We start from the raw sequence: 57,671 nt of genomic DNA on the forward strand, positions 1-57,671 counted from the left end.
ACCCCCGTCGGGCCCATTGTCGTTGGGGGAGAGGGGGGGGTGGGGGGGGGGGGGGGGGTTGGGGAGGAAGAGGAGGAAGGGGACCAGCCAACAGGGGGGGTGGTCCCCCCGGTCCGAGCTGTGAATCAAGCCCTATTTACGCTATGTCCGATTTACAACCACTTCATCCAATCCTGCGGGTTCGTCATGATGATCGCCATGGCCACCAGGGACAGTGCAACGCAGATTGACTTCGCCCGGCGCATCAGAGACGGCTTCATGCCCGGAAGAGTAGTGTACTTCTCGCCTTTTACGGTTACTGAGCGCCGAAACAGTTTGTGAGACTACATATCCGTCATAGATGGATGGTCGGTCCAGGGTGGAGGGAGCCGACAGGTTGCCACCAAACATGTCTGGGTGAGGGGGCACCGATCCAGGTGCGTGGCATGGCTTCGCTGATCATCGGGCGGTCCTGCTCTGGCGCTTAGTGCCAGCTCAGCGTACGTGTCGGACGCATTGGCGCCTGTGCTCCTCGCCAAGACCGCGGCGGTCCGCACTCGGCTCGGGGTCATCCGAGGATGATGGTAGGCAGAATGTTGTATCTCTCTTACTATGGGTTACATAAAGGGGCGTCGATAATGCCGCTATCGGGGCAAGGGGGATTTCGTGGATCAACTCACCCTGGCGATCGCGACCGCGCTGGCATCCAAGGGGGCGGAGGCAGTGGGGGCCGGTGCACGGAGCGGCATCAGCGCGCTGTTCCGCCTGGTCCGAGCCCGGTTCGGGGACGGTACCCGCGAATCCGCGACGCTGACCGCCGCCGTCGAGCACCCGGACGAGCGATGGCGGTTGGTCGAACTCGCCTCCGCCCTGGCGGACGTCATGGCCCGGGACCGGGCTTTCGCCGCCGCCGTTCGCTCCGGCTGGCACCGGGCATCCGAGTCCCAACCCTCCGTTGGCCCAGCGGAGACCATCAACCATTTCAGTGGCACCGCCACCACGGTCGTGCAGGCACATGACGTGCGAGGGGGTATTTCCCTCTAGCCGAGGCTCGTGACTTGTGCGGGCGGGAGGCACGGAGAATTGGCGAGCGGAAGCGGCGAGAACAGCAAGGCGGCAGCGGGCCGTACCTCGAACGACCTGTCCGGAACGGTGATCGGACCAAGTGTCCAGGCAGGAAGTATTCACGGTGATGTGCATTTCCACGGTGCGCCCGCCGCAGTCCACACTCCTCGTCAACTGCCGCCGACCCCACCCCACTTCGTCGGTCGGACCCGTGAGATGTCCGAGCTGGAGGTGTTCGCCGGTGAGAGGGAAACCGTCCTGATTGTCGTGTCCGGCCCGGGTGGGGTCGGCAAGTCGGCACTGGCGAGACACTGGGCGCACGGGATCAAGGACCGGTTCAGCGGCGGGCACCTCTATGCGGACCTGCGTGGGTTCGGCGGCGACGAGCCGGCCGACCCTGGCGACGTGCTGGCCGGGTTCCTCCGGGCGCTCGGCGTCGCGCCGGGACGGGTCCCGGGCGGCCTGGCCGAGCAGGCCGCCCTGTACCGCACGATCACGGCCGATCGTTCCATGCTGGTGCTGCTCGACGATGCCTTCTCCGCTGCCCAGGTCCGGCCCCTGCTGCCCGCCTCGGCGTCGGTGGTCCTGGTGACCAGCCGGCTGCGGTTGAGTGGTCTGCTGGTCGATGGTGCCCGCGTTCTGGACCTCGGTCCGCTGCCGCCCGAGGACGCCGTCCGGCTGCTGGACCGGGCCGTCGGCCGGGAGCGGATCTCCCGGGAGAACGGGCCGGCGCGCGAGTTGGCCGACACGTGCGGCGGGCTACCCGTCGCACTCACCGTCGCGGCCGGCCGGCTGGTTGCCCGACCACGGCTGTCGGTACGGCGCCTGGTGTCCGACCTCGCCCAGGAGGCGGATCGGTTGGCCCGGCTGTCCATGGCGGACGGAGCGTCGGTCGAGAGCGCGTTCGAGGTCTCGTACCGAGCCCTGGCGCCGACGGCGTCCCGGCTCTACCGGATATTGGCCCTGCACCCAGGCCCGGAGTTCGGTGCCGACCTGATCGCCGCGGTGTCCGGGACCGGTGGGGGCGGACACCAGGGCGGCCGGAACCCGGGCGGGGCGGCGGCGCTGGATGAGCTCCTGGAGGCGAGCCTGCTGGAGGAGGTCGACGAGGACCGGTTCAGATACCACGACCTGATCCGGCTGCACGCCCGCCGGGTGGCCGAACGGCACGACGCGACGGCGGACCGGCGGACCGCGGTGCACGCGATGCTGGAGTTCTACTTCGCCGTCGCCCACCGCGCCGATCTGGTGGTGACCCCCTACCGGCGCCGGCTGCCGTACGCCTTCCGGCACACCTTTGACAGGCTTCCCGGGTTCCCCGGGCGGCCGGACGCGTTGGCCTGGCTGGAACGGGAGCGCGGCAATCTCATCCAGGCCGGCCGGACCGCCCTCGACCTCGGTCATCATGAGTTGGCCTGGCACCTCTGCGACGTGATGTGGCCCCTGATCCTCTACCTCCGCAGCTATCGCGACCGCCTTGACCTCGATGAGCGTGGCATGGCGGCGGCGCGGGCCTGGGGGAACCCGCGGGCGGAGGCCGACATGGCCCGGCGGCTGCGGCGCTCGTACGGCCATGTCGGCGACTACGACGCCGCCGAGCGGTACGGCCGGATCGCGGTCGAGCGGTATCGCGCGGCCGGCGATCCGCAGGGAGTTCTCGACGCCGAGGAGGGAATGGCCAGCGTGTACGCAAGCACCGGTCGTGCGGATCGGGCGGCGGCGGTGTACGAGGCGATCCTCGCGGCCCGCCGGGCGCTGCCGGACATCCGGGCCCTCGGACTGACCTTGGTCAGTCTGGGCAACCTGTACACCGCCACCGGACGTCCGGCCGCCGCGTTACCGCTGTTTGTTCAGGCTGGCGAGATCTTCGCCGGGCTGTCCGAGGTCGATCCGTACAACGGCGTCCGGACCATGATCGGGCTGGCCGGCGCCCAACTGGGCGTCGGCGACCTGGACACCGCCACGGTCACCGCCACCGAGGCGGCCGACCGGATGGCCCGGCTCGGTTCGGAGAACGAACGCGCCGAGGCGCTGAAGCTGCTCGGTCGCATCGCCGAGCGGCGCGGTGACCGCGACGCGGCCCGGCGGCACTACCGGCAGGCCGCCGAGGTCTTCGCCGCGGTCGGCTCACCCCGGCTGGCCGAGGTACGGCGCTGGCTGGCCGATCTCGACGCCACCGGCCGCACCGACGACGGGGACGGGCGGGACGTCGCGGCGCCGGGTGACACTGGGCGGCGCTGAGCCGGTGGTCGCGGCCGGTGCCTGGGGGCCGGCCCCCACCCCTGGCAGCGTCCCGGCGACCCAGCGCCGGTAGAGCGGTTGGGCCATGCCGGCCAACAGCGACAGGGACATCGGCGGGCGGGCCAGCGGTCCCGGTGGCCGCGCGGGCCGCAACCGCAGCGGTACGCCGTGGCGGACCCCGACCCGGACATCACCGTCGGGCATGCCCACGACCACCAGGGCCGCCCCGGGATAGGCAGCAAGCAGACCTTCGCGGATCCTGACCGGGTCCCGGTCGACGACCGTGACCAGGATGTCGGCCAGCCGTGCCAGCCGCAGGTCCGACCGGGGCCTTGGCAATCCCACGATGACGGGTTCGGCAGCACGGGTCACGGCTCGGCCCGCCAGCGGTCGAGGCGGGGGGCCGGCACCGGATCGGTCCGCCGGTGCCGGCCGGGTTCGGCGAGTCCGAGCAACCGGTACATGGTGCGCCGCAGTAGCGGGCCGGCGTTTCCCGGCTGGGCGGTCAGTGTGGCCATCACCGTCTGTGGATCGATCTGGCGGGCGGCGGCGAGTTGGGGCAGCAGCGGAGCGTCCGGGTCCAGATGGCTGGCCCGGGTGGCGATCAGGTGTTGCGCGGTCCCGGCCACCGGCGCCACCCGCAGGCCGGGGAGCAGCAGTACCGTCCGGCCGATCGCGGCGGCGTAGGCGGGCACCGAGCCGTGGTCGCCAATGATCCGGTCGGCGGCCACGACCGGACCGCGCCAGTCGTCGGTCGGGCCGGGCAGGAGCAATCCGGCCGCGCGGCAGTCCCGCAGCCAGGCCCGGATCTGCCGGTGTCCGTGCGCATCCCATACCGCGGGATGCAGCAGGACGGCGACCCGGTACTGCTTCGGCGGAAGCTGATCCATCAGCCGGGGGAGCAGGTCGGGCCACCGGCCGAACAGGCCGTCCCGACCCCAGGTGGAGCTGACCACCACCAGCTGCTGATCGTCATCGACGCCCATGGCCCGCCGGTACTCGGATCGGCGGGTGAGGCTGGCGGCCAGCCGGTCGACGCAGGGGTCCCCGACGACCACGGCGGCCTCGATCGCCGCCGGGCACTGCCGGCGCAGCACGTCCAGCTCGCGGTGGTGGGAGAGGGCCAGCGCCGCCGGGAGGACCGCTCCGCCCCGGGTCAACCGCTGTGCGTCCAGGCCGTACACCAGGGGCTCGCCGACCTTGCCGCCGTGCGGTCCCGGCCGGGTCCGCTTGCCGTACCCGGCGCCGTGCGCCATCACCAGCAGCGGCGCATGGAGCTGGTGCAGCCCGCCGTACGAGGCGGCGACGCCCAGGTCGAACCGCTCCCGGACGGCCTGGTGCCAGGGCAGCACGAGCGCACCGAGCCGATCCAGGAGGTGGCTCACCCGGTGATTGAACACGTCCGGCGCGACCGTGAACACCGTCTGCACCCGGGGGTCACCTTCGACGTGGCCGAGCACGTCGAGCAGCCGGTGGCAGCTCACGACCGTGTGCGCCACGGCCAGCACTGTTCGGCAGCCGGACCGGGTCAACCAACGGTTCGCGTCGATTCCAATGGGCGTGGATAGCCATTCCAGCGGCGTCACCGCTGCTCCCTTCGACAAGGAACGTGGACGACGGCAGGGTCGGCGGACGATTGTGGGATCACGTGGCCAATCGCCTGGCAGAGAGCTTGCGGACCAGTGGGCAGCGGAATGTCGGAATTCCGATACTGGGTAGCAAGGTTGGAGCCGCTGGCGTGCGGCAACAAGAATCTAATAGGTAGGGATGGATCAACCCTGGCAGGGGCGTGGTAAATGCGGTTCAGCATTCTGGGCCCTACCGAGTTCACGATCGAGGGGCGAAAGTCTCCGCTCGGCCCGACAAAGCAACGCGGCATGCTCGCTGTTCTGCTGTACCACGTCGGCGATCCGGTACGGGTCGAGACGATGGTGGAATTTCTATGGCCGGGCCGTGATGCTGAATCGTGCCGCCCGCTGCTGTACCCGCTGGCCAGTCGGCTACGTGCGGTTCTCCGGGCGGGTGGTCTGGACAATGCCCTGGTCCGGGTGCGGGGGACCGGAGCGTACCGCCTGGATGTGGACCCCGAACTGGTCGACTACCACCGGTTCCGTCGGCTCATCGTCGAGGCGCGGGAGGCGGCCGACCGCAACCAGCATGACCACTGCGTCGCCCTGCTCACCCCGGCGGTCGAGATGTGGCGGGGTGATCCCCTGGCCGATCTGCGCGGAGCCCGTAGCGAACACCTCCGGCGGTATCTACTGGAGGTTCTGCTCGGCGCCGAGAAGTTGCTCGCCGAGAGCGAGTTGGCGACCGGCCGACACAATCGGGTGCTGGCAAGGCTCGAACCGTTGCTGGCCGAGAACCAGGTTGACGAGGGACTGGCACGCCTGTGGGCCAGCGCGCTGTACGCGGCCGGTCGTACCCATGACGCGCAGGAATTCGTCGCGGCCTTCCGCCGTCGGTACCGACGGCGGATGCGTTCCGACCCGTTGCTGGACCCGGAGGAGTTCCTGCCGCACGGCCCGGGGCAGTCCCCGGCCCCCCACTCCACGGGAGCCCTCGGGCGTACCGATCCGTTCGGGCCCGCCGTGTTCAGGGAAACAGCCGGGACCGGCGGCCTGGGATCCGGCCCGCGCTGGCAACTGCCCGACGCGGTACCCGATTTCACCGGGCGGGCCGGGCTGTTGGCCGAGTTGGACGCCTTCGCCACCGGCGGCAGCGCCGCGAACGTGACGGTGCTGACCGGGATGCCGGGGGTCGGCAAGACGGCACTGGTCACCCACTGGGGACAGCTCCGGCGGGCCTGGTTTCCCGACGGCCAGCTCTATCTGGACGCGGAGGCGTACGGGCTGGTGGCACCGGTACGCCCGGAGGAGGGGCTACGCCGGTTTCTCGTCGCCCTCGGCGTCGCCGCGGATCAGATTCCAGCCGACGCCGAACAGCGGCGCGAGCTGTACCACCGCTTGCTGACCGGCCGCCGGATGCTCGTCGTGCTCGACAACGTGCTCGACTCCGACCAGGCGTTCCAGATGCTCCCCCGGTCCGGTACCTGCCTGGCGGTCATCACCAGCCGCAACCGTTTGCCGGGACTGAGTGTCCGGCACGGCATCCGTAACCTCACCGTGACACCGTTGCCCGACGCCGAACGGCAGGACCTGATCGGCCGGATCATCGGCCCCGCACGTGCCGAGGAGGAGCCTGCGGCACTTCGTACGCTCGGGGACCTGTCCGGCGGGTTGCCGCTCGCGCTGCGGGTCATGGGTGAGCACGTGGCATCCCGGCCCCAGGCCCGGCTCGGTCACCTGGCCGACGAACTGGCCCACCGACTGCTCGATATCGAGGGTGATGACACCGGCGAGGCGACGTTGCGGACCGTCTTCGCCTGGTCGGTCAATGCACTCGACCCGTTACCAGCCCGGGTTTTCCGCGGTCTGGGGGTCTTTCCCGGCACCACCATCGGGGTGGAGGCCGCCGCGGCGCTGCTGGAGGTGGACGTCGACGAGGCAGGGCGGGCACTCGACCGGCTTGCCCGCGCCCATCTGGTCAACCACGACACCGTGCGCCGCTACCGGATGCACGATCTGCTGCGGCAGTACGCGGCGGACCAGACTCGAACGGGGGAATCGCCCGAGCAGCGGCGAACGATGCTGAACCGGCTGGTGGACTGGTATCTGCTGTCGGCGGTCAACGTCGTCCACCGGCTGGAGCCGCACCTGCCCCCGGTGCCCGACCTGCCCGAGCGGACCACGATGACGCCGGCCCGGTTCGAATCCGGGGGCGACGCGCTGCGTTGGTGCGAGGCGGAACGGACGAACCTGCTTCCTCTGGTCCGCGTGGCCGATACGGCGGGATTCCACCGGCACGCCTGGCAGATCGTCAACACGCTGCACGAGATCCTCGACCGCTCCGGCCACCAGGACGATCTGCTGGAGATGCTGCGGGTCGCTCTCGGTGCCGCCATCGCGGACGGCCACACCGTCGGCCGGACCGGCACCCTGATCAACCTTGGCGCGACCTACTTCGCCGCCCACGACCACCTGCGGGCGGGCGAGATATTCACCCAGGCCCTGCGGCTGAGCCGGGAGAACGGGTTCGCCGAGGCGCAGCTGATCTGCCTGAACAACCTCTCCACCATCCACCTCAAGACTGGGGCTTTGACCGCCGCCGTCGAGAGCTTCGAGCAGATCCTGACGGCGGCCCGAGAAGCTGGCAATGCCACCGGCGAGGCCGCCAGCCTCTCCCACCTCGGTGACGCCAACCGGCAACTCGGCCGGTACGAGCAGGCCCGCCGGTATTACCAGGCGGCGCTGGCGGTCTGGGACCGGGTGGGCTCGCTCCGTGGCCAGAGTCTCAACCAGACCCGGCTCGCCGAACTCAGCCTCGAAACCGATCAGCCCATCGAGGCGCTCGCGGAGGCCCGGGTGGCGCTCGACCTGCACGACCGGGTCACCGACGAAGCCATCCGCTGCGACGCGCTCATCGCCACCGCCGAAGCCGAGTTCCGGCTCGGCCGGCACCGCGAGGCGATGGCCGACGGAACGCTCGCCCGGGCCGTCGCCGGGGAACTGGCGGATCCGGTCCGCCAGGGGCGGGCGACCGTGGTGCTGGCGGCGGCCCTGGACGCCACCGGTGACCACCGCAACGCCGACGTCTGCCGCCGGGAAGCCATCGAGATCCTCGGTGCCGTCGACGATCCGGAGACCCGGGCGGTACGGGAACGGCTGCTCGACGCCATCATCGCGAGGCCACCGGACGGCGTCGAACTCGCCGATGGCGTCCGCTCCGATTCCTGGCGGGTTGACGACGCACCGGCGTGGCGGAAACGCGAGGCGTGACCTGATCCCGACGGATCGGCGGTCAGCCGGCTGCCGGGCCCGGGTGGCGCTCCCGGACCACCGCGACCGGGCAGTGCGCGTGCTGGAGCAGTTGCTGGCTGACCGAGCCGAGCAGCAGCCCGGTGAAGCCGCCATGGCCACGGGAGCCGACCACGGCCAGCCGGGCGGCGCGGCTGCGTTCGATGAGCGTCTCCGCCGGGGGACCGAGCAGCACGTCGACGCTGACCGGCAGGTCCGGGTGCCGGGGCCGCCAGCCGGCCAGCAACTCGTCCAGCGCCGCCCGTTCGGCGGCCAGCACCGGGCCCGGCTCCGTTCCGGCCGGCCGCCAGCGCGGGTCCGGGGCCGACCAGGCGCGGACGACGTGCAGCGGCAGGCCCTGGGCCGCGGCCCGGTCGCCGGCGAAATCCAGCGCCAGCAGGGATTCCGGTGAACCGTCGACGCCCACCAGCACGTCGCCGGCCGGTGCCTGCGCCCGCTGCCGGACCACCACCACCGGGCAGTGCGCGTGCGCGGTCAGAGTCACCGTGGTGGAGCCGGTCAGCAACCCGGCGAACCCGCCGTGCCCCCGGCTGCCCAGCACCAGCAGGGCGACGGTCGCCGAGGCGTCCAGCAGCCGGGCCACCGGAGGTCCGTCCAGCACCTCCGCCGTCACGGACGTGCCCGGATACCGGGTGGTGGCGTCGGCCACGGCGTCGGCCAGCAGCTTCTCGATCTGCCGCCGGGCCTCGGTGTCGGCCTCCGTTCCGGGACCGACACCGAGGCCGAGACCCGGACCGAGGAAGCCGCGCGTGACGAACCACTCGAACCCGAAGGCGAGCCGCACCGGTACGCCCGTGCAGGCCGCCTCGTCCAGCGCCCAGTCGAGCGCGACCCGGGCGTCGGGCGAGCCGTCGTACCCGACCAGGATGGCGTCGCTCGTCATCGCGGTTCCCTCCGTCTTCCTCGGTCTGGTCAGGCCGGGGTGGCTCCCTCGGCGCCGCGCCAGCGCCACTCGGCGACCAGCGGGGCGTCCTCGCCGTACCGCCGGGTGTGGTCCCGGCAGGCCTGCCGGGCGTCCACCATCTCCTGCCGCAGGTGCGCGGCCCGGGTGGCCAGCCCCGGCACCCGGTCGATGACGTCGATGACCAGGTGGAACCGGTCCAGGTCGTTCAGCATGACCATGTCGAACGGCGTAGTGGTGGTGCCCTCCTCCTTGTACCCCCGCACGTGCAGGTTCTCGTGGTTGGCGCGCCGGTACGTCAGCCGGTGGATCAACCAGGGGTAGCCGTGGTACGCGAAGATGGTCGGCTTGTCCGTGGTGAAGATGGTGTCGAACTGCCGGTCCGGCAGCCCGTGCGGATGCTCGCTCTCCGGTTGCAGCCGCATCAGGTCGACCACGTTGACGACCCGCACCTTCAACTCGGGCAGGTGCTGGCGCAGCAGGTCCGCCGCGGCCAGGGTCTCCAGCGTCGGTACGTCCCCGGCGCAGGCCAGCACGACGTCGGGCTCCGCGTCGGTGTCGGTGCTGGCCCAGTCCCAGATGCCGAGCCCACGGCGGCAGTGCATGATCGCGTCGTCCATCGACAGCCAGTTCGGGGCCGGCTGCTTGCCGGCGACCACCACGTTGATGTAGTGCCGGCTGCGCAGGCAGTGGTCCATCGTGGACAGCAGGGTGTTCGCGTCCGGCGGCAGGTAGACCCGGACCACCTCGGCCTTCTTGTTGACCACGTGGTCGATGAAACCGGGATCCTGGTGTGAGAAGCCGTTGTGGTCCTGCCGCCACACGTGGCTGGACAGCAGGTAGTTCAGCGACGCGATCGGCCGGCGCCACGGGATGTCGCGGGTGGTCTTCAACCACTTGGCGTGCTGGTTGAGCATCGAGTCGATGATGTGGATGAACGCCTCGTAGCTGGTGAACACCCCGTGCCGCCCGGTCAGCAGGTAACCCTCCAGCCAGCCCTGGCACAGGTGCTCCGAGAGCACCTCCATGACCCGGCCGTCCGGGGAGAGCGCGTCGTCGCCCGGCTCGGTCTCGCCCAGGAACGCCCGGCTGGTCACCTCGAACGCCGCGTTCAGCCGGTTGGAGGCCACCTCGTCCGGGCCGAACAGCCGGAACCGGTCCGGGTTGGCCGAGATCACGTCCCGCACCCACTCGCCGGTCGGCCCGATCAGGCCGGTCACCGTCGCGCCGGGCCGCTCGACCGGTACGGCGTAGTCGCGGAAGTCCGGCAGCGCCAGGTCACGCAGCAGCACACCGCCGTTCGCGACCGGGTTGTCGCTCATCCGCCGCTCGCCCCGCGGCGGCTGTTCGGTCAGCTCCGCCACGGGCGCCCCGGTGGCGTCGAACAGCTCCTCGGGGCGGTAGCTGCGCAGCCAGCGCTCCAGCTCCGCCAGGTGCGCCGGGTTCTCCCGTACCCCGGCCAGCGGCACCTGGTGGGCCCGGAAGGTGCCCTCCACCAGTTGCCCGTCCACCTCGTGCGGTCCGGTCCAGCCCTTGGGCGTACGCAGCACGATCATCGGCCAGCGCGGCCGGTGTACCGGCTCGCCGCTCCGGGCCCGGTGCTGGATCTCGGCGATCTCGTCGAGCGCGGTGTCCAGCGCGGCGGCCAGTGTCTGGTGCACCTCGACCGGGTCGTCCCCGGCCACCACCATGGGGTGGTAGCCGTAGCCGCGCATCATCTCCAGCAGGTCTTCCTCGGGGATCCGGGCCAGCACCGTCGGGTTGGCGATCTTGTAACCGTTGAGGTGCAGGATCGGCAGCACGGCGCCGTCACGGGCCGGGTTCAGGAACACGTTCGACAGCCAACTCGCGGACAGCGGCCCGGTCTCCGCCTCACCGTCACCGACCACGCAGGCGACCAGCAGGTCCGGGTTGTCGAACGCCGCGCCGTACGCGTGCATCAGCGAGTAGCCCAGCTCGCCGCCCTCGTGAATGGAGCCCGGCACCTCCGGGGCCACGTGGCTCGGGATGCCGCCGGGGAAGGAGAACTGCCGGAACAGCCGGGCCATCCCGCCCTCGTCCCGGCTGACCGACGGGTAACGCTCGCTGTACGTACCCTCCAGCCAGGTGTTCGCCACGATCGCCGGACCACCGTGGCCGGGACCGGTGACGAAGATGGCCCGCAGGTCGCGCCGGACGATGACGCGGTTCAGGTGCGCGTACAGCAGGTTGAGCCCGGGGCTGGTGCCCCAGTGACCCAGCAGGCGCGGCTTGATGTTCTCCGGCCGCAGCGGCTCGCGCAGCAGCGGGTTGTCCAGCAGGTAGATCTGGCCGACGGTCAGATAGTTCGCGGCCCGCCAGTACGCGTCCAGGCGGCGAAGCTCGTCGTCGGTCAGGGGGGACTGGGTCGGCACGGCGATGTCGCTCTCCATCAACCTGGGCCCTCTCACGCTCGGGGGTGCTGCGGTGGATCTCTCGGGACACGTCCAGCCTGCCGGTGGCGTACCCGGCCCGGACAGGGCCGAAGGTCCCCGCCGGACGGGCGGTGGTCCCACCCGTTCCACTACCCCTGTACGTAGATTTCGTGCCCCCCGCGGGCGATCAGTACCGGGGCGACGCTGTGGTACAGCAACGCCTGGCTGACCGCGCCGAGCATGCCCCGCCAGGGCTGTTCGCCGCGGGCGCTGGTCACCACCAGTTCGGCGCCGGCGGACTCCGCGGCGATGACCGACTTGGGATCACCGGCCCCGACCCGCGGCTCCACCCGGACCCCCGGGTAGCGCCGCTCGTACGGCCGGATCGCCTCGGACAGCTGCACGGTGACCCGCGCCTCGGTGCCGACCGGATCCTCGACCGGATCCCAGGCCCGGACCGCCCGCAGCCGCGCGCCGCGCCGGTGGGCCGCGTCGAAGGCGGCGTCGAGGGCGACCCGGGAGCCGGGCGAGCCGTCCACGCCGACCACCACCAGCCCGGGTTCCGGTACGGCCTCCCGGGCGATCAGCACCCCGCAGCCGGCTCGGGCGGCGACCTGCAACGGGGTGGCGTCCACCGGTACGCACTCGCACCGGCCCAGGCCACCGTCGCCGATCGCCAGCAGCGCGGCGGCGCTGGACTCGCGCAACAGGATGGTGACCGCCGGCCCTTCCAGCAGGGCCGACGTCACCGGCAGCCCCGGTGCGGCGTCGGCCGCGCACTCGACGGCGCGCTTGACGATCTCCTCCGCCGGATCATGCAGTTCCGCCGGCGGCTCCATCGGGTCGGGCGCCCAGTTGAAGGCGTGTACGACCCGCAGCGGTCGGCCGTGCAGCGCGGCCTCGCGGGCGGCCAGCCGGACGGCCGCCATGCCCAGCTCGGACCCGTCCACCCCGACCACCACGGGGGACACCTGCGGGTCGTCGGTGCCGGTCGCGAGCCGGTCGAGGTCGGCCTCCGGCATCTCCGCGCGTACCACCAGCTCACCGTAACCAGACCGGTGCGCCCGGTGGTGGCAGTCGGCGGAACTGAGCCGTTAGGAGGGGGCCCTTGCTATCCAAAAAGCGATAACAAGGTGCCCTTCCTTTCAGGCGCGGTGTGCGGGTGGGGGCGCGGTGACCCGCAGCAGCGCCACCGTGGCGTTGTCCGCGCCGCCCGCCGCCAGGGTGTCCCGGACGAGCTGACCGGCGATCCCGGTCAGCTCCGCGTCCCGACCCAACTGCGAACGCAGGCGCTGGTAGTCGAGCTGGTCGCTGACGCCGTCGGTGCAGAGGCAGTACACGTCACCGGGCAGCAGCGTGACGTTCAGCAGGTCCGGCTCGGGCTGCTCCGGGTGGCCCACGTACCGGGTGAGCTGGTAGCGCGCCGCGGCGGCCTCGGCCGAGTCGGCCGGGTACCAGCCGTGGATCAGGCCCAGCCAGGCCGTCGTGTGATCGACGGTGAGCAGCTCCAGCAGCCCGCCCCGCAGCCGGTAGACCCGCGAGTCGCCGAGCTGGACGATCCAGGCGTCCCGGCCGGTCGACCCGGGAAGCAGGGCGGTCAGCGTGCAACCGGTCAGCTCGCCCAGCTCCAGGCCGGCGCGGATCACCTGGTCCTGGGTCTCGGCGACGGCGGCGCGCAGCAGGTCGGGCCCGGCGTCCGGGCCGGCGGCGCGTACCTGGTCGACCAGCGAGAGCATCGCGGTCGCCCCGGCCACCGCGCTGCCCCGGCCACCGCCCATCCCGTCCGCGACGGCCAGGAACGGTAACTCCGGGTCGACGTGCAGGACGTCGAAGTTGGCCGGGTAGCGGTTGCCCACGCAGGAGTCCCCGGCCGTCTCCAGGCAGCGTCGGCCCAGGTCGAAGCTGCGGAGGAGGTCGGTCACCGGTTGCATTGTGCCAGTATGGCGGTCCTCGTCCCTTCCTCGCCGGACAATGCCGCCGGTCGAAGTGGGGACGGCGACCACTCGGGCTGGCGCCGGGGCCCACCGGGTGGAAATGATGGCAGCATGGCTGATCCGGCGATCCTCACCGTCGACGACGACCCAGCGGTCTCCCGCTCCGTGGCCCGCGACGTGCGCCGCCGGTACGGCGACCGGTACCGGGTGGTCCGGGCCGTCTCCGGACCGGAGGCGCTCGGCGCGCTCCGGGAGATCAAACTGCGCGGCGACGACGTGGCCCTGCTGCTGGCCGACTACCGGATGCCGGGCATGGACGGCCTGGAGTTCCTGGAGGCCGCCATGGACCTGTTCCCGCTGGCCCGCCGGGTGCTGCTGACCGCGTACGCGGACACCAACGCGGCGATCGAGGCGATCAACGTCGTCGACCTGGACCACTACCTGCTCAAGCCGTGGCACCCGCCGGAGGAGAAGCTGTACCCGGTGCTCGACGGGCTGCTGGACGCCTGGCAGGCCATGCCCCGGTCGCCGGCCGGCGAGGTCCGGGTGGTGGGACACCGCTGGTCGGCCCCGTCGTACAAGGTGCGCGACTTCCTGGCCCGCAACCTGGTGCCGTACCGCTGGCTGCTCGCCGACGACCCGGAGGGGGAGCGGCTGCTCACGGCGGCCGGGGTCGGGCCGGACGACGTACCGCTGGTGGTGACGCCGGAGGGCAAGTCGCTGGTGTCACCCGGCCAGGCCGAGCTGGCGGCGGAGGTCGGGATGGCCACCGCGCCGGCGGCCGAGTTCTACGACCTGGTGGTGGTCGGCGGCGGTCCCGCCGGGCTGGGCGCCGCGGTGTACGGCGCCTCCGAGGGACTGCGTACGGTGCTGGTGGAGAGCCGCGCCACCGGCGGCCAGGCCGGGCAGAGCAGCCGGATCGAGAACTACCTCGGCTTCCCCGACGGGGTCTCGGGTTCCCAGCTCACCGACCGGGCCCGGCGGCAGGCGTTGAAGTTCGGTGCCGAACTGCTCAGCACCCGGCGGGTCGTGGGTCTCCAGGCGGCCGGGTCGACCCGGCTCGTCCAGTTCGACGACGGCGGCTCGGTGGCGGCGCACGTGGTCGTGCTCGCGACCGGCGTGTCGTACCGGCTGCTCGACGCGCCGGGACTGACCGAACTGACCGGCCGCGGCGTCTTCTACGGCTCGGCCTCGACCGAGGCGCCGGGCTGCGTGGACCAGGACGTCTACATCGTCGGCGGCGCCAACTCCGCGGGCCAGGCCGCCGTCTACTTCTCCCGGTACGCCCGGCGGGTCCACCTGCTGATCCGGGGTGCCGACCTGACCCGGTCGATGTCCCGGTACCTGATCGACCAGTTGGACCGGATCGACACCGTGCAGGTGCACCCGTACACCACGGTGGCCGGCGGGGCCGGTGGTGACCACCTGGAACGGCTCACCCTGTGCGACGCGCGGACCGGCCGGACCCGACAGGTCGAGACCTCCTGGCTGTTCGTGTTCATCGGCGCCGAGCCGCGCACCGACTGGCTCGACGGGGTGCTGGCCCGGGACCCGCGCGGGTTCGTGCTGACCGGCCCGGACCTGGTGGTCGAGGGCCGCCGGCCGGCCGGCTGGGCGCTGCCCCGCGACCCGTACCACCTGGAGTCCAGCGTTCCCGGCGTGTTCGTGGCCGGCGACGTGCGGGCCGACTCGGTCAAGCGGGTCGCCTCGGCGGTCGGCGAGGGCGCCATGGCCGTCTCGCTGGCCCACCGCTACCTGGAGGCGCAATGAATGAGACCTTGAGCGTCGCGGAGCTGCGCACGCTGTTCCTCTTCGAGAGCCTGACCGACGAGCAGCTGGGCTGGCTGGCCGAGCGGGGTCGGATCGAACGGCGGACCGCCGGTGAGCACGTCTACCTCGAGGGGGAGCCGGCCGACTGCTTCGTCATCCTGCTCGACGGGACGGTGGCGCTGACCCGCCGGGTGCAGGGCGACGAGGTGGAGGTCAACCGCACCGACCAGTACGGCGTGTACGCGGGCGCCACCCAGGCGTACATGGCCGACGGGCCGACCCAGCGGTACACCAACTCGATGCGGGCGGTGACCGACGTCCGGCTCTACCTGCTGCCGGCCGAGGACTTCGCGGACGCCGTGCGGCGCTGGTTCCCGATGGCCATGCACCTGTTGGAGGGCCTGTTCATCGGCATCCGGGCCCACCAGACGGCGGTGGGGGAGCGGCAGCGGCTGCTCTCGCTGGGCGCGTTGACGGCGGGGCTCACCCACGAGCTGAACAATCCCGCCGCCGCCGCGGTCCGGGCCACCTCGGCGCTGCGCGACCGGGTCGCCGGGATGCGGCACAAGCTGGCGCTGATCGCCGACGGGCGGCTCGACGGGCAGCAGTTGCACCGGCTGGTCGAGTTGCAGGAGCAGGCGGTGAAGCGGACGGCGTCCGCGCCGGAGCGCTCCCCGCTGGAGGTCAGCGACGCCGAGGACACGGTGTCGGACTGGTTCGACGAGCACGACATCGCCGGGGGCTGGGACCTGGCGCCCACCCTGGTGGCCGGCGGGGTGGACGTGGAGTGGCTGGACGGCATCGCCGAGGCGGTGGGCGCGGCCGACCTGGAGGCCGGGGTGCGGTGGCTGACCTACACCGTCGACACCGAGCTGCTGATGAGCGAGATCGACGACGCCGTCGGCCGGATCTCCGGGCTGGTCGCGGCGGCCAAGCAGTACTCCCAGCTGGACCGGGCGCCGTTCCAGACGGTCGACGTGCACGACCTGCTGAAGGCCACGCTGACCATCCTGAAGGCCAAGATCCCGCCGGGGATCCGGGTGGTGAAGGAGTTCGACCGGGAGCTGCCGCAGGTGCCGGCGTACCCGGCCGAGCTGAACCAGGTGTGGACCAACCTCATCGACAACGCGCTGGGCGCGATGGGCGAGACCGGCACGCTCACCGTGCGCACCTACCGGTCCGGGGAGTGTCTGGCCGTCGAGATCGGGGACACCGGGCCGGGCATCGACCCGGCGATCCGGCCGCGGATCTTCGAGCCGTTCTTCACCACCAAGCCGGTGGGCGAGGGCACCGGGCTGGGACTGGACATCTCGTACCGGATCGTGGTCAACAAGCACCACGGCGACCTGCGGGTGGACTCGGAACCGGGCCGGACCCGCTTCGAGGTGCTACTCCCGCTCACCACCCCCACCCAGCTGGGTTGATCAAGGCGCTGCCGGGGTGCGCGGAAGGTCACCGTTCGTCGACTCGCACCGGTCGTTGCCGTACTGCACACTGGCGCCGTGGAAACCCGAGGCGACAGTGGCGACAAGAGCGGTCCCCGTTCCGCCGTGGTGGTCAACCCGGTGAAGGTGGCCGACCTCGACGGGTTGCGGACCACGGTGACCGAGACGCTGGCCGCCGCCGGCTGGCCGGAACCGATGTGGTTCGAGACGACGGTGGAGGACCCCGGCGAGGGACAGACCCGGCAGGCGGTCGAGTCCGGCGCCGAGCTGGTGTTCGCCTGCGGCGGCGACGGCACCGTGCTGTCCTGCGTCAACTCGCTGGTCGGCACCGACGTCACGCTCGCCGTCCTGCCCAGCGGCACCGGCAACCTGCTGGCCGCCAACCTGGGCCTGTCCAACGACCTGGCCACCGGTCTCCAGGTGGCCATCGAACGGGGCCGGCGCCGGCTCGACGTGGGCGAACTGGACGGCCGGTATTTCACCGTGATGGCCGGGATGGGCTTCGACGCGCAGATGCTCGACGCCACCAGCGAAACCACCAAGAAGCGGATCGGCTGGCCCGCGTACGTGGTGGGCGCCGCCAGGCACCTGCGGGACCGGCCCATGCGGGTGGTCATCCAGGTCGACGACCATCCGCCGCTGCGCCGCCGGGCCAGGTCGGTGCTGGTGGCCAACGTCGGCCGGTTGCAGGGCGGGGTACGCCTGCTCACCGAGGCCGAGCCGGACGACGGCCGGCTCGACATCGCCGTGCTCACCCCGCGCACCCTGCGGCAGTGGCTCGCCATGGGCTGGGCCGTGCTGCGCCGCCAGGACCGGGTGCCCCAGATGGAGGTGCTGTGCGGCGAGAAGGTGAAGATCACCGCCAAGCGGGCCGAGCCCCGCGAGTTGGACGGTGACCTGATCGAACCGGGGCGCACCCTGAACGTCAACGTCCGCCCCGAGTCGCTGTGGCTGTGCGTCCCGCGGCCCGAGGAGGCACCCGACCTGTCGTACGACGCGGACGCGGTCGCCCGGCGCGGTGAGGAGTTCGTCGGGGAGGCGCGCCGTGAGTAGCACCAGGATGGTGCCGGAGACCCGGCTGATGGCGCAGGAGGAACTGACCGCCGACGACGCCTGGCGCACGCTGCGCCGGCACGGCGGCTGGCGCCTGCTGCGGGACGCCTTCGTCCGGTTCCGGTACGGCGACGGCTTCAGTCACTCCCGGGCCCTGGCCCTGCAACTGTGCCTCGCCGTGGTGCCGTTCCTGATCGCGATCACCGGCCTGGTCAGTGACCTCGGGGTACGCAAGGGCGGCAAGGTGATCGCCGAGACGATCGCGGCGATCACCCCCGACTCCAGCGCGGATCTCGTGCAGAGCCTGCTGGACAACCAGGGCCAGCCCGAACACGCCGGCGACCTGGCCCTGGTGCTGGGACTCCTCACCGGGCTGGTGGCGCTGACCACCACCATGGCGCAGATCGAACGCGGCGCCAACCGGATCTACGGCGTCGAGCGGGACCGGCCGGCGCTGCGGAAGTACCTGCGGGCGTCGATCCTGGCGCTCTGCGCGGGCGTACCGGCGCTGGTCGGCTTCCTGATCCTGGTGGCCGGGCGGCAACTCGGGGACGCGGTGCAGCGCAACTACGAGTGGGGCGCGGTCGCGAACATGACCTGGGCGGTCGTCCGCTGGCCGCTGAGCCTGGGCCTCACCGTGTTCGCGGTCGCACTGCTGTTCCGGCACGCGCCCCGGCGCAACCAGCCGGGCCTGTCCTGGCTGCTGTTCGGGGCCAGCATCGGCACCGCGCTGTGGTGGCTGTCCAGCCTGCTGCTGGCCGGGTACGTCCGGTTCTCCGGCTCGTTCGGCGAGACGTACGGGCAGTTGACCGGGGTCATGGCGTTGTTATTGTGGGCCAACCTGACCGGTATGGCGCTGTTCGGTGGGTTGGCGTTCGGCGCCCAGCTCGAGGCGCTGCGGGTGGGGGTCCGCGAGCCGGCGCAACCGGACCGTTGGGAACCCGAGGCGGAACGCGAGAACGCCCGCGACACCGGTGAGATGACGGCGCTCTGACCGGTGGTGCGCATCGGCGGGTCCTGCGGTGTACCGGGACGGCCGATGGGGTAATGCGCCTCCCCAGGACGGACAGGGAGGTTCCACGGTGACCACGGTCAGGGAACGGATGCGGCGCCCGCTCGGCCACTTCGCCGAGCGAAGCCTGGCCGGGCTGGCCGTGGTGGCCGGTGCGGGGGTGGCGTTCGGGGTGCTGCTCATGCTGGTCCGGTTCCACTGGGGCCCGCTCTACCACGCCGACCACGAGGCGGCCGAGTGGTTCAACTCGCTGGTGGCGCCGCACCACCCGCTGGTCACGGTGCTCCAGGCGGTGACCGACCTGGGCGGCCGGCCGGTGCTGATCTGGCTGGTCGGCATCCCGGCGCTCGGCCTGCTGATCCGCCGGCAGCCACGGCTGGCCGTGTACCTGATCGTCACCGGTGTCGGCGGCCTGATCCTCGACCCGTCGTTGAAGGCGATGGTGGGTCGGCTCCGGCCGGTGGTCGACGTACCGGTGGCGCACGCGCCCGGCAACAGCTTCCCGAGCGGCCACTCGCTCGGCTCGTTCGTCGCGTACGGCGCGCTGCTGCTGGTGTTCCTGCCGGCCATCCGGCCGCGTTGGCGCCGGCCCGCCATCGCGCTGGTCGCCGTGATCATCGTGCTCATCGGGCTGACCCGGATCGCGCTGGGCGTCCACTTCGTCTCCGACGTCCTCGCCGGTTGGCTGCTCGGCGCCGCGTGGCTGGGTGTCAGCGCGTACGCCTTCCGGCTGTGGCGCCGCGAGCGGGGCCGGCCGGTGCCGCCGCTGGCCGAGGGGCTGGAACCGGAGGCCGGAGCGGAGATCAAACCGGCGCCGGACGAGGAGCACCTGCTGGATCATCCGCGCTCGTCGGTGGCCGAGATACTGGTCGCCTGGGTGCTGGTGTTCGGCGCCCTGTACGCCTTCGGCATGTTCGTCAGCTACCACGCCAAGGGCACTGTCTTCGCCTGGCTCGACGACGTGGTGCCGCACTGGTTCGCCGACCGGCGTACCGACCCGCTGACCGAGATCAGCTGGTGGTGGAGCAAGGCCGGCGACACCCACGCCATCCTGCTGGTCTCGCTGGTGTTCTGCCCGATCGTGCTGGCCGTGTGGCGCCGCTGGCGGCCCGTGCTGTTCATCGTGCTGGCGATGTTCGGCGAGCTGACACTCTTCCTGACCAGCGCCAAGGTGGTGCAGCGGCCCCGCCCGCCGGTGGAGAACCTGGACGGGCACCTGCCGACGTCCTCGTTCCCGTCCGGCCACATCGCCGCGACGATCTGCCTCTACTCGGCGATGGCGCTGCTCGTGACGGCGCGTACCGACCGGTGGTGGCGGTGGATCTTCGTGGCGCTGGCGATCATCATGCCGGTCGGGGTGGCCACCTCGCGGATGTACCGCGGCATGCATCACCCGACCGACTTCATGGGCGCCATCCTGCTGGCCGGGCTCTGGATCGGCGCGCTCTACTGGATCGTCAAGCCGAACGCCGACGTGGCCGAGGGCAACCAGCCGAGCATCACCACCGATCGGGTCGACGAACTCGACGACGAACTGGCCAAGGCCGCCCAGCCGGGCTGAGGGCGAAAGGAAGGGCCCCCTGTTATCGCTTTTCGTAGCGCAGGGGTCCCCTGTTAACCACTCAGCGGCCGGGCCCGACGCGCGGCGGAAGGGCGGCCACCGGTGCGGATCATGACCTGGAACATCAAGACCGGCGGTCGGGACGGTACCGACGAACACCGCCTCGACCAGGTGATCCGGGTGGTGACCCGGGTCGCGCCGGACGTACTGGCGCTCCAGGAACTTCGCGGGTTCGGCCGCGGCGGCCGGCTGGACCGGCTGGCCACGGCGCTGGGGATGCGGCCGCACCTGGCGCGGGCCTGGCCGGGCCAGCCGGTGGCCGTCCTGGTCCGGCCCGACTGGCCGGTCCGGACCGCCCGGCGGGTGTGGCGGCCGTTCCACCACGCGGCCCTGCGGGTCACCATCGGGACCTCCGCCGGCCCGCTCGTGGTGGTCGGTACGCACCTGCAGCCGTACTCCGGGGCCCGCCGGCGGCGCGAGGCCGGTTGGCTCGCCACGGCGGTACGCGGGGCGCCGCTCGCCCTGGTCGCCGGGGACCTGAACACCCTGGACCCGTGGACCGACCACGCCGAGCGGCTGGCCCGGCTCGGGGTCGCGTACCGCAGGCGGCACCTGCGGGCCGACGGCGCGGTCGACACCCGGGCCGTGGCGGTGCTGAGCGACGCCGGCTTGGTGGACCTGTTCCGGACGATCGGCACGGGACCCCCGCACACCGCTCCGACCAGCGGGGTGGACGGGGCGGAGTTCTCCGGGATGCGGCTGGATTATCTGCTGGTCACCCCGGCGCTGGCCCGCCACGCCCGGCGGTGCGCGGTGCTGCGTGGTGGTGAGATCGAGACGGCCTCCGACCACTACCCGCTGCTGGCCGAGTTCGATCTCCAACCGGGCCGGGACACGGTCGCCGACGAGCGTACGATCGCCGCTGATGAACGATCATGAGCTGCTGGCCAGGGGACGGGACGCCGACGTGTTCGCGCTCGACGCGGACCGGGTGCTGCGCCGGTACCGCGAGGGCGGGGACGTCGCCGCCGAGGCCGAGGTGATGGTGTACCTCGCCGAGCGCGGCCTGCCGGTCCCACGGGTGTACGCCGCAGACGGTCCCGACCTGGTGCTGGAACGGCTGAGCGGGCCGACCATGCTGCGGGCGCTGCTCGCCGGGGCCCTCACCCCGGTGGCGGCGGCCCGGATCCTGGCCGAGGTGCAGTCCGCGTTGCACGCCGTACCGCCGATGCGGTCGACCGACCCGGCGGACCGGATCCTGCACCTGGACCTGCACCCGGACAACGTCGTGCTGGATCCGCACGGCCCGGTGCTGATCGACTGGCGTAACTCCCGGGAGGGTCGGCCCGAGTTCGACGTGGCGGTCAGCGCGATGATCCTGGCCGAGGTGGGGGTGGACCACACCGGTTCGCTGGTGCCGGCCGGCGGCCCGGAGGTGGCGGCGTTGGCCGAGGAACTGCTGGCGGCCTTCCTGGCCGCTTCGGCGCGCCGGCCGGACGCCCAACTGGATCGGGCGACGGAGTTCCGGCGGAACGACGTCAACATGTCGGCGGCCGAACGGGGTCGGATCGACGCGGCGGCGGCGCTGGTCCGGCGGCACACCGTCGCGCCGTCGGGCGGTTAGGCTGGCGGCATGAGCACGCCGACGCCCACCCGGGGTGAGCCCTCCGTTCCGCCGGGGCCGCTGCTGCGGCGGTTGATCGGGGCGGTGCTGCGCCGGGTCCGGCTACGCCAGGGCCGTACGCTGCGGGACGTCTCCCGGGCCGCGGGGGTTTCCCTGCCGTACCTGTCGGAGCTGGAACGCGGGCGCAAGGAACCCTCGTCGGAGGTGTTGGGCGCGATCTGCCGGGCCCTCGGCATGCACCTGGTCGACCTGCTCGACGAGGTACGCGCCGAACTGCTCCGGATGGATGGCGTGGCCCGCGCGCCGCTGCCACGCGGGTTCCGGCAGGTGGCGCCCGCCGCCCGGCCCGGCTGGGGTCCGGCGCCGGCCGGCCGGCCCGACCAGGTCCGCGCCGGCCGTCCCACCGGACTGCGCGTCGACCTGCGTGACGGCGGACCGCTCCTGGCCGGCGACGTGCCGCACCCGCAGCCCGCGGTCACCCTGGCCGGCGGTACGTTGCTGGGATCCGCGCCCGGCCGTCGGGTACACCGGATCGGGTTCGATCCAGCCACCCCGGCGCCGGCCGACGCCCGACCGCTGGCCTTCCACCTGCTCGGCTTCGGCCGTTCCGAGGCGGGCCGGGTGCCGCAGGTGCCGTCCGGCCCGAGCGAAACCGTCGTGCGGTGGACCGGCGGTCGTCGTCCGCGGCTACGGACGGGCCGGATCCGGTCGGCGCGGCGGCTCCGGCCCGCTGGCCGGCCGTACCCGGTCCTGCTCCGCCGTCGCCGGCCGGCCGTGACCGCCTAGCCGGTCGTACCCGGTCCTGCTCCGCCGTCGCCGGCCGGCCGTGACCGCCTGGCCTGCGGTGACCGTCAGTCGGCCGGTGCCGAAATTGGTTCGACAGCCCGGCGCGGGGGCTGGCACAGTGCCGGCCATGAGCGACGGCGATCTCCTGACCGCAACGGACGTACGACTCATGCAGGGCATGGCGCAGCGGGTCACGGCCGTCCGCCCCGACCTGCTGACCAGCGGCGCGTCGCTGGGCGAGCTGGCCTGGATCTGGGGCAGGGGACACGCGTCCATCGGTGGGAGCTGGCTGCGCCGGCTGTGGTTCTCCGGCGGTGAGCTGGTCGCCTGGGGCTGGGCCGAGTTGCCGCATCAGAAGCGGCGCAGCGACGGGTCGGTGAAGGAGGTCACGGGCGCCTCTCTGATCTATCAGGTCGATCCCGACCGGAACGACCTGATGGACGAGGTGATCGACTGGTACGACGGGGTGGCGGCCGGCGTCGAGCGCGCGGTGATGCCGAGCGCCGCGGACGAGTTCGCCCTGGTGCGCTGGGCGGCGCACGGCTATGTGACCGATCCGGCGTCCCTCGGCGACACCGGCTCCTGGACCCAGCTCAACGAGCGGGACCTCGACCGGGTGGAACGGCCGGTGCTACCGGACGGGTTCCGTTTCCGCACCGCCGACGAGGTCGACCCCCGGGCCGTGGTGCAGGCCCACGTGGACGCCTGGCCACGGTCGACCTACTCGGCCGAGGGCTACGAGGGCGTCCGGCGGACCCCGCCGTACCGGGGAGACCTGCACGTCCTGGTCGAGGCGCCGGACGGGACGATGGCGGCCTCGACGATCATGTGGTTCGACGAGGTGAACCGGACCGTCGAGTTCGAGCCGGTCGGGACGCACCCCGACCACCGGCGGCTGGGCCTGGGCAGGGCGATGCTGCTGCACGGGATGGAGCTGGCACGGCAGGCCGGGGCCCGGCACGCGACAGTCGTCTGTCTGGGCGCCCCGGGACATCCCGCAGCGCGCGGCCTCTACTACAGCCTCGGATTCCACCTGTTGTCCCGCGACGCCCCACTGATCAGACCCACAAACTAGACCACCATCCCCCTCCTCCCCCCTCTCTCGGGGGTTGATCATGAAGTTAGCTGGCTATTTGATCTCCAAAGGGCCGGTTAACTTCATGATCAACCCGGGGTCAACCGGGTCAACCCGGGGGGAGGGGGGTCAGGGGATGGGTCGGTTTTGGGCGTCGGGTACGCCGGACTTGCGGAAGAAGTAGGCGTTGATCTGGTCGCGCCACTCCCGCGCGCACCGCAACTGTTCGTCGAGCCGCTCGCTGACCCGTTCGTACACGGCAGGGTCGATCAGGCCGGCCAGCCGCCGCCACCGGATCCGCATGTCGGTCACCTCCGCGAACCCGGCGAAGTGGGTGTCGTAGATGTGTTGGATCACGGTGGTTCCGCTGTGCAGGACATGCCCGTAGGGCACGTGGTGGAAGAACAGCAACAGCTCGTCGGGGCACTCGTCCAGCGACTCGTACGTCTTGGACCACGGTGACGGATACTGGCCGGTGAACCCGGTACCGGTGGCGCGGGTCCGGTCCACCCCGATCCCGTCGCGGTCGGCGAAGTGGTAGGTGCCCCACTGGCTGTACTCGTAGCCGTCCACGGCCGGGCCGTAGTGGTGAGCGGCAGGGTTGACCATGAAGCCGACCCCCAGCGGCGCCGTGTACCGCTCGTAGGTCCGCCAGGAGCCGTCCATCACCTCGTGCAACGTCCGGCTGACCAGTTCCGGATCGGCGGCGGTCGACGCCCCGGTGCTCGACGGCTCGATGGTTGCCGGCTCGGTGACTGGCGGCTCGGTGGTTGCCGGCTCGGTGGTCGGCGCTCCGGTGGTCGGCGCTCCGGTGGTCGGCGGCTCGAAGGTCAGGCCGATCCACTCGTCGAGGACGGCCGTCGGATCCAGCCAGGGGTCCCAGGCGAGCCGGCCGAAGGCGTACAGGTTGGCCTGGGCCAGCGGATGTCCGGTCCAGAAGGGGTCGTTTCCCACATTGGACACCGCGACCAGACCGCCACCGCCCACCGGCCGGTCACCGCCGCCACCGCCCACCGGTCGGTCACCGCCGCCACCGTTGTCCGTCGCCGGCCCGGCCGGCTCGGCGGACCCGGCCGGCCCGGTTGCTCCGGTTGATCCGGCGATCACGTCGGCGACGCTGGCCGCGCCGGGCCCCCAGGGCCCGAACCGCAGCAGTTCACTCCAGTACGGGCCGAGGTAGCACACGTGCTGCTGCTGGCCCGTGTACTCCTGGGTGACCTGCAACTCAACGGCCAGCCGGGTACGCGGCATGGCCGCGATGACCGGAGACACGGGTTCGCGTGGCTGGAAGTCGATCGGGCCGTGCTTCACCTGCACGATCACGTTGTCCCGGAACCGGCCGTCCAGCGGGGCGAAGTGGTCGAACGCGGCGCGGGCCCGGTCGGTGGACCGGTCCCGCCAGTCCTGCCGGTGGTTGTAGACGAAGGCCCGCCAGTGGACCACGCCACCGAACGGCGCCAGGGCGTCAGCCAGCAGGTTGGCGCCGTCGGCGTGATCCCGGCCGTAGGCGAACGGTCCCGGCTGGCCCTCCGAGTCGGCCTTCACCACGTACCCACCGAAGTCGGGGATCCGCTCGTAGACCCGGCGGGTGGCCTCGGCCCACCACCCGCGTACCCGCTCGTCGAGCGGATCGGCGGTGGGCAGGCCACCCAGTTGCATCGGAGCGGCGAAGCTGACCGACAGATGGACCCGGACCCCGTACGGCCGCAGCACGTCGGCGAGGTCGGCGACGTCACCGAGCCGGTCGGTCAGCAGCAGCGCCTCGGTGGCGTGCACGTTCACGTTGTTCACCGAGATCGCGTTGACGCCGCAGGAGGCCAACAGTCGCCCGTAGGCGCGGACCCGGTCGAACTCGCGCCGTGGTGCGCCGTCCCGCCAGAAGATCGACCCACCGGCGTACCCGCGCTCGACCTGGCCCATCACCGGGTGGACCTCGACGTTGTCCCAGTGGTCCAGCATCCGCCGGCTGACAGCAGGGCGGTGCTCGCCTCCGCCAAACCCCGGCTCCGGCTGCGCTCCGGTGGGAGCAGGGCGGTGCTCGCCTCCGCCAAACCCCGGCTCGAACGCCGCCTCGCCGAGCCGGACCAGGTGGAACAGGCCGTAGAGCAGCCCGCCGGGCTGGTCGGCCAGCAGCACCGTGCGACCGTCCGGGTGGGCCAGCAGGAAGCCCTCGTCGCCGAGTGCCGGTTCGGTTCCGGCGTACCCGGCCAGCACCCGCGCGGCCGGGTCGGGCAGCGGTCCGGCGGAGGTCAGCGCGAGCACCAGGTCCACCTCGGGCCGGCCGGCGCCGCCGTACCGGGCCTGTGCCTCGGCCACCTCGTGGCGGACCGTGTCGACGAGCGTCCCGGTCCCGTACACCTCGGTGCGGCGCGACCCGAGCGCGCGGAACGCCTCGGGTGGCAGCCACGCCGGATGCCAGCCGGCCGGCTCCGGGCCGGTCACCGGGCACCCACCATGGTCGGCTCGGCGTCGAGGCGCAGCACCCGCACCCCCCGTTCGGGTAGTCGGACCGGCCGGCCCTCCGCCAGCCGGTCACCGGTGAGCAGGTCCACCGCGTCGACCGTGGCCGGCACCTCGACCGGTTCGGCGCGGTGGTTGAGCAGGAACAGCAGCCGGGTCCCGTCCCCGGCCACCCGGACCGTGGTCTCCAGGTCCGGCACCTCCGGGTACGGTCCGCACAGGTCGTACCGGTCCAGCACCCGGCGCAACACCCAGGAAACGCCCGGCTGGTCCAGCCCGGCGGCGACGTACCAGCCGTGGCCCGCGCCGTAGGTGTTACGGGTGACGGCGGGAGTGCCGGCGTAGAAGTCGGCCCGGTATTCGCCGACCACCTCGGCGCCCTGCGGGATGACCAGCTCGAACAGCAGCCGCGATTCGACCTCGATGGTGTCGTCGCCGCACCGCAGCCGGACCGGGTTCACCACCTCGGGTCCCCGGGCGTCCCACTCGTCGACCCGGATCCCCATGAGCGGCCCGAGTGGACCGGGTACGTCCGTCAGGAACGCCTGGTCGTGCTCGTCGACCCGGCCGGACAGGAACGTCGTCACCACCGAGCCGCCCCGGGCGGCCACCTCGGTGAGTCGGTCCGGCAGGTCGTCCTTGATCATGTGCAGCACCGGGGCCACCACCACGTCGTACCGGGAAAGGTCCGCGGTCACCGGGACCACGTCGAGGTCGACGCCCGCGTCCCAGAGCGCCCGGTGGTACGTCAGCAGCACGTCCTGGTAGCGGACCAGCCGGGACGGGCCGTCGGAGATCTCCAGCGCCCACCAGCTGTCCCAGTCGAACAGCAGGGCGACCCGGGCCGGGGTGCGAGCGCCCAGCGTCGCCCCGCCCAGCCGGTCGAGTTCGGCGCCCAACTCCGCGACCTCGCGGAACACCCGGGTGTCCGACCGGCCGGCGTGCCCGATGACCGCGCCGTGGTACTTCTCGCACGCGCCCCGGGAGGCCCGGAGCTGGAAGAACAGTACGGCGTCGGCGCCGTGCGCCACCGCCTGCCAGCTCCACAGCCGGAGCAGCCCGGGCCGTTTGAGCGGGTTGACGTCCCGGGACGCGGTGTAGCTCGGGGTCTGCTCCATCAGCCAGAACGGCTGGCCGTCCCGAAGCCCGCGGATCAGGTCGTGGGTCAGCGCCATCCGGGCGGCCGACGTGTCGTCCGGCGGGTAGTTGTCCCAGGAGGCGAGGTCCAGGTGCGGGGCCCACCGGTGGTAGTCGATCGGCCGGTACATCCCCATGAAGTTCGTGGTCACCGGCACGTCCGGGCTGGACTCGCGGATGGCCGCCTTCTCGTCCCGGAAGTTGGTGAGCATGGCGTCCGACATGAACCGCAGGTAGTCCAGGGTGATGCCCTGGAAGGCGGTGTGGTCGGGGCCGCGCCAGTGCTCGGTGAGCGCCGACGGCGGCTCGATCTCGTCCCAGTCGGTGAGGGTGTGCGACCAGAAGGTCGTGTACCAGGCCGCGTTGAGCGCGTCGAGCGTGCCGTAGCGGTCCCGCAGCCAGTTCCGGAATCCCGTCGCGCACAGTTCGCAGTAGCACGCCCCGCCGTACTCGTTGCCGACGTGCCAGGCCACCACCGCCGGGTTGTCCGCGTAGCGTCTGGCGACCCGGCGGGCCAGTTCGGCGGACAGCCGGCGGAAGACCGGGGAACTGGGGCAGGAGTTGTGCCGCTGCCCGAACCGGTGCCGGCGACCGTCGAAGTCGGTCCGGGTCACTTCCGGGTACGCCCTGGCCAGCCAGGCCGGGTGGGCGCCGGTGCCGGTGGCCAGGCAGATCGACCGGCCCTCCGCGGTGGCCCGCTCGACGATCCGGTCCAGCAGCGTGAAGTCGTAGACGTGCTCAGCCGGCTGGGTGAGCGCCCAGTCGAAGACCCCGAGCGTCACGGTGTCGATCCGGGCGGCGTCGAAGAGCCGGTAATCCTGCTTCCACACCTCCTCGGGCCACTGCTCCGGGTTGTAGTCGCCACCGAACGGCACCTTCCCGGTCACGCCACGAACTCCCGTCGGATTCGGTCGATCATCGGTCCGCTGGCCCGCAGCAGGCCCAGCACGAACACGGCCGCGAACAGCGCGACCACGGCCTCGGTGGCGACCACGGCGACCGCGACCGCCGCCGCCAGCAGCAGGGCGGCACCCAGGGGCACCTGCGGGGTCCGCACCAGGAAGTGCAGCGCCAGCCGGGCGGTGTCCCGGACCCGGAAGGTGAACAGCGAGGTGATCACCAGGGCGTTGACGCCGCCGAGCGTCACGACCACGGCCACCAGCAGCAGCGGCACCACCCACCACCCGGGTACGCCCGCGGCGTCCAGGTGGGCGAGGTTCACCGCCACGATGGTCAGCCACAGCAGCAGCGGGATCCAGATCCGCAGGATCGGCAGCAGGTCGCGGCGCCAGGACCGCCAGAACAGCGCCGCCGGCCGCAGGTCGGTCAGGTCCAGGCGCTGGTGGTGCAGCGTGGACAGGCCGGCCGACAGGGCCGGACCGAGTGGTACGGCGCAGGCCGCGACCAGCGGCAGGTTGCTGGCGTCCCGGTCGAGCAGGAACAGCGGGACCAGGCCCGGCAGGGTGGTGAGCAGGAGCAGCGCCTCCACCACGAGCAGGGTGTAGATCCGCGCGGCGGCCTGGGACAGCGGTCCGGTCCCGAACCGGTGCCAGGCCCCCGCGCTCATCCTGGTTCCTTTTCGGGTCCGTTGGTCCCGTCCCACCACGGCGGGGTCTCGTCGACGACGGGGGTGACCTCCACCAGGGTCACCTCGTGGCGGCCCAGGGTGAGGTCCAGGTCGACCCGACCGGCCACGACCGGCAGGGCGTGGTGCCGGTGGGCCGGCTCGGCCGCCTCCCGCAGGGCGTCGAGCTGCCAGTCCCGCGGGGAGGCCGGCTGGCCCAACTCGGACCAGGCGGCCCAGACGTTGCCGTACTCCTCGCTGACCGAGGAGCGCCGGACATAAACGGACGCCGGACCGGTGCCGGTGGCCGACGCTGATCCCGGGATCGGGCCGGTGGCCGGCGGTGATCCCGGGGACGGGTCGGCGCCGGGGCCGGCGACCGGGATCGACAGTGCCAGGGTGTGCCGATCGGGCACCGGGTTGTGGCCGGTGACGTCCACCGGCGCCCAGGCCAGCACGGCGACCCGACCGGTGTCGTCCCGGGTCACCAGGTGGTCCGGCCCGCGCGCCAGGATCTGGTCGCCGAGCCGGGCCATGAAGGCGTACAGGTGGTACGTCGGTTTCTTGATCTGCCGGTGGGTGAGCAGACCGAACCCGCCGTGCAGCAGCGTGGTCGGGATGCCCACCTCCTCGAACACGTCGCAGAAGGTCCAGTAGGAGAACGAGTCGACCAGGTCCCCGCCGCCGACCAGCACCGGGGCCAGGTAGGCCGCGTTGAAGGCGGTGTCGTGGACCGGGTTGTCCGGCCGGTACGACGAGTTGAACTCGGTGATGTGTACCGGCAGGTCGGCCAGCGGGGTGCCGGCCAGCACCCGCCGGGGCTGGGCGAACTGCTCCAGCAGCCGGTCGGCCGGCTCCAGCGTCTGCCGGGTGCCGAACGGTACGTGCCGGGCCGGGCCGGAGGTGTACGCGTGCCGGCTGATGAAGTCGACCGGTACCGAACGTTCGGTGACGAACTCGGCGAACGGCCGGATCCACTCCGGACCGCCGGGGGAGACGGCCGGGCCGCCGACCTGCAACCCGGCGTCCACCTCCTTGATCGCGGTCGCCGTCACCTCGTACAGCCGGTGGTAGCCGGCCTGGTCCGCGTCCTTCCAGAAGAAGTCCAGGTCGGGCTCGTTCCACACCTCGATCGGCCACTGGCGCACCTCGTCCAGGCCGTACCGGTCGACCAGGTGCGCCACCGTGCCCCGGACCAGGTCGGCCCACTCCGACCAGGAGCTGGGCGGGGTGATGTTGCCGCGCCACCAGAACACCGTCTGGTCGCCCGAGGCGAGCCCGGACGGCATGAAGCCCAGCTCCACGAACGGCCGGATGCCCAGGCCGAGGTAGGCGTCCACCACCTGGTCGAGGTACGTGAACGAGTGCCGGACCCGGCGCGACCCCCCGTGCTCGTACGGCTGGTGGACGCCGACGCCGTCGCTCAGCAGCCCGTGGCCGCGGATGTACCGGAAGCCGATCTCCCGCTGGACCAGCGCCAACGATTCCTGATAGTCCCGCCGGAGCGCCAGGTCGAACCGGCCGGTGCCGACGCAGGTGCGCCATGCGTCGGGCAGCCGGCCGATCGCCTCCGCGGAAACCCGGATGTGTTCGCTCACCGGACGGTCAGCCGTGTTCCTTCTGGTACCGCTCGTGTGCCTTGTTCACCACGTCGAGGTACTGGTCCATGTTCTTGCCCTTCAACTCGGTGAGGTAGGCGTCCCACTCGCTGAGCGGTCGCTGGCCGAGGACGAACTTCAGCGTCATCTGGGTGACGTAGTCCTTGAGCCCGGTCTCCCAGAGGGTCACCTGCTCGCGTTCCTCGTCGGTGAGCGGCGCCGGCGGCGGTACCGCGACGGGCGGCCGGGCGTTCATGACCTTCTGGAACTCCATCTCCTCGGGGGAGAAGAACGACTGGACCAGTTCCAGGTTGCCGCCGTAGGCGAAGACGCCGTTGTAGAAGCCGAAGTCCTTCTGCAGGTGCTTGGTGCCCTTGGGGTTCAGCCCGATGACGTCCACGTCGGGGGCGAGCTGGCGCTTGCCGGAGGCGTCCTTGGTGAACGTGGTGCCCTCGACGCCCCACTTGGCGAACTCCTCGCCCGCCTCGGAGTACCACAGCCAGTCGATGAACTGCATCATGGCCACGAAGTTCTTGCTGTCCTTGGCCTTGCTGGAGATCATGATGCCGTTTTCCAGCCGGGGCGCCGGGTTGATCTGTCCGGCCGGGCCCACCGGGAACAGGATCTTCGCCATCCGGGCGTTCGGGAGGGTCTTCTTCAGGTCCGGCCGGTAGTCGTTGACCAGGGTCTGCGCGTTGCCGCTGATCACGAAGGACTTGCCGCTGGCGAGCTTCTGCCGCGCCTGGTCGTCGGTCTGGGTGAAGCTCTCCGGGTCGAGCAGCTTCTCGGTCACCAGCTTGTTCAGGTACGTGAGGACCTGCCGGTACTTGTCGGTGGCGCAGGTGTAGGTGAACTTGCCGGCGCTGGCGTCCCAGCTCGTGTGGTGGAAGTTCCAGCCCGCGCCCTCCAGCCCGTGCGCCAGGGCGAGGATGTTCAGCAGGTTGCCGCCGGGGTTGGGCTGGCTCCACCGGTCCGAGAACGGGTAGACGTCGGGGTGTGCCGACTTCATCGTCTTGAGCATCGTGTAGACGTCGTCCCAGGTCTCCGGGGACTTGATGTTGAGCTGTTCGAGGATGTCCGTGCGGACCTCGAGGGTGTAGTCCTGCCAGGGCTTCTCGTGCAGACCGGGCAGCAGGTAGAACTTGCCGTCCGCCTGCCGGAGGCTGTCGATCTCCGGCTGGAGGCCCCACTTCTCGATCTTGGCCTTCAGGTTGGGCATCAGGTCGAGGTAGTCACTGACCGGCAGGATCGCGCCCGAGGAGACGTAGCCGTTCTCGTCCGGGTGGTACGTCTTGGGGATGATGGCCGGGGCGTCGCCCGCGCCGATCAGCACGCTGCGCTTCTGGTTGTAGTCGCTCAGCGGTACGGCCACCGGTTGCAGGGTGACGTTGGTCCGCTTGGTCAGCTCAGACCAGAACAGCCAGTCGTTCTTCAGCGGGTAGTTCGGGTGGTTGTTGTAGAGGATCGAGAAGGACACCGGCTCGGTCGCCTTGAACTGGCTCCCGGCGCTGTAGTTGTCCATGGCGCCGGTGCGGTTCTTCGAGGTGTCCGCCTTGTCGTCGTCGCCGTCACCGCAACCGGTGAGGGCGGCGACGGCCGCCGCCCCGGTGGCGAACAGCACCTGGCGCCGGGATATCTGGACCATGAGGGTTCCTTTCGAGGGGCGAGAGTGACCGGGGGCGACGCTGCCGTGCCGGGGACCGGTGGGACGGTCAGCCCTTGACGGCGCCCAACATCACGCCGCGGACGAAGTAACGCTGGATGAAGGGGTAGACCACGAGGATGGGCAGGACGGTGAGCACGATGGTGACGGACTGGATGGTGGCGGCGGACTGGGTGATGTCGTTGGCGCCGTTCACGCCGCCGACCGTGGAGGTCGCGTCGGTCGCCCCGGCGATCAGGTTGCGCAGGTACACCGTCACCGGCAGCAGGTCCTGGCGGTCCATGTAGAGGAAGGCGGCGAACCAGGAGTTCCAGAACGAGACGGCGTAGAACAGCACCATGGTGGCCACCATCGCCTTGGACAGCGGCAGCACGATCCGCAGCAGCGTCCCGTACGTGTTGAGCCCGTCGACGGCGGCGGCCTCCTCCAACTCGCCGGGCAGGCTCTCGAAGAACGCCTTCATCACCAGCAGGTTGAACACGTTTATCGCGTTGGGTAGCGCGATGGCCCAGATGGTGTTCTTCAGGCCCAGGCCGGTGACCAGGACGTAGTTCGGGATCAGGCCGCCGGTGAAGAACATGGTGAACACCGCGAACCCGACCAGCGCGACCCGGCCCTTGAGGTGCCGCTTGGACAGCACGTACGCGTAGCAGATGGTCAGCGACACCGAGATGATCGTGGAGACCACCGTGTACACCACGGTGTTGCGGTAGTTGATCCAGAACGTCGGATCGTCCATCACGACCTTGTACGCGGTGAGGTTGAAGCCGCGCGGGACCAGGTTCACCCTGCCGGTGATGATGTACTTGTTGGCGCTCAGCGAGCGGGCCACGATGTTGAGGAACGGATACAGGGTCACCACCACGACCGCGGTCAGGACGATCCCGTTGACGACCTGGAAGACCCGGTACCCCCGGCTGGGCCGCTGGCCGCGTCGGCGGGGCCGGTCGAGGTCCGTGCCGCCCGGTACGTCGCCGGTCGGTTCGACCGTGCCGGTCGCCGCGGCGGTCACCACAGGCTCGTCCCCACCGTGCGGCGGGAGATGGCGTTCGCCGAGAGCACCAGGGTCAGCCCGATCACCGACTCGAACAGCCCGATCGCGGCCGCGTAGCTGAGGTTTCCGGAGACGATGCCGATCCGGTACAGGTACGTCGAGATCACATCGGCGGTGGGATACGTCAGCGGGTTGTACAGCAGCAGGATCTTCTCGAACCCGACCACCATGAAGGTGCCGATGTTGAGGATCAGCAGCGTCATCATCGTGGGCCGGATGCCCGGCAGCGTCACGTGCCAGGTCTGCCGCCACCGGTTCGCGCCGTCGATCCGGGCCGCCTCGTACAGGTTCTCGTCGATGGTGGTGAGCGCCGCGAGGTAGAGGATGGTGCCCCAGCCGACCGTCTGCCAGACCTCGGAGGAGACGTAGATGCTGCGGAACCAGCCGGCCTGCTGGAGGAAGCGGATCGGCTCGCCGCCGAGCGCGGTGACCATCTGGTTGACCGTGCCGTCGACCGAGAGCAACTGCATGACGATGGCGGAGACCACCACGATGGACAGGAAGTGCGGCAGGTACGACACGGACTGGACGAACCGCTTGAGCGTCCGGCTGCGGACCTCGTTGAGCAGCAGGGCCAGCACGATGGGCAGCGGGAAGCAGAACAGCAGGGTCAGCGCGCCCAGCACCACGGTGTTGGTGAAGACGTCCCAGAAGGTCGGGTCGGTCAGGAACAGCCGCAGGTACCGCAGGCCGACCCAGCGTTCGCCGAAGATGCTGCCGCCGGGCCGGTAGCGCCGGAACGCGATCACGTTCCCGAGCATCGGAAGGTACCGGAAGATCAGGAAGAACAGCAGCGGCAGCACGGCCAGCGAGTAGAGCTGCCAGTCCCGTCGCAGCGCCTGCCGCCAGCTCCGTCGGTGAACCCGGGAACGAGCCCGGGGGGTGGGATCGGGGTCGGGGGCGGGATCGGCATCGGCAGTAAGCGCTATCTGCGCCGGCTCCGCCGTCGGGTGGATGCTCATCCTCGAACTCCTATGCGGTGCCGGTGGTGCCCACGGTACCGACCGGATTGCAGCGTTCGAAACTTTCTGTGAAAGTTGCGATGTCTGTGTCGGGCAATTTAAGAGTCCGCGACGGCCGGTGTCAAGGCTCCGCCGCTGGTACCGACCGGGGTGACGGACGATGCGGCCGTCGACCCTGCTGCCGGGTGGCCCCGCGCGTGCTAAATTTTCCGGACCTTCTCGATCTTCGCCGGTCGTCGATGTCCGGACCAGTCCTGCTGCGAGGACCCATGGCACAGTTCGACCTGCCCCTGGACCAGTTGCGCCGCTACGCGCCGACGGTGGCCGAGCCGGACGACTTCGACGCCTTCTGGCGGACCACCCTGCACCGGCCCGCCGACCGGCCGGTGCTGCTCGACCTGCGGCCCGAGCCGACCGACCTGCGCCTGCTCGACACCTGGGACGTCACCTTCGCGGGCTTCGGCGACGATCCCGTCCGGGCCTGGTACACCCGACCGGCCGGGGTCGACGCACCGCTGCCGGTCGTGGTCGAGTACGTCGGCTACGGCCGGGGCCGTGGCCTGCCGCACGAGCGGCTCACCTGGCCCGTCGCCGGCTACGCCCACCTGCTGATGGACTCGCGGGGCCAGGCCGGGCTGTACGGTCCCGGCGACACCCCCGACCCGCACGGCACCACGGCCGACGGTCCGTGGGCGGTGACCCGGGGCATCCGCACGCCGGCCGGGTACTACTACCGGCGCCTGATCACCGACGCCGTGCGGGCCGTGACCCTCGCCCGGGAACTGCCCGGCGCCGACCCCGGCCGGATCGTGGCGGCCGGCAACAGCCAGGGTGGTGGGCTCGCCCTCGCGGTCGCCGGGCTCGTTCCGGACCTCGCGGCCGTGCTCAGCACGGCCCCCTTCCTGTGTCACGTCCAGCGGGCCATCGAGATCACCGACGACGGGCCGTACGGTGAGGTCGCGCAGTACCTGGCCGTACACCGGGAGGCGGAGGCGGAGGTCCGGCGCACCCTGTCCTACGTGGACGGCGTCGCGTTCGCCCGCCGGGCCGTCGCGCCGGCGCACTTCGGGATCGGACTGCGCGACACCGTCTGTCCGCCCAGCACCGGTTTCGCCGCCTACAACCAGTACGGCGCCGGCAACGGCCGCCCCGACCAGCCGGAGCGGGAGATCCACGTCTACCCGTTCAACCAGCACGAGGGCGGGGAGGCCGTACAGGTCCGCCGGCAACTGAAGTGGCTCGCCGCCCGACTGACCGGCCGCGCCGCCTGACCAAGCCGGGACGGCTGACCGGCCGCGCCGCCTGACCCCACGCCGGGCGGCTGGCCGGCCGGGACGGGCCGGCGGGGTCACCAGGGGTGCAGCGAGCCGTCCTCCAGCCGGGCCACCGGCAGGTACGCGGGGGAGTAGGGGTAGCGGGCCGCCGCCTCCTCGTCGATGTCCACCCCGAGGCCGGGCGCGTCGCCCGGGTGCAGGTAGCCGTCCTCGAAGTGATACTCGTGCGGGAACACCGCGTCGGTCTCGTCGGTGTGTCGCATGTACTCCTGAAGACCGAAGTTCGGGATCGAGATGTCCAGTTGCAGCGCGGCGGCCATGCAGACCGGGGACAGGTCGGTGGCGCCGTGCGAGCCGCTGCGCACGTGGTACAGCGCGGCGAAGTCGAAGACCCGGCGCAGGTGGGTGATCCCCCCGGCGCGTACCACGGTCATCCGGATGTAGTCGATGAGCTGTTCGGAGATCAGCTGCGTGGCGTCCCAGATGCTGTTGAACACCTCGCCGGTGGCGATCGGCGTGGTGGTGTGCTGGCGGATCAGCCGGAAGCCCTCCTGCAACTCGGCGCGTACCGGATCCTCGATCCAGGTCAGCCCGTACGGCTCCAGGCTCGCGCCGAGGCGGCCGGCCTCGATCGGGGTGAGCCGGTGGTGTACGTCGTGCAGCAGCCGCAGGTCCGGCCCGAACTCGTCGCGCACCCGGGCGAACACCGTGGGGATGTGCGTCAGGTACCGCTGCGTCGACCAGGTGGTCTCGGTCGGCCGTGCCGCGTCGGCCGGCTCGTAGAACATCTTGTCGCTGCTCACCCCGTACGTCTTGGCCAGGCCCGGTACGCCGGACTGCACCCGTACGGCCCGGTAGCCGAGGTCGACGAAGCGGGCCACCTCGACGAGCAGCTCTTCCATGGTCTCGCCGTTGGCGTGCCCGTACACGGTGACGCCCTCCCGGGACCGGCCACCGAGCAGCTGGTGGACCGGCAGGCCCGCAACCTTGCCCTTGATGTCCCACAGCGCGGTGTCGACGGCCGCGATAGCGCTCATCGTCACCGGTCCCCGCCGCCAGTAGGCGCCCTGGTAGAGGTACTGCCAGGTGTCCTCGATCCGGGCCGGGTCCCGCCCGATCAGCAACGGCACCACATGCTCCCGCAGGTACGCCTCGACGGCCAGCTCCCGGCCGTTCAGCGTGGCGTCACCGACCCCGGTGACGCCCTCATCGGTGATGATCTTCAGGGTGACGAAGTTCCGCCCCGGACAGGTCACGATGACCCGAGCATCGACGATTTTCATGGGGTCTCCTCGATCGGCTCGGCGGATCCGGCGGGCGGTCACTCTACCGGCCCGGTGGCGCGGGCGTTCTGCTGACGGCATATCTTCCGTCGGCAGAATCGGATGCGGATCGGCGTACCGTGCGGGCAGGCTTGGGCCTGCCGGAGACCGGGACGGATCGGCGGACCGGCGCGAGCGCGGAGGTGTTCTGGGTGATGGATGACATGCGGGTGTGGATGCGGGCCGAGGCTCCGGCGTCGTTCGACGACTCGGTCCTGCAACGGCTGCTCAAGGAACGGATCGTCCTGCTCGGCACCGAGGTCAGCGACGACTCGGCCAACGCGATCTGCGCCCAGATGCTGCTGCTGGCCGCCGACGATCCGGACCGGGACATCAAGCTCTACATCAACTCACCGGGTGGGTCGATCAGCGCCGGCATGGCCGTCTACGACACCATGCAGTTCATCCAGAACGACGTGTCCACCATCGCGATGGGGCTGGCCGGGTCGATGGCCCAGTTCCTGCTGGCCTGCGGCACGCACGGCAAACGGTACGCGCTGCCGCACAGCCGGATCATGATGCACCAGCTGTCGGGCGGTTTCGGCGGAACGGCCGCGGACATCGCGATCCAGGCCGAGAACATGCTGCACGTGAAGCGGACCGGCAACGAGCTGCTGGCCCGGCACACCGGACGGACCGTCGAGGAGATCGAGCGCGACTCCGACCGGGACCGCTGGTTCACCGCCGAGGAGGCCCGGGCCTACGGCATGATCGACCACGTCATCGACCGGGCCACCCAGCTACCGGCCGACTGACCACAGCCGCACCGACCCGGCCGTCGGACCCTCTCGCCGGGCCCCCTCCTGGCCGGTCCGGACCCCGGTGTCGGCACCGGCCGGCCCGGTTGCCGGGCCCGCGTGGCGGGCCCCTCTGGTCGGTCCGGACCTTGGAGTTGGCACCGGCCGGCCCGATTGTCGGACCCTCGTGGCGGATCCGGCGCCGGCGCCGGCCGCCGCTCAGCGTAGAACCAGGTTGACCAGCACGGTCAGCACGATCGAGCCGACGACCGAGAGCAGGATCATCAGCAGGCAGCCGAGCCCGCCACCGAGCGGCCTGATCTCGGTGTTCCCGATGCGCATGATCCCCTTCTACCCGGTGGGCCGGCCCGGAAACGGGGGCGGGCCGTCCGCAGCGCCGAGCCGTCGGGCAGCGCCGAGCCGTCGGGCAGCGCCGAGCCGTCGGGCAGCGCCGAGCCGTCGGGAACCGGGACGTTAAGAAGGGCCCCTTCCTATACAAAAAGCGATAAGAGGGGGCCCTTCCTTTCCCGCGCCCCGCGCTCCGCGGCTCGGCGGCTGTTCGGTGGGCGGTCAGAGTTGGCGCAGTCGGGGCAGGAAGTCGTCGCGGGCCCAGTCCAGGAACGCCGGCTGGGTGTCGCCGATCTGCACCACCGCCACGTGTGTGAAGCCGGCGTCGACGAACTTCCGGAACGCCGCCACGTGCGCCTCGGTGTCCGGGCCGCAGGAGATGCTCTGCGCCACGTCGTCCTCGCGGACGAACGCGCTGGCGCTGTCGAACGACGACGGTGCGGGCAGGTCCGCGTTGACCTTCCAGCCCAGCCCGAACCAGCGGAACTGGTCGTAGGCGATCTTGCGGCACTCCTCCTCGTCCGGTCCGTAGCAGATCGCGACCTGCCCGTACCGGGGCTTGCCGGCGCCGCCGGAGGAGTCGAACAGGTCCACCACGTGCGCGTCGGGCTCGGTGTTGATCAGGGCGTCGGCGTACTCGCCGGCCAACTCCACCGAGGACGGCCCCGAGGCGGCCAGCGCGATCGGCACCGGCCGGTCGGGCCGGTCCCACAGGTACGCCTCGGGAACGTTGAAGTAGTCGCCCGAATAGGTGAGCGTCTCCCCGTCGAGCAGCGGCCGGATGATCTGGAGCGCCTCCTCCAGCATCTCGTGCCGTTCCTGCACGTGCGGCCAGGCGCCGACGACGTGCTCGTTCAGGTTCTCCCCGGCGCCCAGCCCGAGGGTGAACCGGCCGTCCGAGAGCAGGCCCACGGTGGCGGCCTTCTGCGCCACCACCGCCGGGTGGTATCGGCGGGTCGGGCAGGTCACCATCGTCATGAGGTCGATCCGCGAGGTCGCGTGGGCGACCGCGCCGAGCACCGACCAGGCGTACGGGGAGTGTCCCTGGGACTCCAGCCACGGGTAGTAGTGGTCGGAGATCACGGCCAGGTCGAAGCCGGCGTCCTCGGCGCGTACGGCGTAGTCGACCAGTTGCTTCGGCCCGGTCTGCTCGCACATCAGTGTGTATCCCACGGCAACCACGGTGGTCCTCCTCCCGATCGGGTCGTCTTGGCAGGTACCCCGTCAGCCGCCGGGTGAACCGCCCCGGGCCGGCGGGTGTAAGCAGTGATGGCCTTGACTGTCTGGCGGCCAGGTCGGTAGTGTCGGGGCAACTTAATCGGTTAAGGGCAGCCGGTACGCACAGGCCGGCGGGAAGCTGTCCGGGCTACCGCTCCCGATTTCCCGACGATGGTCGCTCGCCGGTGGCCCCACCCGCCCCCGCCGGAAGAGCGGCACGACGGAACACCCGCGCCGCGTACCCGGGTCGTGGCGTCCCGCGCCCGGCATTACCGCCACCCCCGCCGCGCCCGCCTCGGGCGCGACCCTTCCGCGTCCCGTGCCGGGACGCCCGGTCAACGAGGTAGCCCGATGAGAACCCGCCTGTCCGCTCTCGCCGCGGGGCTGGTAGCCCTGGTCGCGACCGTCCTGGTCGCTGTCCAACCCGCGCAGGCCGCCGCGGGTTTCCACATCAGCGGCGGCAAGCTGATGGACGCCAACGGCAACGCCTTCGTGATGCGCGGGGTGAGCCACGCGCACACCTGGTACCCCCAGCAGACCGGCTCGTTCGCCGACATCGCCGCCCTCGGCGCCAACACCGTGCGGGTGGTGCTGAGCAGCGGCGACCGCTGGACCAGGAACAGCGCGAGCGACGTCGCGAACGTCATCTCGCTGTGCCGGGCCAACCGGCTGATCTGCGTGCTGGAGGTCCACGACACCACCGGGTACGGCGAGCAGAGCGGCGCCATCACGCTGGACCGCGCCGTGGACTACTGGCTCAGCCTCAGCAGCGTGCTCACCGGCCAGGAACCGTACGTCATCGTCAACATCGGCAACGAGCCGTACGGAAACCAGAACTACGCCACCTGGGCCACCGACACGGCCAACGCGGTCAAGCGGCTGCGGAGCAACGGCTTCAACCACACGATCATGGTGGACGCCCCCAACTGGGGTCAGGACTGGGCATTCACCATGCGGGACAACGCCAGCACGGTGTGGAACGCCGACCCGAACAAGAACACCCTGTTCTCGATCCACATGTACGGCGTCTTCGACACCGCCGCCGAGATCACCGACTATCTGGGCCGGTTCCGCGGCGCGGGCCTGCCGATCGTGGTCGGGGAGTTCGGGTTCAACCACTCGGACGGCAATCCCGACGAGGACACGATCATGTCGTACACCCAGGCCAACGGGATCGGCTACCTCGGCTGGTCGTGGAGCGGCAACGGTGGCGGCGTCGAATACCTGGACATGGTCACCAACTTCAACAAGGCCCAGCTGACCAGTTGGGGTGACCGGATCTTCAATGGGGCCAACGGCATCCGGCAGACCGCCAAGGTGGCCAGTGTCTACAGCGGGACGCCGCCGACCAGCACCCCGCCGACCACCGCACCGCCCACGACGACCCCGCCGACCAGCACCCCGCCCACCACGGCACCGCCCACCACGACCCCGCCGTCGAGCCCGCCGGCCGGGCGGTCCTGCACCGCCACCTACAGCGCGACCAACCAGTGGCCCGGCGGGTTCCAGGGCGATGTCAGGGTGACCGCGGGCGGTTCGGCGATCACCGGCTGGACCGTCACCTGGACCTGGAGCGGCGGCCAGCAGGTCACCAACTCGTGGAACGCCACGGTCAGCGCCAGCGGTTCGGCCGTGACCGCCCACAACGCCTCGTACAACGGCAGCCTCGGCGCGGGCGCCAGCACCTCGTTCGGTTTCACCGCGACCGGTACGGGGGGCGCCAGCTCCGCCCAGTCGGTGCGGTGCGTCGCGAGCTGACCCGCCCAGCCCGGCGCTGACCGTACCGACATCGGCGATCCAGGGGTGTCCTCGACCCTTGGACCCCCCTGGATCGCCGACCTCGCGAGGCTCCCGTCATTCGCGGTGCTCCCGTCATTCGCGGTGCTCCCGTCATTCGCGAGGCTCTCGTCATTCGCGGTGCTCCGGTCGACCGTCGGCGGGGCGCCACACCACGCTGACGTACCACCTCGTGGGCGCGGTCCGTGGGTCGTACTCGTGGTAGGTCGAGACGCTGCCGGTCCCGGCCGGGTGGCGCAGCAGTTGCCGGGTCATGCCGGTGGCCCGCATGAGGCGGTCGCGCGCCGTGACGGGTTCCAGCTCGCAGCCGAACCGTCGCAGTTCGTCGGGATACCCGTCGTACGGCCGGGCTCGGCGCCACCCGGCGTGTTCCCAGCGGTCGGTTCTGGACCGCTGGGCGATCACCAGGGTGCCGTCGGGCACCGGGAAGCCGGCGGGGAACGTCGGCGGAAGTCCTCGACCGTCCACCGCCGACAGGAAATCCGCGCCGGTCAGGATGTCCGCTCCGGCGTCGTACGCGAACGGCGCCACCGGTGGCCGCAGCGGTTCGAAGCGACCACTCACCCCGGACTCGTCGAGGGCGGAGAGGATCGCGGCGACCACCCGGGCCGCGTGGTCGGCGCGATCCTGCAGGTCGAGACGCAGGGTCGGGCCGTCGTCGCCGAGCAGCGCCTCGGCCCAGTTGGGCAGCGGTTCGGCCGGCTCGTCCGGGTGTGGGATCGCGCGTACCGCGGCGGCGGCCCGGCGCAACGCGGCCATCGCCGCCTCGGTCCCACCCGCGCCCCGCAACGTGAACCCGGCCTGGTCGGGCCGGTCGGCCAGGTAGGCGGTCAGCTCGGCCTCGTCCCGCTCCAGCACGGTCGGATCATCGCACGCCGCGACCGCCGCCCGGCCCCCCGACCGGCACCGGGCCACCCCGGCCGTCACCCGGCCACCCCACCGGCACCCGGCCACCCGACGCCTCACCTCCTCGGGGTCGGGTCCGTCAGGACAGGATCTCGACGTACCCGGCGCTACCGTTGACCCGGATCCGCTGCCCGTCGGAGATCAGCCGGGTGGCGTCCACCACGCCGACCACCGCCGGCAGGCCGTACTCCCGGGCGATCACCGCACCGTGGGTCATCGACCCGCCGACCTCGGTCACCAGTCCGGTGATGGCGACGAACAGCGGCGTCCAGCTCGGGTCCGTGTGGGCCGTGACGAGGATGTCGCCCGGTTCGAGATCGGCCTGGGCCATGTCCAGGATGACCCGGGCACGCCCTTCGACGGTCCCGGCGGAGACCGCCAGCCCGGCCAGGGCGCCGGCCGGCACGTCGTCGCGCCGGTACGCCCCGGTGAGGGCGTCCCCGTCCGAGGTCAACACCCGGGGCGGGGTGAGCGCGAGATACGACCGGAACGCCTCCCGGCGCCGCCGGATCAGCTCGTGATCCACCTCGTGCGAACGCACGACGTCGCGGAACTCCTGGAACGTCAGGTAGAAGGCATCCTCCCGCTCGGCGAGCACGTTGGCCCGGACGAGGCGTTCGGCCTCTTCGAGCAGGGCCTGCTTGTAGCCGAAGTAGCGGCTCACGATGTCGAACTTCGGGTACTCCCGGTAGCCGATGAAGTTCCGCACCTGGGCGATCATCCGCTTGGTCTCGTCGGCCTTGGCCTCCCCGTCCGGCAGGGCCCGCAGGCGCGTCAGCACCTCCCGTGCCTTCTGCTGCGCCTGCCGCCGGCCCTGCTCGAAGCGCCGCTTGGCGGCGCCGGGCTCGAACAGCTTGATGTTGTCGAGGATCAGCGGTACGAGCATGCTGGGGCGCTCCCGCCACCGCGGCCGGGTGATGTCGAGTTCGCCGACACAGCGCATGCCGTACCGGTCGAGGTAGCCCTCGATGGCGTCGCGCGCCTCGCCCCCGCCGGGGAGCTTCGGCAGCTCCTCCAGAAATTGCTCGCCGTCCCGCTCGTCAGCTTCGCGGCGGTGCTCGCCGTGCCGCTCGTCAGCTTCGCGGCGGCTGTGGTCCATCAGCTCGCGCAGGAACGCCACCACCTCCGGGTACGGCCGGATCACGTCCGCGACGTCGAGCAGCGCCAACCCCATCTCCGAGGTGACGTTGCCGGGGGCGGACAGCGTGAGGGTGTCGGCGACGTTCTTCTCGCCCAGCCATTCCCACAGCCGGTCGTTGAGCCACCAGGTGGCCTCCATGCCGGCCATGATCGCCTGGAAGTTCGGTGGCTCGCTGATGATCCGCTTGTGTTCCTGGAACGCCTCCAGCAGGAAGTCGAACAGCTCCGGTCCGCTCTTTGTCTTGAGGTCGCGTCGCAGTGCGGCGAGGGACGCCCGGCTGCGCTCGATCAACTCACCGACGATGGCCGGGTCGACCTCGGCCGGAGCGGCCGGACCGCCGGTCGCCGCCCCGCCGGGACGTTCGTCGCCGGCCTCAGGTCCGTCAGGACGTTCACCGTCCGCCGCCGCCCCGCCGGGGCCTTCGTCGCCGGCCCCTGATCCACCGGATGGGCCGTCCGGAAGCGGCGGAACGAGGTCGCCACGGTCGAGGACCGTCTCCAGCGCGTCCCGGGTCAACGGGTCGGACCTCCTGGCCATCTCCAGGAGGTTGGCGCGGCCCGCCGGCGTGGCCAGGCCCCGGGTGACGTCGACGAACAACCGTCCACCGGCCTCGTGCATCGGCACCATGGCCGTCAACTGCCACATCGACAGACCCAGCGGCTTCATCGGATCGGTCATCATCTGCTGGTGACCGACGGAGAGGTAGACGTGGTTCTCCCCGTCCCCGGCCTCCGGGATGGGGAACAGCGTGGTGATCGGCCGGCTCTGCACGATGTGGAAGTCATCGTCGACCAGGCACCACTCGATGTCCTGCGGCCGGCCGAAGTGCGCTTCGATCCGCCGCCCGAGCCGCGCCAGCCGGACGACCTGAGCGTCGGTCAACGCCGGCTGCTCCTGCCGCTGCGGGTCGATCGTCACCTCCCGGGTGCCGCCGGCCGGCAGGGGCTGGCTGGCGCGCTGCTTGACGGCGACCGCCCTGGTGACGATCCGGTCATCGCGCACCGCGAACACGTCCGGGTTCACCCGGCCGGAGACCAGAGCCTCGCCGAGGCCGAAGCTGGCGTCGACGGTGGAGACCTTCCGGTTGCCCGTGACGGGGTCGGCGGTGAACAGGATGCCGGCCGCGTCCGGCAGAACCATCCGCTGCACCACCACGGCCAGCTGGACCTTCCGGTGGTCGAAGCCGTTGCGTCGGCGGTAGATCACCGCCCGCTCGGTGAACAACGAGGCCCAGCACCGGCTGATGTGCTGGAGGATCGCCGCCGTACCCACGACGTTCAGGTACGTGTCCTGCTGGCCCGCGAAGGAGGCCGTCGGCATGTCCTCGGCCGTCGCGCTGGATCGCACCGCGTAGCCGGCCTGCCCGTTGCGGTCACCGGCCTGCTCACCGAGCCGGGCGAGCGCGCGGGTGATCGCCGTCGTGACGTCGTCGGGGATGGCGATGCCTTCGATGGCCCGGCGGACCTCGGCGCTGAGCGTACGGATCTCCTCCCGGTCCTCCGGGTTCAGGCGCGACAACCGATCGAGCTGATCGTCGATCGACGGCGCCTCCGCCATGACCCGCCGGAAGGCGGCCGTCGTGACGCAGCAGCCGGCCGGCACCCGGACGCCCTCGATCCGCGACAGCGCGCCCAGGTGCGCGGCCTTGCCACCAACGATCTCGACCTGCGTCTCGTCGACCTCCTGAAGATCCACCACGTACCGCTCGCCCGTCGCCAATCCACCCACGTCGTGCCCCCGCTTCCTCGTCGGTGCTGGTCCGGCCGCCGATTGTGCGGCAGGACCCGGGCCTTGCCGCAAGTCCCCCCGTGCGGTATACGTTAGAAGTGGCAGGGAGTGTGACTCCTTGCCTTTGTTTTTGTCCGCGCGCCGCACGAGCGCCCGGCCCACGAGTGGGGGAGGGGCCATGCAGCAGCGGGAGCAGCGCTCGGTGTTCGGCGAGGCGGTCGAGCAGTACGATGCCGTCCGCCCCAGCTATCCCGCGGATCTGGTGGCGGATGTCCTCGCCTACGCGGGTGACGGGCCGGCCCTGGAGGTCGGTGCCGGCACCGGCAAGGCCAGCGTCGCGTTCGCGGCGCACGGGCTGGAGCTGACCTGCCTGGAGCCGGATCCGAGGATGGCGGCGGTGCTGGAGCGCAACTGCCGGCCGTACCCGAAGGTGTCGGTTGTGGTCGACCGGTTCGAGGACTGGCGGCCGGCGCGTGGCTTCGGCCTGCTCTACTCGGCCCAGGCCTGGCACTGGGTGGATCCCGAGCGGCGGACCGACCTGGCCGCCGCGGCGCTCGCCCCCGGCGGCGCGCTCGCGCTGTTCTGGAACGTCTTCCTGCTCGCCGACCGGGAGCTGTCCGCCGCGCTGGTCGAGGTGGACGACCGGTACGGCGTGCCGGCCGGCTACACACCGCACGCCCGGCAATCCGTGGAGCCGGACCCGGAGCCGGAGCCGGGGCCGGAGCCGGAGCCGGGGGCCGATCCGGGCGGGGTTCCGGAGGAGCCGCTCGCTCATTCGGAACTTGCCCGGGACGGCCGGTTCGTCGACCTGCGCGAGCGTCGGTACCAAGGCAGCCGCAGCTACTCGACGGCCGAGTACATCGACCTGCTCGCCTCGATCTCGCACTACCGGATGCTCGAACCGACCATCCGGGACGGGGTGCTGACCGCGCTGGCCCGGGTGTTGGACGCGCACGGCGGCAGGATCGACCTGGACCTCGCCACGGACCTGACCCTGGCCCGCCGCCGCTGACCGCCGCCGCTGACCGCCGCCCGCTGACCGCCGCCCGCCGCGGAGCGGGCCGGGTGGCTGGTCTCGCCGCTGATCTCCGCCCAGATTCCGGGCGCCGGGTCCATGGCGGTCGGCCGGGCGCCCTCCACCGGCAGGTGGATGACATACCGGGAGGTTTGCCGGTCATCCCGCGTGGCGTCCCGCGGTGCGGCTTCGTGACTCACGGATCGCCCGCTTGAGTCGGGCGTTCTCCTCGGTCAACCGGCCCAGCTCCTCGTGTAGCGCGGCCAGCTCGTGCGCGAGGCGGTGCAGGAACTGCCGTACCTCCTCGGGGTCGAGCCCGCGCCGGCCGAAGCCGGCGGTCCCGAACCGATGGTCCCGGACGTGCCGGGGGTGCAGCCTGGGCGGCGCGGCCGTGCCGTAGACAGTTCCGCGGCTGGTCATCTGGTACCTCGCTCTCGGCGGTTTGGTCGGTTGACGCGCCTGCCTGGTTCGCCGGGCCGGTTCGGCCGACCCCGATCGGTGTGGAAGGGCGGCTCCGATCCGTGTGGAAGGGCGGTCCGCGCGGTTCGGGCTCCGCGCGGACCGCCCGCCCGACGACCGCAGCCTCCTTTGGCGGTACGGCCACCGGGCCGCTGGTGGTATTTCGAAATTGCGAAATGATTTCTCCGGCTCGCGCCGGTGTCCCCGGGTGTGATATCTCTTTTCCAAGTCGGTTCGGAGCCGGGAAGCGCACGCAGCCCGACGTTCCAGTTGAGACCCGCCGAGTGCCGGTATGCGTCTGCCACACGCGAAGCCGCCATCTCGACACCTTCTCGGCTGTTGGCCCAGCCGCGATTGCCGTGCTTGCACCGGGCGTCCCCGGGGGCCGGTGATCACCTTCACCCGCCCGCAGACCACGTTTCCAGTGGGTCGGGCATTGGTGCAATGAACACCAATCAAGAGACCTTCGGCGTCGAAGAGGTGGCGATGGCCGTCAAAAGTGAATCGTTCGTGCAGACGCTCCGCGCGCAATGGCTCGGCCAGCAGATGCGACAGTTACGGGAGGAGCGTGGCTACACCCTCAAGCAGGCGGCGGCCTTCCTGGAGCGAGACTTCTCCTCGGTGGCCCGCTGGGAACGCGCGGAGTGGCCGTTCCGGCGGGGTGTGGTGGAGTCCCTGCTTGATCTTTACGGCGAACATGACCGGCGAGAGCGGGCGCGGTTCCTGCAACTCGCCGAGGACGCTTGGCGGGTTGACCGCTGGGACGACGACTACGACGAGCTGGTTGATGCCTCCTTCATCGACTTTCCCTGGCTGGAGAGCCGCGCCGAGCAGATCTGCTCGTTCGACGCCATGCTCATGCCCGGCCTCATGCAGACCCCCGACTATGCCGAGGCGGTGATCCGCAACGCCGAGGGCGGCAAGGCGACGGATTTCTCGGTTCGCAAGTGGCTGCAACTGCGGATGGACCGGCAGCGGGTCTTGGACCGCGAACCGCCGGTCCGGATCGTGGCGGTCGTCGACGAGAGCGTCCTCCGGCGCCCGGTCGGGAACGCCGCCCTGATGCGAGACCAACTCGCCCACCTCGGCGCACTGCTGCGGCGACCCAACATCGACATTCAGATCCTGCCAAGCAGCGTCGGCCTGCACGCCGGTCTCGACGGGTCGTTCTGGCTGTTCAACATGCCGAAGCCCTACCCCGAGGTGGCCTACGCCGAGCATCTCGGCGGCCGGCTGTTCATGGAATCACCGAAGTCGAAGCGCTACGCGATTGCGTACGATCGGCTGCGGGAGAACGCACTCGGTGCCCGCGAGTCGGCTGAGCTGATCGCGAAGATCGCGGAGGAGTTGTGATGAGCGAGGACCTGCCGGCCGTCGGCTGGCACATCAGCACGAAGAGCGCAAGCAATGGCGGGAGCTGCGTCGAGGCCGGGCCGGTGTTGGACGGGTCGGGCCGGGTTGCCGTGCGGCACAGCAAGGCGCCGGACGATGCCACCATCGTCTACACCCGAGCCGAGTGGGAAGCCTTCGTGACCGGCGTGAAAGACGGCGAGTTCGACTTCTGACCCTGCGCGGCAACTGGGCGGCAACCCAGCCCCAGCGGTCTGTCCTCCACTCGGCGGCGCCGTCTTCATGGTCCTCGCCTACGGGTGCGGCGTCCGCAACCCTTCCCCGGGCCACGGGTGCGGCGTCTCGCAAGCCCGCCGCAAGCCTTCCCCGGGTCACCGAACCATCATCCGAGAGCACCCACTCACTGAGGGTGAACCCCAGCTGTCCCTGGCCCAAACGCCTTCACTCTCCTTTGCAATGCTTCCCTCCAGGCAACAGGCACACTGGGTAACCAACGGCCTGGTCCCGGAGGAACTCGGCAACGAACATCGCCGCAGCTCAACGTCGGTGCTGCCGGGAGGGAAGCATTGCAAAGCGAAGAACAGGCGATCGATGGACCCTCCCGGGAGACTACCGATTGTCACGGCCGTGCGGTCCGCCGGCACCGTCACTCACAGTGTTGTCGGCGAACCGCCGGTGCCGTCCACCGACACCGACTGGCAGGTCGCTGAGAATCAGGGTGGTTTGGTTTCGGAGGGCGGTGGGCATTTCCGGGGCTGCCTCGTTCCGAAGAACGGGAGCAGGTTTCTCACCCTAGGAGCTGGCAGTGACCGTCACCGGCATTCTCGTCGCCATCGTCGTTGGTCTGATCATCGGTGCGCTTGGTCGCCTCGTCGTACCGGGCAAGCAGAACATCCCGATCTGGCTCACGCTCGTCATCGGCATCGTGGCCGCGCTGCTCGGTACGGTGGTGGCCAGCGCGTTCGGCGTGAAGGACACCAACGGATTCGACTGGATCGAGTTCTTCCTCCAGGTCATCTTCGCCGCGATCGGCGTCGCCATCGTTGCCGGCACCTACGGGCGCCGCCGGGTCTGACCCGACCTCGATCAGGGCTTTCGCCCCGAACCGGACCATCAACCGGCCCGGCGCCCGACAGGGTGCCGGGCCGGTCCGTGTCGCCGGTCCGTGTCGCCGGTCCGTGTCGCCGGTCCGTGTCGCCGGTCCGTGTCGCCGGTCCGTGTCGCCGGTCCGTGTCGCCGGTCCGTGTCGCCGGTCCGTGTCGCCGGGGCGCTGTCAGCGAGTTCCCAGCGCGATCACATAGGGTGCCGCCGGGACCGTGGGTGAGCGAGGCGGCGGGAATCTGCCGTGCCGGTCCACAGTGGCCCATCGCGCCGGTCCACCATGGCGGGCGCCTGAACACCGGCCCGGCGACGTCGCGGGCCCTTTCCCTGGAGTGGTACGTGGTCTTCAAGAAGATGTTGAGCGCTCTCGGGGTCGGTGGCCCCAGCGTCGACACCGTCCTGACCAATCCCAACACCCGGCCGGGTCTGACTCTGGCCGGCGCGGTCCGGATCCGTGGGGGGAACCAGCCCGTCGACCTCGACGGGGTCACCCTCTCCCTGGTCACCCGGGTCGAGGCGGAGGGACATGACACCGAGTACGAGGCGTTGGTGGAGTTCCAGTGCGTACCGGTCAGCGGACCCTTCTCGCTGGCCGCCGAGCGGGAGCTGGACATCCCGTTCGAGTTCCCGGTGCCCTGGGAGACGCCCGTGACCGATGTGTACGGGCATCGGCTGCCCGGCATGACCATGGGGCTGCGGACCGAGCTGGCGGTGGCGCGGGCCGTGGACAAGGGCGACCTCGACCAGGTGGCGGTGCATCCGCTGCCGGTGCAGGAGCGCATCCTCGACGCCTTCGACCGGTTGGGGTTCCGGTTCAAGCACGCGGATCTGGAACGCGGGCGGTTGGCCGGCGTACCCCAGACCCTGCCCTTCTTCCAGGAGATCGAGTTCTTCGCGGCACCGCGGTACGCGCACGCCGTCAGTGAGGTGGAACTGACCTTCGTGGCCGACCCGCACGGCGTGCGGGTGGTGCTCGAGTGTGACAAGCGCGGCGGCCTGTTCCGGCCGGGGCACGACACGTACGGCCGGTTCAGCGTGGCGCATCCGGACGTCGACCGGGTGGACTGGCCGGCCCAGGTCGACGGCTGGCTGAACCAGACCATCGGCGCGTACGGCGCCGGCCCGGCCCACGGTCCCGGCCCGGGTCACGGGCCCGGACCCATCCACGGGTACGGGCCGGGCCACGGGTACGGGCATGGTGGGCACCACCGGGGGTCCGGCGGGGTCGGCGGGATGGTGGCGGGTGGCCTGCTCGGCGTCGTCGGCGGGCTGGCGGCCGGGGAGCTGATCGAGGAGGCCTTCGAGGACGACGGCGGCTTCTTCGGCGACGAGTAACCGCCCGACGCGACGCGGCCTCCGGAGGGGATTCCCTCCGGAGGCCGCCGTTTCGGGCCTGGCTGGCCGGGCTCCCTCGGCGCGAGCTGCGCCGGGGGAGTCCGGCCGACGCTCACCTTTCGCCGCGTCGGCGCCACGAACTGCCCATCTTGGCCAGCCCCCGGCTACCCAGGTAGGCGATCGTCAGCAGGGTGATCAACCACCACGCCTGGTTGGCCTGGAAGATGTCCACTCCGGGGCCGTTACCGCTGGAGCCGACCCACCACGAGGCCAGCAGCACGCCACCGACCGCTGCCAGGTAGACCCAGAGTTCGGTCGACAGGATGGCTGGCTTGCTCTCGCTGCCCGGTGACGGCATCCGCGCGCCGTCGGGCATGTGCCGGGCCGTCGGCATGTCCCGCATCTGCCGGGTCGGCTGATCGGCCATGTGTCGGGTGTCCGGCATCTGGGCCGTGGCCCTGTTCATCTGCGTCTGCGTGCTCATCTTTCCTCCTCGGATTCGATGAGTCTTTCCTCCTCGGATTCGATGAGGCTGCGCCTCCGAACCACCCCGGGCGAGCCCGGTACCGCGGCTGCGACCGAGGCGACGGTGGGTTTCCCGGGCGGCTGGCGGGCAAACGAATATCGCTGGCTGGCTCGGGTTTATCCCCCGACGCAGCGGGCAGCCGAATGGGGTTGCCGAGGAGAGGCGAGGTGATGGACGTGACTGACCACGCGGCGCATGCACGGCGCACGGCCAACCGGCTCGACCCCGCGGACTACGGCCCGGACGCGGCACGGGAGGTGACCCTGCCGCCCACCGACGACCGGCGGGAGGCCAAGGACCGGGACATTCAGGACCCGGCCGACGTACGGGCCGATCGGGACGTGTTGCGGGACGGCGGCCCGAAGCGTACGCCCGGGATGGTGACGACCACTGGCGGTCGGACCGCCGGACCGGCCAGCGTCCGCAGGTTGCCTCGGAAGACCGGTGGCAAGGTCGCCCCGACCACCACGGGAGACGCCACCACCGGCGGCCTGGAACCGCCGGCGGGCGGTTCGACAAGCGACGCCGCCGGCCCGGCCAGCGAGACCGGTTACTTCACCGAACGGTGACCGGCCGAGGCGCGGTCCGGGCGCGGTCGGGGACCAGCCCGGTCACCGCCGCCCCGTGACACCGGGCCGGCGCGGCCGGGCCCATCCGTCCGGCGCGGCCGGGCCCATCCGTCCGGCGCGGCCGGAGCCACCCGTGCGGCGCGGTCCGAGCCATCCGTCCGGCGCGGCCGGAGGGCCAGCCTGTTCCACTCGGCCGAGCCCCCGGACCGCGCCGGCGCGGCGTTCGGGTCAGGCCGGGGCGGGCAGCCGGAGTACGCCCAGTCGCTGGGTCGCCCGGGTGAGCGCGACGTACAGGTCGCTGCTGCCCCGGGGGGACTCGGCGACGATCGCATCCGGGTCGACAAGCAGTACCGAGTCGAACTCCAGACCCTTGGCCTGGGCGACGGTGAGCACGACCACCCGCTGGTCGAGGTCCGGATCGGACCCGGCGGCGGTGTCGGGCACGGCGACCCGGACCCGCGCGCCGAGCGGGTCGAGCCGGGACGTCGGGACGATCACCCCAACCCGGCCCTCGCCGATCGCGGCCACCTCGGTGTGGACGTGTTCGACCAACCGGTCCGGCAGGTCGGCCGGGTCCGGGACCTGCTCCTCCCACGGGTCCACGCCGGCGTCGCGGACCGCCTGGGGCGGTTTCGCCGTCGGGTCGATGTCGACGAGCACCTTCGCGGCGACCGCCATGATCTCGCTGGGCGTGCGGTAGCTGACGGTCAGCTCGGCCAGCCGCCACCGGTCGACCACGTACGGTTCGAGGACGGCCTGCCAGGACGACGCCCCGGCGAGCGCCCCGGTCTGCGTCACGTCACCGACCAGGGTCATCGACCGGCTCGGGCAGCGGCGCATCAGCAACCGCCAGGCCATCGGGGACAGTTCCTGCGCCTCGTCGACGATCACGTGCCCGAAAGCCCAGTGCCGGTCGGCGGCGGCCCGCTGGGCGGTGCTCAGCCAGGCGCCGGCCGCGTGCCGTTCGGCCAGCCGGTCCGCGTCCAGCAGGTCGGTGACGTTCAGGACCTCGCTCTCGACGTCCTCGAACTCGAACGACTCGGAGCCCTTCGCGATCTCCAGCGCGCCCTCGGCGTACTCGATCCGGCGGCGGCGGGCGCGTTCCTCGGCGGCCCGCCGGGCCCGGTCGTCCTCGCCGAGCAGTTCGGCCGCCTCGTCCAGCAGTGGCGCGTCGGCCGGCGTCCACGCCTGCGCCGCGTCGTCGGCCCGCAACAGCAGCGCGCGGTCGGCGGGGCTCAGCTGCGGCGCCGCCGACTCCAGCGCCTCGGCCGAGCCGAGCAGGTCCGCGACCAGCCGCTGCGGGGTGAGCACCGGCCACAGTTCGTTCAGCGCGGCGCGTACCGCCGGGTTGGCCCGCAGCTCGCGGCGAATCTCCGCCAGGTCGGCCTCGCCGAGCAGCTGCGGGTCGCCGGGGGCGTCGTCCCCGCCGAGCGGGTCGTCGGCGAACGGGTCGGTGCCGATCCGCTCGGCGAGCTGGCCGGCCAGCGCGTGGACGATCTCGATCTCGAACAGCTCCCGAGCCAGGTTGTGTGGTCGGCCGGTCCGCCGGACCCGGTCCCGGGCCACCTCGACCACCGGCCGGGTCAGCTCCAGCGTGACGTCCTCGTCGACCGGGACGGGCATCGGCTCGTCCGGCACCCGCTGCCGGTCCCGGACCGCCGTGGCCAGCACGTCGGCCAGCTCGGCCCGGCCCTTGACCTCGGCGACCTCGGCCGGCTCCTCGGCGGTGGCCCGTACCCCGGGGAACAGGTCACCGGGGGTGGCCAGCAGCACCCCGGTCTCGGCGAGCGACGGCAGGACGTGCGAGATGTAGCGCAGGAACGTCGTGTTCGGCCCGACGATCAGCACGCCCCGGGTGGAGAGCTGCTGCCGGTAGGTGTAGAGCAGGTACGCCGCCCGGTGCAGCGCCACGGCCGTCTTGCCGGTGCCCGGTCCACCCTGCACGACCAGTACTCCGCCCAGGTCGGCCCGGATGATCCGGTCCTGTTCGGCCTGGATGGTCTGCACGATGTCGCCCATCCGGCCGGTCCGGCCGGCGTTGATCGCGGCCAGCAGGGTGGCTTCGCCGGTGAGGTCGGTGGCGCGGCCGGCACCGGCGCCGGCGCTGGCGCCGGTCAGGTCGAGCACCTCGTCGTCGATCCCGGTGACGGTGCGGAACCGGGTGCGGATGTGCCGGCGCCGGCGGATCCCGTCCGGCGCGGCGGCGGTGGCGAGGTAGAACGGCCGGGCGGCGGGGGCCCGCCAGTCGACCAGCAGCGGTTCGTGGTCGCCGTCGACGTCGAAGATGCCGATCCGGCCGATGTAGCGGGCCGGGCCGTCGTCCGGGTCGAGCCGGCCGAAGCAGAGACCGTTCTCCACGGCGTTCAACCGCTCCACCTGATCGGTGTACATCGCCACCGTGCTGTCCCGCTGTGACCGTTCCTGCTGCGTTCCGCCGGCGTTGCGCAACGTGCCGGCCCGCCGCTGTTCGGCCTGCTCGCGCAGCCTGTCCAGGTGGTGGTAGAGGTCCGAGACATAGGTCTGCTCGCGCTCGATCTCGGCGGTCTGCGCATCGAGTTCGGTGTCGCCGGACTGCCTTGACAAATTGGCCCCCTATTTGTTAGGCTGACGAGCAGAACGGCAATTAACTTGCCGTTCTTTTTTGTGCTCGAACACCGAAGAATAGCGCGGCGGCCACCGCCCGGCCAAACCGGGCGATCGGGGGCGTTCAGCTGGTGACGTCGCGACCGCCGAACCGGGCCCAGGCCGCCGCGAGAAAGATCACGATGTACGCCCCGGCGCTGCCCAGCCCGGGCAGCAGCGCCGCCAGGTCCACCGGGTCGCGCAGCAACTCGCCGTAGTCCTGCCAGTGATGGGTCAGCAGGTACGGGTGCAGCCAGCCCAGTTGCGGCACCTGGTCGAGCACGAAGCTGGCCACGGTCAGCATGCTGACCGCGATCGTGGCGCCCATCGGCTGCTCGGTCAGGGTGGAGGCGAACAGCCCCACCGCGCCGAGCGCGCACAGGCCGACCGTCAGGTAGCCGCACACCGCCAGCAGCCGGAGCAGCGCCGGACCGAAACCGAGCTGGGTGCCGGACAGCAACGTCAGCGGCCCGCCACCGAACAGGGCCAGGCCGACCAGCACCCCGACGGCCGCCACCAGCAGCGTGATGGACAGGGCGAACACCATCACGGCGGCGTACTTCACCGCGAGCAGCCGGTTGCGGCTCACCGGCACGGTCAGCAGGTAGCGCAGCGTACCGAGGTTGGCCTCGCCGGCGATGGTGTCCGAGGAGATCGCCGCGACGGCGATCGGCAGGAAGATCGGCAGTTCGACGGTGAGCGCGGCGAGCGCCACGAAGAGGCCGTTGGAGGTGATCGACGAGAAGAAGTCCCCGCCACCGCCGCCCTGGTCGTCGGGGCCGCCGACCCGGACCCCCACCGCGATCACCACCGGCAGCGCGGCCAGCCCGGCGATGCCGATCTGGTTGCGCAGCCGCCCGTACACCAGCCGCAGCTCCGAGCGGAACAGCCGGCTGGACAGCCCCCGGACGGCCGGCGCGTCAACCGTTGACATCGAACCCCTCCCCGGTCAGGGACACGAACAGTTCCTCCAGATCGGGCGCCGCGACGGCGAAGCCGCGTACCGGCACGCCAGCGTGCACCAGCGCCGCGACCACCGTCTCCGGCGGTACGTCGCCGAGGTCACCGGCGGCGGTCGCGGCCGACCGGTCGACCCGGGCCAGCCCCAGTTCGGTCAGCACCCGGGCGGCGTCGGCCGGCCGGTCGGTCTGGACCCGGGCCCGGGTGGCCGTCCGGGAACGCAGCTCGGGCAGCGGCGCCTGCGCGACCAGCCGGCCCCGGTGCATCACCCCGACGTGGGTGCAGACCTGCTCGACCTCGGCGAGCAGGTGGGTGGAGAGCAGCACGGTGACGCCCTCACCGGCCAGTTCGGCGATCAGGCCGCGTACCTCCCGGGTGCCCTGCGGGTCCAGGCCGTTGGTGGGTTCGTCGAGGACGAGCAGGTCCCGGGGCGCGAGCAGCGCCGCCGCCAGGGCCAGCCGCTGCCGCATGCCCAGCGAGTACGCCCGGTACCGCTTGCCGGCGGCGGCGGTCAGCCCGACCCGGTCGAGGGCGGCGTCGATCCGCCGGGTCGCGGTGGCCGGGTCGGCCGTCCGGTCGGCGGCGTCGAGCCGGCGCAGGTTCGCCGACCCGGACAGGTACGGGTGGAACGCGGGCCCCTCGACCAGCGCACCCACCCGGGGCAGCACCTGCGCCGCGCCCTCGGGCATCGGCCGGCCCAGCAGGGCGTGCCGGCCGGCGGTCGGCCGGATCAACCCGAGCAGCATCCGGATGGTGGTGGTCTTGCCGGACCCGTTCGGGCCGAGGAAGCCGAACACGCAGCCCCGGGGGACCGCCAGGTCGATGCCGTCCACCGCGACCTGCCGGCCGAACCGCTTGGTCAGCCCGTGCGTCTCGACCGCCAACCCCGTGGGGGGAGGCACCAATGGCGCCCCCCCCGGGGTCATCTCGGTGGTCACCGTCACCGGTTCGTCCGGGCCACCTCGTAGAGCCGCTCCGGCGTCACCGCGCCGACCAGCACCCGGCCGTCGTCGGTGAGCAGCGCGGTCACCAGCCGGCTGGTGAACAGCCGACCGCTGCCCCAGTCACCGCTGACCTTCGGCAGACCGTTGAGCACGGCACCGAGCTGCGCGACGTCTCCGAGGTCGCCGCCCGGCCTGCCGGCCGGCGCCTTGGCGTCACCGGTCGCGCCGGCCTTGGCGCCGCCGGTCACCCCACCGGTGCGGGCCACCACCACCGTGGTCCAGCCCTGCCCGACGGTGCGCGGACGGTCCGCCGCGTCGGGACCCTTCGCGCCCCGCGCCGCCGCCCGGTCGGCCGCGGCGTGCTTCGCGGCGGCCTCCGCGGTGCCCTTCGTCACGACCTTCGCACCCGGCGGCGGGTTGAAGGCGAACTGCGCTGCATCCGGCCGGGCGAAGTCGACCTGGGTGAACGCGACCTCGAAGGCGGGCCGCTGGACACCGCTGGCGAAGACCTCCAGGCGCAGCGGTACGTGCTGCTTGGCGTCGATCGCGATCCTGACCTGGCCGACCAGCGAGGACCGGTCCCGGGGGGCGAGCACCAGCTCGTACGCGTCCCGCCCGGCGATCCGGGCCGACCGGCCGACGGTCACCTCGGTGGTCGGGTCCACCGCGGCCAGGGCCTGCTGGGCGGCCTGCTGCGGGGTGACCGGCAAGCCGCTGGCCAGCGACCGCTCCGTGTCGGCCCGATCCTCGGCGGGCAGCCGGTGGTGCACCGCCTCGTTGCGCTGGCTGGCCCACACCCACACGTCGGAACCGTTGTGGATCACGTCGGTCTCGCCCAGCGTGCCGAGCAGCGCGACCCGCTGCTGCTCCGGGCCGGCGTACCAGACCCGCAGGGTGTGCGTACCCGAGGTCAGGGTGGCCAGGTCCGCCTCACCCAGCCCGGCGCCCAGGTTGGGCAGGCTGGGCAGGCCGAGATCGGCCCGTTGGATGACCGTGCCGGACAGGCCGTCGAGCTGGGACGTCTGCAGGTCGACCAGAAGTTGGGCGGCGCTGCGGGGTGGCAACGCCGGATCCGCCGAGGCGGCGAACGTACCGATCGCGGCGCCCCCGCCGACCACCACGGCGGTTGCCGCCACCGGGACCAGCCATCGCAGGGCCGGTCGGTTGCTGAACATGGACATGTGTTGGCACCTCCTGAGGAACATGGTGCCGCAGTGGCGCTGTGACGGTGCTGAGAGCGGCTGTGGAATCCCTCAGCCGGGGTGGCACCCTGGGGGACGTGCGGTTGCTGGTGGTGGAGGACGAGGCCCGGCTGGCCGCCGCGCTGCAACGCGGGCTGCAGGCCGAGGGGTTCGCGGTGGACATCGCCGCCGACGGGCCGACCGGGCTGGACCTGGCCCGGCACGGCGGATACGACGCGATGATCCTGGACGTGATGCTGCCCGGCCTGTCCGGCTACCAGGTGGTCCGGCAGTTGCGCGGGGACCGTTGCTGGCTGCCGGTGCTGATGCTCTCGGCCAAGGACGGCGAGTACGACCAGGCCGACGGGCTGGACTGCGGCGCCGACGACTACCTGACCAAGCCCTTCTCGTACGTGGTGCTGCTGGCCCGGCTGCGGGCGCTGCTGCGGCGGGGGGCGCCGCGCCGGCCGGCGGTGCTGTCGGTGGGTGACCTGAGCCTCGACCCGGCCCGCCGGCAGGTCACCCGGGACGGCGCCGGGGTCGACCTGACCGCCCGCGAGTACGCCGTGCTGGAGTATCTGATGCGGCGCGCCGGTGAGGTGGTGTCCAAGACGGAACTGCTGGACCACGTCTGGGACGACAGCCTGGAGACGGCACCGAACGCCGTCGAGGTCTACGTCGGCTACCTGCGCCGCAAGATCGGGCGGGACCGGTTGCAGACCATCCGCGGCGCCGGCTACCGGCTGGTCTGAGATGAAAGGAAGGGCCCCCCATTATCGCTTTCTGTATAGCAGGGGCCCCTTGTTGACGCGGTGGCTGCGCCGGAGCCTCGGGCTGCGGGCCCGGCTGCTCGCGATCGGCGTGACCGGCCTGGCCGCCGGGCTGGCTGTCGGTGGCGTGACGCTGGTCCTGGTGCTCGGCTACGCGCTGCAACGCACGGTGGACACCGAGGCGTACAAGACGGCCGACGCGGTCGCCCGGTTG

The 57,671-nt window shown here is 71.5% G+C and carries 46 protein-coding genes and 1 pseudogene (1 of these 47 running past the window's edge); 23 read left to right on the top strand and 24 right to left on the bottom strand.

Features of this window, described 5'->3' with window-relative positions; all coding sequences use genetic code 11:
- The first annotated feature begins 645 nt into the window (after window positions 1-645).
- Together ACXN5W_RS17570 and ACXN5W_RS17575 are read left to right on the top strand one after the other, a co-directional pair.
- Entirely contained in the window at window positions 646-1,023 is a 378-nt protein-coding gene (locus ACXN5W_RS17570) for a hypothetical protein (protein ID WP_473159390.1), read from the top strand.
- Window positions 1,024-1,260: 237 nt separating this feature from the next.
- Window positions 1,261-3,285 carry a tetratricopeptide repeat protein gene (locus ACXN5W_RS17575; protein WP_473159391.1) on the top strand — a complete coding sequence of 675 codons (2,025 nt, stop codon included), beginning with the start codon at window positions 1,261-1,263 and terminating at the stop codon, window positions 3,283-3,285.
- Here the strand turns inward: ACXN5W_RS17575 and ACXN5W_RS17580 are convergent.
- On the bottom strand, window positions 3,172-3,624 hold the full coding sequence (locus tag ACXN5W_RS17580) for a hypothetical protein (RefSeq protein ID WP_473159392.1): 453 nt from the start codon (window positions 3,622-3,624) through the stop codon (window positions 3,172-3,174). The two genes, ACXN5W_RS17575 and ACXN5W_RS17580, sit on opposite strands and share 114 nt — an antisense overlap.
- A 29-nt stretch (window positions 3,625-3,653) precedes the next feature.
- Complete coding sequence (locus ACXN5W_RS17585) at window positions 3,654-4,784, bottom strand: hypothetical protein (RefSeq protein ID WP_473159393.1); 1,131 nt, start codon at window positions 4,782-4,784, stop codon at window positions 3,654-3,656.
- Window positions 4,785-5,162: 378 nt separating this feature from the next.
- Between ACXN5W_RS17585 and ACXN5W_RS17590 the strand changes: the two genes are divergently transcribed.
- Window positions 5,163-8,123: an AfsR/SARP family transcriptional regulator gene (locus tag ACXN5W_RS17590; protein WP_473159394.1), complete on the top strand. Its 2,961-nt coding sequence runs from the start codon at window positions 5,163-5,165 to the stop codon at window positions 8,121-8,123.
- Between the two features lie 22 nt (window positions 8,124-8,145).
- Here ACXN5W_RS17590 and ACXN5W_RS17595 read toward each other — a convergent pair whose 3' ends face one another.
- The 4 genes from ACXN5W_RS17595 to ACXN5W_RS17610 all read right to left on the bottom strand — a co-directional run bounded on the left by ACXN5W_RS17595 (window position 8,146) and on the right by ACXN5W_RS17610 (window position 13,378).
- Window positions 8,146-9,045, bottom strand: a complete 900-nt coding sequence (locus tag ACXN5W_RS17595; protein ID WP_473159395.1) for a universal stress protein — start codon at window positions 9,043-9,045, stop codon at window positions 8,146-8,148.
- Between the two features lie 29 nt (window positions 9,046-9,074).
- The gene (locus ACXN5W_RS17600; protein WP_473159396.1) at window positions 9,075-11,474 is read right to left on the bottom strand and encodes a phosphoketolase family protein; all 2,400 of its coding nucleotides are present in this window, start codon (window positions 11,472-11,474) and stop codon (window positions 9,075-9,077) included.
- Window positions 11,475-11,605: 131 nt separating this feature from the next.
- Window positions 11,606-12,493: a universal stress protein gene (locus ACXN5W_RS17605; protein WP_473159397.1), complete on the bottom strand. Its 888-nt coding sequence runs from the start codon at window positions 12,491-12,493 to the stop codon at window positions 11,606-11,608.
- 108 nt (window positions 12,494-12,601) lie between these two features.
- Window positions 12,602-13,378 carry a PP2C family protein-serine/threonine phosphatase gene (locus ACXN5W_RS17610; protein WP_473159398.1) on the bottom strand — a complete coding sequence of 259 codons (777 nt, stop codon included), beginning with the start codon at window positions 13,376-13,378 and terminating at the stop codon, window positions 12,602-12,604.
- 123 nt (window positions 13,379-13,501) lie between these two features.
- Between ACXN5W_RS17610 and ACXN5W_RS17615 the strand changes: the two genes are divergently transcribed.
- The 9 genes from ACXN5W_RS17615 (at window position 13,502) to ACXN5W_RS17655 (ending at window position 23,716) form a co-directional block, all read left to right on the top strand.
- Window positions 13,502-15,160 (top strand): NAD(P)/FAD-dependent oxidoreductase, encoded by a 1,659-nt coding sequence (locus ACXN5W_RS17615; protein WP_473159399.1) that lies wholly within the window; start codon window positions 13,502-13,504, stop codon window positions 15,158-15,160.
- Window positions 15,157-16,584, top strand: a complete 1,428-nt coding sequence (locus ACXN5W_RS17620; protein ID WP_473159400.1) for an ATP-binding protein — start codon at window positions 15,157-15,159, stop codon at window positions 16,582-16,584. The genes ACXN5W_RS17615 and ACXN5W_RS17620 overlap by 4 nt, the downstream gene beginning before the upstream one ends.
- A 78-nt stretch (window positions 16,585-16,662) precedes the next feature.
- Entirely contained in the window at window positions 16,663-17,658 is a 996-nt protein-coding gene (locus ACXN5W_RS17625) for a diacylglycerol/lipid kinase family protein (protein ID WP_473159401.1), read from the top strand.
- Window positions 17,651-18,652, top strand: a complete 1,002-nt coding sequence (locus tag ACXN5W_RS17630) for a YihY/virulence factor BrkB family protein (protein WP_473159402.1) — start codon at window positions 17,651-17,653, stop codon at window positions 18,650-18,652. The genes ACXN5W_RS17625 and ACXN5W_RS17630 overlap by 8 nt, the downstream gene beginning before the upstream one ends.
- 109 nt (window positions 18,653-18,761) lie before the next feature.
- Complete coding sequence (locus tag ACXN5W_RS17635; RefSeq protein WP_473159440.1) at window positions 18,762-20,231, top strand: phosphatase PAP2 family protein; 1,470 nt, start codon at window positions 18,762-18,764, stop codon at window positions 20,229-20,231.
- 111 nt (window positions 20,232-20,342) lie between these two features.
- Complete coding sequence (locus ACXN5W_RS17640) at window positions 20,343-21,170, top strand: endonuclease/exonuclease/phosphatase family protein (protein ID WP_473159403.1); 828 nt, start codon at window positions 20,343-20,345, stop codon at window positions 21,168-21,170.
- A complete protein-coding gene (locus ACXN5W_RS17645; protein ID WP_473159404.1) occupies window positions 21,157-21,855 on the top strand; it encodes a phosphotransferase in 699 nt (232 codons plus the stop codon). The genes ACXN5W_RS17640 and ACXN5W_RS17645 overlap by 14 nt, the downstream gene beginning before the upstream one ends.
- A 9-nt stretch (window positions 21,856-21,864) precedes the next feature.
- On the top strand, window positions 21,865-22,641 hold the full coding sequence (locus ACXN5W_RS17650) for a helix-turn-helix domain-containing protein (RefSeq protein WP_473159405.1): 777 nt from the start codon (window positions 21,865-21,867) through the stop codon (window positions 22,639-22,641).
- A gap of 127 nt (window positions 22,642-22,768) precedes the next feature.
- Window positions 22,769-23,716, top strand: a complete 948-nt coding sequence (locus ACXN5W_RS17655; protein ID WP_473159406.1) for a GNAT family N-acetyltransferase — start codon at window positions 22,769-22,771, stop codon at window positions 23,714-23,716.
- A gap of 129 nt (window positions 23,717-23,845) precedes the next feature.
- Here ACXN5W_RS17655 and ACXN5W_RS17660 read toward each other — a convergent pair whose 3' ends face one another.
- The 7 genes from ACXN5W_RS17660 to ACXN5W_RS17690 all read right to left on the bottom strand — a co-directional run bounded on the left by ACXN5W_RS17660 (window position 23,846) and on the right by ACXN5W_RS17690 (window position 34,154).
- Complete coding sequence (locus ACXN5W_RS17660) at window positions 23,846-26,158, bottom strand: alpha-glucuronidase (protein WP_473159407.1); 2,313 nt, start codon at window positions 26,156-26,158, stop codon at window positions 23,846-23,848.
- On the bottom strand, window positions 26,155-28,200 hold the full coding sequence (locus ACXN5W_RS17665) for a beta-galactosidase (protein ID WP_473159408.1): 2,046 nt from the start codon (window positions 28,198-28,200) through the stop codon (window positions 26,155-26,157). Before ACXN5W_RS17665 ends, ACXN5W_RS17660 begins: the two co-directional genes overlap by 4 nt.
- Complete coding sequence (locus tag ACXN5W_RS17670; RefSeq protein WP_473159409.1) at window positions 28,197-28,880, bottom strand: hypothetical protein; 684 nt, start codon at window positions 28,878-28,880, stop codon at window positions 28,197-28,199. Before ACXN5W_RS17670 ends, ACXN5W_RS17665 begins: the two co-directional genes overlap by 4 nt.
- Window positions 28,877-30,475 carry a GH39 family glycosyl hydrolase gene (locus ACXN5W_RS17675; protein WP_473159410.1) on the bottom strand — a complete coding sequence of 533 codons (1,599 nt, stop codon included), beginning with the start codon at window positions 30,473-30,475 and terminating at the stop codon, window positions 28,877-28,879. The genes ACXN5W_RS17670 and ACXN5W_RS17675 overlap by 4 nt, the downstream gene beginning before the upstream one ends.
- A gap of 7 nt (window positions 30,476-30,482) precedes the next feature.
- Window positions 30,483-32,120, bottom strand: a complete 1,638-nt coding sequence (locus ACXN5W_RS17680; protein ID WP_473159411.1) for an ABC transporter substrate-binding protein — start codon at window positions 32,118-32,120, stop codon at window positions 30,483-30,485.
- Between the two features lie 67 nt (window positions 32,121-32,187).
- On the bottom strand, window positions 32,188-33,150 hold the full coding sequence (locus ACXN5W_RS17685) for a carbohydrate ABC transporter permease (protein WP_473159412.1): 963 nt from the start codon (window positions 33,148-33,150) through the stop codon (window positions 32,188-32,190).
- Complete coding sequence (locus ACXN5W_RS17690) at window positions 33,147-34,154, bottom strand: ABC transporter permease (RefSeq protein WP_473159413.1); 1,008 nt, start codon at window positions 34,152-34,154, stop codon at window positions 33,147-33,149. The genes ACXN5W_RS17685 and ACXN5W_RS17690 overlap by 4 nt, the downstream gene beginning before the upstream one ends.
- Before the next feature lie 269 nt (window positions 34,155-34,423).
- On the opposite strand from ACXN5W_RS17690, the gene ACXN5W_RS17695 reads away from it, so the two are divergent.
- The gene (locus tag ACXN5W_RS17695) at window positions 34,424-35,425 is read left to right on the top strand and encodes an acetylxylan esterase (RefSeq protein ID WP_473159414.1); all 1,002 of its coding nucleotides are present in this window, start codon (window positions 34,424-34,426) and stop codon (window positions 35,423-35,425) included.
- A 77-nt stretch (window positions 35,426-35,502) separates the two neighbouring features.
- Here the strand turns inward: ACXN5W_RS17695 and manD are convergent, their stop codons facing one another.
- Window positions 35,503-36,711 carry a D-mannonate dehydratase ManD gene (gene manD, locus ACXN5W_RS17700; protein ID WP_473159415.1) on the bottom strand — a complete coding sequence of 403 codons (1,209 nt, stop codon included), beginning with the start codon at window positions 36,709-36,711 and terminating at the stop codon, window positions 35,503-35,505.
- Window positions 36,712-36,926: 215 nt separating this feature from the next.
- Between manD and ACXN5W_RS17705 the strand changes: the two genes are divergently transcribed.
- Window positions 36,927-37,505, top strand: a complete 579-nt coding sequence (locus tag ACXN5W_RS17705) for an ATP-dependent Clp protease proteolytic subunit (RefSeq protein ID WP_473159441.1) — start codon at window positions 36,927-36,929, stop codon at window positions 37,503-37,505.
- Window positions 37,506-37,706: 201 nt separating this feature from the next.
- On the opposite strand, the gene ACXN5W_RS17710 is transcribed toward ACXN5W_RS17705, so the two are convergent.
- Window positions 37,707-37,829 (bottom strand): hypothetical protein, encoded by a 123-nt coding sequence (locus ACXN5W_RS17710; protein ID WP_473159416.1) that lies wholly within the window; start codon window positions 37,827-37,829, stop codon window positions 37,707-37,709.
- A 228-nt stretch (window positions 37,830-38,057) separates the two neighbouring features.
- Entirely contained in the window at window positions 38,058-39,017 is a 960-nt protein-coding gene (locus ACXN5W_RS17715; protein WP_473159417.1) for a TIGR03557 family F420-dependent LLM class oxidoreductase, read from the bottom strand.
- Window positions 39,018-39,404: 387 nt separating this feature from the next.
- On the opposite strand from ACXN5W_RS17715, the gene ACXN5W_RS17720 reads away from it, so the two are divergent.
- Complete coding sequence (locus ACXN5W_RS17720; RefSeq protein WP_473159418.1) at window positions 39,405-40,811, top strand: cellulase family glycosylhydrolase; 1,407 nt, start codon at window positions 39,405-39,407, stop codon at window positions 40,809-40,811.
- A 150-nt stretch (window positions 40,812-40,961) separates the two neighbouring features.
- On the opposite strand, the gene ACXN5W_RS17725 is transcribed toward ACXN5W_RS17720, so the two are convergent.
- Window positions 40,962-41,777, bottom strand: coding sequence for a hypothetical protein (locus tag ACXN5W_RS17725; protein WP_473159419.1), 816 nt, complete (start codon window positions 41,775-41,777; stop codon window positions 40,962-40,964).
- Between the two features lie 58 nt (window positions 41,778-41,835).
- Complete coding sequence (gene rph, locus ACXN5W_RS17730) at window positions 41,836-44,625, bottom strand: rifamycin-inactivating phosphotransferase (RefSeq protein ID WP_473159420.1); 2,790 nt, start codon at window positions 44,623-44,625, stop codon at window positions 41,836-41,838.
- Window positions 44,626-44,803: 178 nt separating this feature from the next.
- Here rph and ACXN5W_RS17735 point away from each other — a divergent pair, with 178 nt between their 5' ends.
- The gene (locus ACXN5W_RS17735; protein ID WP_473159421.1) at window positions 44,804-45,637 is read left to right on the top strand and encodes a class I SAM-dependent methyltransferase; all 834 of its coding nucleotides are present in this window, start codon (window positions 44,804-44,806) and stop codon (window positions 45,635-45,637) included.
- 162 nt (window positions 45,638-45,799) lie between these two features.
- Here ACXN5W_RS17735 and ACXN5W_RS17740 read toward each other — a convergent pair whose 3' ends face one another.
- A complete protein-coding gene (locus ACXN5W_RS17740) occupies window positions 45,800-46,060 on the bottom strand; it encodes a DivIVA domain-containing protein (RefSeq protein WP_473159422.1) in 261 nt (86 codons plus the stop codon).
- Window positions 46,061-46,585: 525 nt separating this feature from the next.
- Here ACXN5W_RS17740 and ACXN5W_RS17745 point away from each other — a divergent pair.
- The 4 genes from ACXN5W_RS17745 to ACXN5W_RS17760 all read left to right on the top strand — a co-directional run bounded on the left by ACXN5W_RS17745 (window position 46,586) and on the right by ACXN5W_RS17760 (window position 49,885).
- Window positions 46,586-47,452, top strand: a complete 867-nt coding sequence (locus ACXN5W_RS17745) for a helix-turn-helix domain-containing protein (RefSeq protein ID WP_473159442.1) — start codon at window positions 46,586-46,588, stop codon at window positions 47,450-47,452.
- Window positions 47,452-47,664: a DUF397 domain-containing protein gene (locus tag ACXN5W_RS17750; protein ID WP_473159423.1), complete on the top strand. Its 213-nt coding sequence runs from the start codon at window positions 47,452-47,454 to the stop codon at window positions 47,662-47,664. The genes ACXN5W_RS17745 and ACXN5W_RS17750 overlap by 1 nt, the downstream gene beginning before the upstream one ends.
- A 590-nt stretch (window positions 47,665-48,254) precedes the next feature.
- Entirely contained in the window at window positions 48,255-48,524 is a 270-nt protein-coding gene (locus ACXN5W_RS17755; RefSeq protein ID WP_473159424.1) for a GlsB/YeaQ/YmgE family stress response membrane protein, read from the top strand.
- A gap of 365 nt (window positions 48,525-48,889) precedes the next feature.
- Window positions 48,890-49,885: a sporulation protein gene (locus tag ACXN5W_RS17760; protein ID WP_473159443.1), complete on the top strand. Its 996-nt coding sequence runs from the start codon at window positions 48,890-48,892 to the stop codon at window positions 49,883-49,885.
- A gap of 112 nt (window positions 49,886-49,997) precedes the next feature.
- Here ACXN5W_RS17760 and ACXN5W_RS17765 read toward each other — a convergent pair whose 3' ends face one another.
- A complete protein-coding gene (locus ACXN5W_RS17765) occupies window positions 49,998-50,369 on the bottom strand; it encodes a hypothetical protein (RefSeq protein WP_473159425.1) in 372 nt (123 codons plus the stop codon).
- A gap of 218 nt (window positions 50,370-50,587) precedes the next feature.
- Here ACXN5W_RS17765 and ACXN5W_RS17770 point away from each other — a divergent pair, with 218 nt between their 5' ends.
- On the top strand, window positions 50,588-50,980 hold the full coding sequence (locus ACXN5W_RS17770; protein ID WP_473159426.1) for a hypothetical protein: 393 nt from the start codon (window positions 50,588-50,590) through the stop codon (window positions 50,978-50,980).
- A gap of 228 nt (window positions 50,981-51,208) precedes the next feature.
- Here the strand turns inward: ACXN5W_RS17770 and ACXN5W_RS17775 are convergent, their stop codons facing one another.
- The 4 genes from ACXN5W_RS17775 to ACXN5W_RS17790 all read right to left on the bottom strand — a co-directional run bounded on the left by ACXN5W_RS17775 (window position 51,209) and on the right by ACXN5W_RS17790 (window position 56,687).
- On the bottom strand, window positions 51,209-53,563 hold the full coding sequence (locus tag ACXN5W_RS17775) for a HelD family protein (protein ID WP_473159427.1): 2,355 nt from the start codon (window positions 53,561-53,563) through the stop codon (window positions 51,209-51,211).
- A gap of 124 nt (window positions 53,564-53,687) precedes the next feature.
- Window positions 53,688-54,536 carry an ABC transporter permease gene (locus ACXN5W_RS17780; RefSeq protein WP_473159428.1) on the bottom strand — a complete coding sequence of 283 codons (849 nt, stop codon included), beginning with the start codon at window positions 54,534-54,536 and terminating at the stop codon, window positions 53,688-53,690.
- On the bottom strand, window positions 54,523-55,464 hold the full coding sequence (locus ACXN5W_RS17785) for an ABC transporter ATP-binding protein (protein ID WP_473159429.1): 942 nt from the start codon (window positions 55,462-55,464) through the stop codon (window positions 54,523-54,525). The genes ACXN5W_RS17780 and ACXN5W_RS17785 overlap by 14 nt, the downstream gene beginning before the upstream one ends.
- Before the next feature lie 38 nt (window positions 55,465-55,502).
- Entirely contained in the window at window positions 55,503-56,687 is a 1,185-nt protein-coding gene (locus ACXN5W_RS17790; protein WP_473159430.1) for a LolA family protein, read from the bottom strand.
- A gap of 98 nt (window positions 56,688-56,785) precedes the next feature.
- Between ACXN5W_RS17790 and ACXN5W_RS17795 the strand changes: the two genes are divergently transcribed.
- Window positions 56,786-57,439: a response regulator transcription factor gene (locus ACXN5W_RS17795; RefSeq protein WP_473159444.1), complete on the top strand. Its 654-nt coding sequence runs from the start codon at window positions 56,786-56,788 to the stop codon at window positions 57,437-57,439.
- 1 nt (window position 57,440) lies between these two features.
- A pseudogene (locus ACXN5W_RS17800) lies at window positions 57,441-57,671 on the top strand (sensor histidine kinase) (its annotated part continues 1,188 nt past the right edge of the window); the annotation flags it as partial.

Source organism: Plantactinospora sp. A48 (assembly GCF_055793945.1).

Excerpts from the sequence above, each read along its gene's own strand:
- ACXN5W_RS17575 (WP_473159391.1), top strand. The coding sequence starts at position 1,261 with ATGTCCGAGCTGGAGGTGTTCGCCGGTGAGAGGGAAACCGTCCTGATT.
- ACXN5W_RS17590 (WP_473159394.1), top strand. The coding sequence starts at position 5,163 with ATGCTCGCTGTTCTGCTGTACCACGTCGGCGATCCGGTACGGGTCGAG.
- ACXN5W_RS17595 (WP_473159395.1), bottom strand. The coding sequence starts at position 9,045 with ATGACGAGCGACGCCATCCTGGTCGGGTACGACGGCTCGCCCGACGCC.
- ACXN5W_RS17600 (WP_473159396.1), bottom strand. The coding sequence starts at position 11,474 with ATGGAGAGCGACATCGCCGTGCCGACCCAGTCCCCCCTGACCGACGAC.
- ACXN5W_RS17615 (WP_473159399.1), top strand. The coding sequence starts at position 13,502 with ATGGCTGATCCGGCGATCCTCACCGTCGACGACGACCCAGCGGTCTCC.
- ACXN5W_RS17620 (WP_473159400.1), top strand. The coding sequence starts at position 15,157 with ATGAATGAGACCTTGAGCGTCGCGGAGCTGCGCACGCTGTTCCTCTTC.
- ACXN5W_RS17635 (WP_473159440.1), top strand. The coding sequence starts at position 18,762 with ATGCGGCGCCCGCTCGGCCACTTCGCCGAGCGAAGCCTGGCCGGGCTG.
- ACXN5W_RS17640 (WP_473159403.1), top strand. The coding sequence starts at position 20,343 with ATGACCTGGAACATCAAGACCGGCGGTCGGGACGGTACCGACGAACAC.
- ACXN5W_RS17645 (WP_473159404.1), top strand. The coding sequence starts at position 21,157 with ATGAACGATCATGAGCTGCTGGCCAGGGGACGGGACGCCGACGTGTTC.
- ACXN5W_RS17650 (WP_473159405.1), top strand. The coding sequence starts at position 21,865 with ATGAGCACGCCGACGCCCACCCGGGGTGAGCCCTCCGTTCCGCCGGGG.
- ACXN5W_RS17655 (WP_473159406.1), top strand. The coding sequence starts at position 22,769 with ATGAGCGACGGCGATCTCCTGACCGCAACGGACGTACGACTCATGCAG.
- ACXN5W_RS17670 (WP_473159409.1), bottom strand. The coding sequence starts at position 28,880 with ATGAGCGCGGGGGCCTGGCACCGGTTCGGGACCGGACCGCTGTCCCAG.
- ACXN5W_RS17680 (WP_473159411.1), bottom strand. The coding sequence starts at position 32,120 with ATGGTCCAGATATCCCGGCGCCAGGTGCTGTTCGCCACCGGGGCGGCG.
- ACXN5W_RS17690 (WP_473159413.1), bottom strand. The coding sequence starts at position 34,154 with ATGAGCATCCACCCGACGGCGGAGCCGGCGCAGATAGCGCTTACTGCC.
- ACXN5W_RS17695 (WP_473159414.1), top strand. The coding sequence starts at position 34,424 with ATGGCACAGTTCGACCTGCCCCTGGACCAGTTGCGCCGCTACGCGCCG.
- manD (WP_473159415.1), bottom strand. The coding sequence starts at position 36,711 with ATGAAAATCGTCGATGCTCGGGTCATCGTGACCTGTCCGGGGCGGAAC.
- ACXN5W_RS17705 (WP_473159441.1), top strand. The coding sequence starts at position 36,927 with ATGCGGGCCGAGGCTCCGGCGTCGTTCGACGACTCGGTCCTGCAACGG.
- ACXN5W_RS17710 (WP_473159416.1), bottom strand. The coding sequence starts at position 37,829 with ATGCGCATCGGGAACACCGAGATCAGGCCGCTCGGTGGCGGGCTCGGC.
- ACXN5W_RS17720 (WP_473159418.1), top strand. The coding sequence starts at position 39,405 with ATGAGAACCCGCCTGTCCGCTCTCGCCGCGGGGCTGGTAGCCCTGGTC.
- ACXN5W_RS17735 (WP_473159421.1), top strand. The coding sequence starts at position 44,804 with ATGCAGCAGCGGGAGCAGCGCTCGGTGTTCGGCGAGGCGGTCGAGCAG.
- ACXN5W_RS17740 (WP_473159422.1), bottom strand. The coding sequence starts at position 46,060 with ATGACCAGCCGCGGAACTGTCTACGGCACGGCCGCGCCGCCCAGGCTG.
- ACXN5W_RS17745 (WP_473159442.1), top strand. The coding sequence starts at position 46,586 with ATGGCCGTCAAAAGTGAATCGTTCGTGCAGACGCTCCGCGCGCAATGG.
- ACXN5W_RS17750 (WP_473159423.1), top strand. The coding sequence starts at position 47,452 with ATGAGCGAGGACCTGCCGGCCGTCGGCTGGCACATCAGCACGAAGAGC.
- ACXN5W_RS17765 (WP_473159425.1), bottom strand. The coding sequence starts at position 50,369 with ATGAGCACGCAGACGCAGATGAACAGGGCCACGGCCCAGATGCCGGAC.
- ACXN5W_RS17780 (WP_473159428.1), bottom strand. The coding sequence starts at position 54,536 with ATGTCAACGGTTGACGCGCCGGCCGTCCGGGGGCTGTCCAGCCGGCTG.
- ACXN5W_RS17790 (WP_473159430.1), bottom strand. The coding sequence starts at position 56,687 with ATGTCCATGTTCAGCAACCGACCGGCCCTGCGATGGCTGGTCCCGGTG.